Raw genomic sequence first — 45,771 nt, 5'->3', positions numbered from 1 at the left:
GTCGGAGCTGATTCAACCGACGGTCGCTCAGCCGTCACCCCGTTGTTGCCGTTTCGTCATTTTCACACCCCCGATTCGACAGACGACACGCCGTGATCGCCTGCCGTTCAATCTGCGGTCATGTCGGCGGGCCGCGGCATTACGGTAGCGGCATTACAATCGTTGCGAAGACGGACAACCAACGGATGACCACTACGGGTGGTCGCGTGCTGCGGCGCACCAGCGAAAGGCGATATCGTGAAACATGGCGTGAAACACCGGACTGCGGCTCCGGAACGTTTTGCAATCGCCGTGCGTCGCGACGAGACCGACGCCAGCGCGGAACGCGACCAACAGGCCGGCATCCGCCAAACGAAACGTCGCCAGTCGGGCGGTCATCGGTCCGCAGGCCACCGGCCAAGCAGCAGCCAGCCGACAAGCCATCAACCAAGCAGCCGACAGCCCAGCAGCAATCAACCGTCTGGTGCGCAGACAGTGGGGCAGCAGCCAGCGGAACACCGCCCAGCAGAATACCAACCAACGGATTTCAACGCAGCCATCGACATCGCCGACGTCGCCGCGGAGCGACGCCGGCTGACCCGCAATCTCATCATCATGCGCGCGATCACACTGCTGCTGCTCATCGCTGCGATCGGCGTGTTCGCGTTCCCCAGCGTGCTGCAATACCAATCCGACCGCCGGCTCGCCGAAGCCGGCAGCGTCAGCGCGCGCACCGTCGCCGGGTGGCCCTATCCGCAGGCCGAGGACCATCTCAACGCGGCACGCGCCTACAACAAGCGACTGGCGGCATCGGGCCAACCGATTCTCGGCGAGGCACCCGACCCCTTCGCCGTTGCGCAGGGCGGTTCCAAGGCGAACGGGAAGGACGACTCCGCCGCCGCGAAGGACGATGAATATCAGTCGCTGCTCGACACCGGCGACGGGATCATGGGCACCGTCCGCGTGCCCAAGCAGTCGATCGATCTGCCGATCTACCATGGCACGTCCGACCAGGTGCTCGCCTCCGGCGCGGGGCACCTGTACGGCACGTCGCTGCCGGTGGGCGGCGCCTCGACGCATGCGGTCATCACGGGGCATCGCGGACTGGTCGAGGCGCTCATGTTCACGCGGCTCGACGAAGTGGTCAAGGGGGATTTCTTCTATATCGAGGTCATGGGCGAGACGCTCGGCTATCAGGTCGACCGCATCTCCGTGATCCTGCCGAACGACGTCTCGCAGCTCAAGATCACGCCGGGCGAGGACCGGGTGACGCTGATGACCTGCACGCCGTACGGCGTGAACACGCATCGTCTGCTCATCTCGGGGCATCGCGTGGCCATTCCCGTGCCCGCTCCCCAGCCGGGCGACATTCACGACGGACGCAACATCGCACTGGCTGCGTCTCTTGGCACGCTGATCGCGGGACTGGCGGTCGCGGGGCTGATCAACCGTCGGCACAGGGATCTGCTGATCATGCGGCACGCCGCGTTCTGGCCGAATCGGCGCGGCGAGGCACGCCAGTAGCGCGTCCTCGGATTCTAGGCGTCGCGACGGCCTTCGAGCGCGCGGCCGAGCGTCACCTCGTCGGCGTATTCGAGATCGCCGCCGACCGGCAGGCCGCTGGCCAAGCGCGTGACGCGAATGCCCAGAGGCGACAGCAGGCGGCTGAGATACGTGGTCGTGGCCTCGCCCTCGATGTTCGGGTCAAGCGCGAGAATCACCTCCTTGACCTCGTCGGTCTTGAGTCGGTCCAGCAGTTTGGGGATGTTGAGATCCGCCGGCCCGACGTTCGCCATCGGATTGATCGCCCCGCCGAGCACATGGTACAGGCCGCGGTATTCGCGCGTGCGCTCGATGCTCATGATGTCCTTCGGCTCCTCGACCACGCAGATCACCGTATGGTCGCGGCGTGGGTCCATGCAGACGGGGCACGGACTCGTCTCGCACACGTTGCCGCACACGTCGCAGAAGCGAACCTTCTGCTTGACCTCGCTGATCGCATCGATCAGCGCCCTCGCCTCGTCCTCGGGTGCGGAGAGCAGATGGAACGCGATGCGCTGCGCGCCCTTCGGACCGATGCCCGGGAGCGCCGAAAACGCATCGATGAGACGCTGGATCGCGCCATCATATGCAAGTGCCATAGGGCAGTACCCGCCTTTCGTTCTTGTTCATCATCGTATATGCGGCCATGCGTACATGCATCGGCGTACATGCATCGACTTGGCGACGCAGGACCACGCTTGCCGGGCCGCACAAGGAGCCGACCCCACCATATGGTGAGCCGGCGCGCAGCATGTCAGCTCTCATCGTGGTGGTGATCCGGTTTGGCGTTGCGCGGGTTGAGCGGATCGTCGGCCGCGTACTGTTCCACCTTCTTCACTTCGAAAAGCCGTTTGATGTCGTCGATGCTCATTCGCTCGCCGCCGCTCAGCGAGGCGTCGTTGAGCGAATACTCGTCATCGTCAGGATCGACCGGTGCCGTCGCCGGCGCTGTGGATGCGTTCGGTTCCGGGCTGGTCGGGCCTGCCGGCCACTGCGGTCCCGCATCACGCTCGGAGTGCATGCCGGGTGCCGATTCGGGCCACGCGCTACCGCCCCAAGACGCTCCGGCTCGCTGCTGTTCCGTGGACTGTACCGGTGACGTCGCAGCAGCCGTCGACATGGGCGACGATGCCGCCCACGGGTCATCCTGTTCGTCCGAAGGCGGCACATCACCCCACGAGCCCACCACGGAGGAGACGATCGCCTCGCCACGCATGGCTGCGGCGGTCTGCGGCCATGGTCGCTGCCTTGTCTGCACGCCCTGATGTGCCACAGCCGTGGTCGGAGCCGAGGGAGCCGCGCCCGCTGAAGGCGCGCCCGCAGGGGTCGTGCCCACAGGAGAAGCCGCTGAAGCCGACGGTGCGGTCGACCCCGTCGGCGCGGAGGACGACGGTCCGGCTCCCGACTGCGGTATCGCCCACGGGTCGGTGTCGTCGCTCAGATCCGGCACCGGCACATGCTTGTGATGGTGAGGTTCGCCGTCGTCCGACGACGCCGAGGCACCGGTCGAGGAATCGGACGAGCTCGCGGATGCACCCGCATCCGCGTGTTCGCGGGAGCCATTCGCCGTGCCGGCGGCGGAGATCGACGAAAGACCGCCGCTCTTCGCGGCACCGGAGGCGATGGCCGCGCGCAGATCGGCCTGAAGCACCTGTGTTTTGATGCGCTGCTGCTCGGCTGCGGACAGCGAACGATACGGGGCCGCCTCGCTGTTGTCCGCCAGTTTCTTGGTGGGGGCGATCACAACGGACGGGCCGAACACCTTGCGGACCGCCCCGCGCACAATGGCGACGACCTCATGCGCGCCATCCACCGGCTCATTGGCCACGGCGAGCGCGAAGGCGTATTTGCTCAGCGCCTTGTCGAATTTGAGCCACAACGTGCCCTTGCCCTGCGACCCCTTGGGATCGAAGAGGATGCGAGGCACTCGATCGCGCCCCACATAGCGTCCCACCTCCGCGGGCAGCGCCGCCACGAGCGCATCCCAGCGCTGGTCCGGGGTGCGCGTGTCAGGCGCGGGCTGCGCGCCGGCCGACTGGGCTGCGGCAGCAGCGGAACCCGTCGACGACGGCGACGCCGGCGATGCCGATGCATCCGGCGGCGCCGACGCAACCGAAGCGGGAGCCTCCGGTGCCGCGCCAGCAGACTCCTGCCGCGACACGGCCTGGCCGGCGTTTCTGGAGGAGCCGATGAATCCACTGGATTTCACGGCACCCGATGCCCCAGCCGTGCCGGATGTCCCGGCCGAACCGGGCGCCGCAGCCGTTCCCGCGTTCGCCGCGTGCCTGGATGCGCCCACGAATCCTCCGCCCGATCGCGGTCGGGATTGGGACGGTGCCTCGCTTCGGCCGCTCGGGCGCGCAGGTGCTCCATCGGAAGGCGACGGCCCGGCGTCCGGTTCGCCTGCAAGCAGTCGCGCGGCCAGCAGTTCGAGTCTCATGCGCGGCGAGGTCGCGCCGCTCATCGTCGCCAAGGTGTTGTTGATCGTATCGGCAAGCGACGTGAGGGTCCGCAGTCCCAGCGCATTGGCCTGACGCCGCAGATCGGACATGTCCTCGCTTTCCGCGGAATCGCTCATCACCGATTCCGCGCGGTCGCCGGCCAGCAGCAGTACCAGCAGATCACGCACCCGCGCCAGCAGGTCCTCGACGAAGCGACGGGGGTCGAAGCCGCCGACGACGACCTTCTGAATCACCCCGTACAGGGCTTCGCCGTTATGATCGATCACCGCGTCAACGGCCTCGCCGATCAGCGTCTCCGGCGTGAATCCGAGCAGCGCCACGGCGGAGTCGTGCGAGATGACGCCATCGACGGAGCCGACCATGAGCTGGTCGAGCACGGACAGCGTGTCACGCACCGAACCTCCTCCCGCGCGCATGGCCAGCCGCAGCACGCCAGGCTCGGGCTTGATGCCCTCCTTGGCGCAGATCGACTCCAGATACGGCCCCATGATCTCGGCCGGCACGAGTCGGAACGGATAGTGGTGGGTCCGCGAACGGATCGTGCCGATCACCTTGTCGGGCTCGGTCGTCGCGAAGATGAACATGACATGCTCGGGCGGTTCCTCGACGATCTTGAGCAGCGCGTTGAACCCCTGCTGGGTGACCATGTGCGCCTCGTCGAGGATGAAGATCTTGTAGCGGTCGCGCGCCGGCGCGAACCCCGCACGCTCCCTCAGCTCACGGGCGTCGTCGACGCCGTTGTGGCTGGCGGCGTCGATCTCGACCACATCGATCGAGCCGGGTCCGCCCGTCGCCAGATCGCGGCAGCTGTCGCATTCGCCGCACGGATGCGAGGTTGGGCCCTTGACGCAGTTGATGCAGCGGGCGAGGATGCGCGCCGAACTGGTCTTGCCGCATCCTCGCGGACCGGAAAACAGGTAGGCATGGGTCAGCTTGCCCGCGTCGAGGGCTCGCATCAGAGGAATCGTGACCTGATTCTGGCCGATCACGCCCTCAAAGGTGTCCGGACGATAACGTCGATACAGTGCAAGTGCCATGTTCTCCAACCTACAGCAATCCCGTAACCCCATCATGCGATGGGGAGTACCTGACAATATCCGCCGTATGACCGGCCTGACGCCACGCTATGCGGCCGATTCGGCATCGGCTGCGTCATCGGCGTCATCAAGACGGCCGTCGCGCCGTATCGCCTCGATGACGCCGCGCTCGCTGCGCCATGACTGGTCGCGCGCAACGGCGGGAGGCACCAGCACGCGAAGGGAGCGGCCCATCGCATCCACTCGCACCGCAAGCGCACCCACATACTCGCCGTCCGCCATCAGCGTCGGCGGCTCGTCGCCTTCATCGGATCGCGTGATCTCGATCGCTCTGATGCGACGCCATCCGAGCACATCACTCGACAGCAATCTGCCATTATAGGCGTTGCGCATCAGGGCGGCGCATTCGAGCAGGTTCGGCACACGTCTGGCCCATACCAGATCAAGCAGCCCGTCGTCGAACAGCGAATACGGCGACACTTCGATGCCGCCTCCGATGTACCGCGCGTTCGCCACGGTGAGCAGCGGCGTCACCAGGTCCTGTTCCCATATGCGACCGTCCGGCAGCGTGGCGCGAACATGGTATCCGTAGCTGCTCAGATGGCTGAGCTCCGCCACCGCGGCGGCTGCATATCGCAGCGAGCCTCCCGGAAGCCGCGAATGGTTCGCCCTGTCGTTGATGGCCGCGTCCACGCCGCACGAGAGCATGCCCGCGTAGTAGCGAGGTGACGCGTCCGACACGACGGCGGCGGCGCGATCGACGGCATGATCGGTGTCATGATCGACGGTATCGCAATCCGTCAGCCGCGTGATTCTGCCCATGTCCACGTCGATATGCGATCCGCGCACGATCGCTCCGACGATGCCTTCCACCGCGACTTGCACACGATTGACCGGCAGACCGAGTCCGCGCGCGAAGTCGTTGCCCGAGCCGATGGCGACGATCCCCAGCGGCTTGCCGGAGGATGCCACCGCGTTCGCGCCCAGCGCGATCATGCCGTCGCCGCCGACGACCACCAGATGGTCATAGTCGTCACGGGCGTGAATCGCATTGGACAGCGAATCGTCAAAACTGGTACCGGTCAGGTCGCTGACGGCAAAACCGTATCGCCGACCCGCCTCGCGCAGCAGATCCACCACCTGCACGTCAATGGCGGCGCCACGACCTTTGTCGGATGCGGGATTGCCGATCACCGCCACGCTCACGCCGCGGGTCGAATCATCAGGTGCACTCATAAGCCCCAAGATAACGAAATCCGCGACGGCATGCCAGTGGCACGGTCAATGTCAGCTGCAGTCCGTCAGCCGCATTCGACCGGCCCGGCCCGCGAATGATGCACGATGTGCGGCGCGAACGGCACACGCGTGGCGATCTCGACCGACACCTGCACATCGTCACCATCCGTCGCGCATCGCAGCAAGGTGACGCCATTGCCGGACGACACGAGCCCTGCGATCCCGCAGACGCCCTGCTCATCGAATGCACGACCGTCCCACAGCGCCTGCGCGGCCGACAGCGCGGCGAGATCGGCGGCTTCGGCGGCACGGGTGCGGCAGACGAGCGCATTGCCCGCCGCCGCGATGACGGCGAGCAGCACGCCGACCGCCATCGCCAGACCTGCGGCAAGCATCGTGCCCGAACCACGGTCGCAACCGACGAGCCGACCGCGCCTGCGCGCGGGAGCGACGGGCGCTTGCAATACGAGCTGATCTTCGTCACGTCGATCGTCATGGTCATGGTTCAGACGGTTCATGGCAGCACTCCCGACGCCGTTGCCGTCACCGACACCGGCAGTATGCTCAGCGGGTCGGGCATCACCGGGCAACGTACGAAGGCGGTCACAACGCCGTCGCGCTGATGCACCGTGACGGACGCGTCGGAGCCGACCATCGACGTCACCGCATCGGATGCATTGCCACCGGACGTATCGCCGCCGGATTGCAGCGTCTCGGCGCGAACGACCACGGCAGCGGCCCTATGGCAGTTCATCGTCACCACGGTGGCCCTCGTCAGGCCCAAAAGCAGTGCCGCCACCGCGACGACCACAGGCAGCAGCACGGCGAATTCGGCGGTGGCCGCCCCCTCGTCGCACGCATCGAAGCCTCTGTCGCGCAGATGCAGTGCCCGATGCGATGCCCGTCGTGCAGGATCGCGACGCCGTACGATGTCCATGGCCTCAATCCGATCATCCGATGTTGAGCGCCTTCTTGACGATGTTCGACAGCATCGTCTTGACGGCATCCGATTTGAGCACCGCCACCAGCAGCGCGGCGAATCCGGTGGCTGCCACCAGAACGACCGCGTATTCGGCCGTGGCCGCCCCCTCCTCCGGCTGCGCGGCGAGCGTTCTGGCTCTCGCGTCGATCACGCACATCGTCGCATGCACCCGATCGCGCGCCTCGACCAGCGCCTGCGCACTCCGAGCGACAAACGAGCGGCGGCCCGTACCAGGCGTGATTGCATTCATCATGGTTGTATCCATCGTGGTCATGATCCGTTCCTTTCCCCTGATGGTGTTCCCGGCTTCGTTCCGGATGCCCCCACTATGCCCGGTCCGCGAGCGCAGTCCAAGGCGAACGGGGTGCTGTGGACGGAACCTCGAAATTATCCACAATGCAGGCGTTTTTTGCTTGCAATTCCACCATTTGTCGGATTGCACGCAAAATATGAAGAAATCGTGAATGTGGATAACCGCCGGCAACGATGGCGATGATGCCGGCGCAGTGGGCGCGGACGACGCCAACGAGATGAGCCATGAGAACAAGGCGAGCCATACCGACGTTGCGAACCACTCCAATGAGATGAACGATACCGACGCCCGCGTCAGCACCCGTCATTGCATGAATGCGGCCAGCGTGGGGACGACGCCGATCAGCACGAACGCGGGCAGCATGCACAATCCGGTAGGAACCAGCAGCCGAACCGTCAAACGCTCGGCAGCGGTTTCAAGCTCATGACGCGCATCGGCATCCAGCTTGTCGATCGTCATCTCCAACCGATCGACGGGCGATGCTCCCCTGATCCAGGAATCCTCCAGCGCATCGCACAGTATGCACGCCGCCCGTTGACCGCTGATGCCACCGTCATCATTGATGCCGGAGGCATCGCCGGCAGTCGCGGCGTCGGCATCCAGCCCCGCGGCGATCCACGCCTGCCGCCATCCGCATCCACGATGCAACGACTCACTGGCCCGGCGCAGCACCGCCCCCTGCCGGCCGGGAAGCACATCCCCCACCTCGCGCAACGCCACCGATATCGACGAGCCCTGCCTCACGGCCGCCAACACCAGCGCGATCGTCAGCCCAGCAGACACGGCATCCCCGTCGATGCCATCGCACCGGTCGGAACGCCAGCCGCCGCGATCGGCAGCACGCAGACATTCCAGCCGCGCATCCGCGCCATCCGCGCCCCGGATGGCAAGCGCGACCGCCAACGCCACACACAACGCGGCGATCAGCGGCCACATCATCGGCAACGTCATACGCCCCCCACGATCTCCCATACGGCCGCCGTCATGGCGACATCGACAGATCACGCACCAGCGACAGCATCCACCGCAAACCGACCACGTACAGCGTCAATCCCACGGCGAAGCACAGCAGCCCAGCCGCAGATCCCAGCAAAAACGACAATGGGTCCGCGCCGAGCACATAGCCGAGCGCCACCGTCACCACGGGAAGCGCCCCGAGCAGACGGGCCGTGGCGTAGGGCACCGCACGAACGCGTTCCCTCAGATGACGCAGCCGGGCATCCTGACGGTACCTGCGGGCCACCGCCTGCATGCATTCCACGGCGCTGCAACCCAGCCGGCCGCTCAGCCGGATGGCGCACCACAGGCCAACCGCAACGCGCCACGCCGACGGCAGCTCGTCATCGCGAGACCGGGAACGAACCATGCGTTCCAAGGATCGCAGGCCGATCGCGTCGCCGAACCCGACTTCGCAACGAACCTCGCCGCAGCGCGTTCCAGCCGCGTCGGCGAGCGCGTCACCCATCGTGCGACCGGATTTCAACGACGCGCAGATCGTCGCGATCATCACGTCGATGCCGATCTCGCCGATGTCGGACGGCCAACGCTTGCGCTCGCCGGCCGGCACCTCGTCTGCGCCGCCCAACGAACGCAGACGCCGCAGTCCCCGCCCCCCGCGCGCATCAGGCAAGGACAGCAGCAGCGCACACGCCGTCAGCAGTCCCGCCAGCAACGGCCACATCATGAGTCCTCCGCATCATGAATCGTCATCGCCCAGTCCCCCATCAGCCCAATTCCTCCACGCCCGAGTCCTCCACACCCCAGCGCCGCGCGAAAGCCGCCCACGCAGGACCGACGACGATATGCGAGCCGCCGTCCCACGCCGCGATCGGCACGCCGACCAGTTCGCCATCGCGAACCGCAAGACAGCCGATCTGCGCGAGAAAACGTCGGCCATGCCGCCGCACCACATGCAGCACCACGTCAAACGCACCACCGGCAAGCATCGCCAACGCGGCCGGCGCAAGCCCGGCAAGCAGACCAAGCGCGACCAGCCGCGACGGAACCGCCCTCACATCGTTGGCATGCACCGTGACCATGCCGCCGCGATGGCCGGAATTGAACGCGCGCAGCAAGTCAACGATCTCCTCGCCGCGACACTCGCCCAACACCACTCGGTCCGGCCGCATGCGCAGCGTGGCGCGCACCAGTCGCGACAGCCCTATCGCGCCGCGATTCTCGACGTTCGCCTCGCGAGTCAGCAGCGATACCTGATGCATCGCGTCCAGCCCATCCAACTCGCGAACCTCCTCGACCGTGACGATGCGCTCATTCGGCCCGCATGCATTCAGCAGCGCCTTGAGCAGCGTGGTCTTGCCGGCGCCCGTGCCGCCGGTGACCATGATGCTGGCGCGCATGTCGACCAGACCGCGCAGCAGCGGCAGCCACCGCCCAGGTATCATGCCATCCGACTCAAGCTGCTCCAATGTGGGCGGGGAACGGCTCGGCAAACGTATCGAAATCGCGGCGCCCTGCGGCACCAACGGAGCGATCACCGCATGGATGCGCACTCCGGAAGGCGTGGACGCATCCGCGATCGGACTCGCGTCGTCCAGCCGACACCCCAGCTGCGCGCACAGCCGCACCGCATAGTCGCGCACCGACCGGGCATCATGGAACGGCGGCTCGATCCGATATTCGACCATGCCGTCCGTCTGCGCGCCAGCCGGGGACGACTGCGGCATCGGCGGTTGCGAAATCGCCGGTTGAGCCATCGCTGACTGCGGCGGCTGTGGATTCAGCGGCCGCTCGGGGGCCGGTGCCGATGGCTGCGCACGACGGCATCGGTCGACCCACACCCGCCCGTCACAGGTCACCGCGATATCCGTCACCGACTCATCCTCGGCCACGACGGACAGCGGGCCGAGATCCAGCCAATTCTCATCGCCGATCATCGCCGCCCCTCCCCACGCGATCAACGCGATCAGCACGATCAACGCGATCGGCACGATCCGCGCGACCGGCACGATCAGCGAGCGCCGCATCAGACGACGCGGATAGCGCCCAATCCGCCAACGTCTCCAACGCCGCACGATTCGCCTTCATCGGGCGGCGGATGCCGAACCCATGCAGAACATCCGCATACATGCGCGCATCATGCTGGATCAGCGTGGCGAACGGGCGGTCGAGATAATCCTCGGCCTGCCCCAGTGAAATCGCCGACGCGCCACGCGGCATTCCTCTCGGCCGCACGCCCACCAAGGCGAGTTCGCCGAACCGCTGCTGCACGCCACGCGCACGGTTCCACCGCCCGGCCAGCCACGACTTCGCGCGCGCGACACCCAACACCGACAACTCGACGACCAGCACCAGCCTCGACGCGCTTGCCTGCGGCAGCATGTCCAAAGATTCGCCCCGGCCCGCGTCGACCACGACGGAACCGTTCGACTGGACCAACGCGTGAACGGCGGCGCTCACCTGCCAACGATTCGGCGCGGGACCGGACCAGGAATCGTATGCCAGCACACCCACGCCATCCCATTGCAGCAATTCATGATTCAACGCATCGCCGTCCACATGCCCCAGCGATGCGTCGATCTCGTCGAAACGCATCCCCGGCTCGGATTCCAACCCCAGCAGCACATCCATGCCGCCACCGGAAAAATCCGCATCCACCAGCGCGCAGGAACGCCCCGGCTCGCGCTCGCGACTGCGACCACGATCGCGTCCGCGCTCTATGCCGATGCCGCGCTCGACGCCAACCTTGCTGCCGCGCTCGCCACCGTAACCGCCGCCGCGCTCGTGCAGCTCCCGTGCCAGCATCGCCGACAATGTGCTCAGCCCAAGGCCGCCACTTGCCGCCACGCACGCGACCAGCAGCCCGGTTGCCGTCGTGACGGATGGGCGAATGCCCAGATCATTGCGAGGGCGACTTGCCGCGGACAGCGCTGGCGCGGGCGCATGATGCCGGGACGCGAACGCCTCCGATGCGACGGACGCCGGCAGGACCGCTGCGGAGGGCAGAGCGACCGTCGAAACGGGCGTGTGCAATACGGATGTGTGCGAAACGGGCGTGTGCAATACGGATGTGTGCGATACGGACGTGGATGAAGGCGCTGGCGACACGGCAGTCGGCCGAACGGCCGGCGCGACCGCCGACGTGACAGTCGGCCGAACAGCCGGCAGTGCAGCGACGGTACGGGTCGAATGCGCGCCAGACCGAGCGCCCCCGCGCGCACTCGGCGACGGAGGCGCGACCGCATGCGACGATGGCACGTGTCCGCCTTCGCGGGTGGTCGAGACCGGAGACGATGGCGCGAAACCGGCCTGCGGCGCGGTTTGGCGGCTGCTGCCGCGTGTACGTGAATCAATGCGTGTGTGTTCCATATGCCGATTGAAACGTGCGGCGAGTGCGGGCGCAAGCCAAAACGGGGTCTGTGGACGGAACCTCAAAGTTATCCACATTTTGCTGGGTATTCGCTGGGCATTCACTGCATGCGATGCTACGTACCGCCGATCGAACTCGGCAGCCGGCGACGCGGCAGCTCGGCGACGCAGCGGCACAGCCATGCGGCAGCTCGGTGACGCGGCAGCTCGACAACGGCCGCCACAGCAAACGAACCTAATTGGTCCACGGCATGTGTAGAATATCCGAGTGCGCGCTTTTGCGCATTGGGTCCGTAGCTCAGTGGATAGAGCGTCTGTCTCCGGAACAGAAGGTCGAGGGTTCGATCCCCTTTGGGCCCACGGCTAAGGTGTCTTATCGCTTGATAAGGCACCTTTTTCGGTTTCCCGCAACATAATCGCTACACCCCGGCCGCTACACTGGCGTCATGGGCACTTCGTTGGGCACACCGGATGATTTTGAGTTTGAGCGTCGCTTTTTCTGCCGTGCCATGCCGGCTGAACTCGATGACGGCGACGCCCCGACGCTGATCGTGCAAAGCTACTATGTGCATGCCGACAACTATGCGCTGCGCGTGCGCGTGCAGGCTCATGACGTGCGCATCTCGATGAGCGCGGCAAGCGACCCGATCGGCGTGATCGACCGGTATCGGGATGCGTTCACCGACGCCTATGTGACGGTCAAGGGGCCTTCGGTCGGTGGCACGCGTTACGAGGCGGAGCGGGAGATCGACGTGCATATCGCGGTCGAACTGGTTCGCCGCGGCGGTGTGCCGATCATCAAGAATCGTTTTTCGGTGTGGCTTGGCGAGGACGGCTGGAGCATCGATGTGTTCGGTGGTGCGAATGCGCCGCTGGTGCTGGCGGAGGCGGAGCGGAGCGGCCCGGTGACGAATCTGATGATTCCGTCGTTCTGCATCACCGAGGTCACCGACCAGCAGCGTTTTTCGAACGATGGTCTGGCCGCCCGCCCCTACCGCGACTGGCGCGCCGATTTCGAGCGGGAGCTGGCAGAGCAGGGGCCTCATTTTCAGCAGCTGTTCGGCCGCAACCGCATCGAGCGGTGAGGCTCGCCCCGGCTATCCGCCGGCCGGTCTCCCATGCACCAGTCTCAGCGCACCAGTCTCACAGTGCGTCCGCGTCAGTACATCAGTACATCAGCGTGGCGAGCCGGCGACGGGCGCGGCGCAGACGTTCGTCGGTCGGCTCGGGTATGGCGAAGTATTCGAGCAGCCGCTTGCGCACGGGTTCCACGTCGGCTTTGTGCCCGGCGAGGTAGTCGAGGAGTCGGTCGAAGGCATCGTTGATCTGTCCGCCGATCATGTCGATGTCGGCGACGGCGAGCTGCGCGTCGACGTCGTCCGGCTGGGCGGCGGCTTGTGCTCGGACCGTGCGCACGTCGGCATTGGCGGAGCGGGCGAGCAGTAGCGCTTTGGCGCGTTCGCGCGCCGCCAGCGTGTCGTTCGGGTTGGATTCGAGCACTTGCGCGTAGGCTGCGGCAGCTCCGGCGTAGTCGCCGGATTGGGCGAGCTGGTAGGCTTCCTGATGTTCCGGAGGCACGGTTTGCGCTTTTGCTGCGGTTCCCGTCGCATTGTCGTCACCGTCGCCGTCCGCCGCGCCGGCCGCGTTGGGATCGCCCGAGTATGGGGCGGTGCCGTTGACGCCGGCCTGTGCGGCCACTTGGATGAGTTTGGGGATGACCTGTTCGGTGATCTGCTTGAGTTCGTCGTCACCGGGCAGTCCTTGCAGAATGGGCATCGGACGGCCGGCGATCAATGCGAACAGGGCCGGTGCACCCTGCACCTGCAGGGCTTGCGCGATTGATGGGTATGATTCGATGTCGATGCGCGACAGCTGCATTTGGCCGTTGAGCTTGTTGACTGCGTCGCCGAGCGCCTTGGCCATGGGGAACAGCCGGTCGTCGGTCGGGATCCAGAGCAGCAGAAGTATGGGGAACGTGGCCGAGGTGGTGACCATCGCCTGGAAGGTGTTTTCGGTCGTGTCGATCACGTAGCCGCCGGCTGCGGGCGCGCCGCCCGCCTGCCCGGGTTCTGCTTTGACTTGGTGTTTCAACGCTTCGAGATCGACGGCACCGGCCAGCGAGACGCCGGGGTGGAACTGCTGATTGTCTGCCATCATGCCTCCATGTCGTGCGAGTCGGCCGTCTTCTCGCGGTTGGCCCCGCGTACCGCCGACTGTTTCGTCGTCCCCACTATAGTTCGTCGCCCCGCCCATTCAGCCGCCAGCCAACCGGCGAAAGCGGCGAGCAACGCAGGTGACGCTCCGTCGCCACCCACACACAAGAAAACGGGCGACGCGTGCGTCACCAAGGCGCACGACGCGAAGGCGTGCATAGGGCACGTCGAGCGGCGAGCAACGCAGGTGACGCTCCGTCGCCCGTTTTCTACAGGGCTTCCACTTTGATCGGATACCTATCCGCTCCCACCGCGGTCACCGGCTGCTTGGAGTCTTTCGAGGGGACGTAGAGGGCGATGACGTTGACGTAGGAGACGCGCATGGTGCTGGTGGCTTTGCCGTTGGCGAAGAGGACGGTTTCCTCGTCGTTGGCGGGGAGGGATTCGCGGCCTTCGCCGGCTTTGCGGGTCCATTGGGAGGTGATGCGGGCGACGACGAGGTCGCCGCCGTCGGTGGAGCGCATGACCTGGATGCTGGAGGTGTCGGCGGTGAAGGTCTGCTCCTGGCTGCCTTTGTTGCGTTCGACGCCTTGCTGGACTTTGGCGGCGAGCTCGGAGATGAGCTGGCGCAGGTGGTCGTCGGCGAAGTTTTTGGCGTATTGGCTGTCGGTGCCGTGGGTGAGGACGTCGGCGTATTGGGTGACGGCCTGCTGGGGGGTGAGGACGAGTCCGGTGTCGCTGGGCGCGCCCATGGGGGTGCCGATGGTGGGGATGGCGAAGCTGGGGAGTTTGGCGCCGGGGAAGAGCCGGGCGACACCCCAGAGCTTGTAGTTGGCGCGGGCTGAGTCCTGGGTGAGGACGAGGAGTCGTTTGGGCTGCTGGTCTTCGGTGGTGGTGGTGATGGTGTAGACGGAACGGGGCCAGCCGGAGTCGGTGGGGATGACGGTTTGGGAGATGCCGTCGGGGATGGTCGCCTCGGCGCGCATTTTGCCGGTTTTGGAGAGTACGGCGAGTTCGCTGGTGCGAATGTCGAGGAATGGTCCGGTGGCGTACTGGTCGAGTCCTTTGGCGGACTTTGCTGCGGTTGCCTGGCTGAGTCCGTCGAGGATGCGTAGGCGGATCTTCTTTTCCTGCGCCTGGGTGAGGTCGGGGGCGGCGCTGGCGGCGGCGGTCGGCGAGGACACGGCGGGGACTTGCCCTTCGCATGCGGCGAGGGGGGCGATGAGGCATAGGGCGAGGGCCGCGGCGACGGCTTTGCGGATGTTCGTCATGACCGGTCCGCCTCCTTCTTGCGCGTTTCTGATGTGGTGGTTTCGTTCGTGGAGTCGCCTACTTCCTGGGCAAGTCGCGCGAAGTATGCTTGGAATTCGTCGGGGGTGATGACGGAGGTTTCCTGCCGATCGGCGACGGTCGCGCTGGTTTCGGTGCGGGGCTGGGGCGGTTGCGCATCCGCTGCGGAGTCACGAGTCGTGTCGTGCGGCTGCGATTGCGATGCCGCAGCCGCGGATGCGGACGTGGCGGCTTCGGCGACCAGGTTGCGGTTGGCGGGATCGATGATGACCGGGCCGGATGATGTGGATGATGGCGCGGATGCGGCGACTTCGGCGATGCCGGCGACGGCGGCGGTCGCATCGGCGGCGGCCTGCTCCATGACTGCGGCCGTTGCGGAACCGACGCGGCGGGCCGCGTGGCGGCGACGCTTGCGTCGGGGGCCGTGCGGCGTGGCGATGCCGAATCCCGCATGCCCCTGTTCGGCGTGAATGGATGCCCAGGATCGGGGCGTCGCGGATTCGGCTTCGCCAACCTGCTCGCCGAGATCGGCCTGGCGACGGCGCTTGTGGGGCGGCATGGCGAATACGGAGGCGGAGAGCACTCCGCACACGGCGAGCAGCCCGCCGACGAAGTACATCGGGGTGGCGAAGTCGGGCAGTGTCTGGCGCTCCCAGTCGAGACGGATGACGGCGTTCGGCGCGCTGTCCGACAGATCGATCAGTGCGACCTCGCCTTTCGATGTGACGTTCGCGCTCAATGTCGCCTTGCCGTTTGCGCAGGTGACGGAGGTCCACATGTCCGAATCCTTGAAGGAGACGCCCTCGGCGGCCGAGCCTTTGGAGGAGGCCTGTTCGGTGGAAAGCGTCGACCAGTCGGACAGGCCGGTGACGCGCGTGTACGACGCGCCGGACACCCATCCGTTGGCGTCCTTGCCGGCACCGGTGGCGATGCAGATCTCGTTGGAGTCCGATGCCGAAGCGGTGGCGGTGACGGTGACGTGGGAGTCGACGAGCGACAGCACGCCCGGATCCGTCATGACGTAGCGCGCCGAACTGACGGTTGTGGAGGATTCGATGCGTTTGCTCGGCTTCCAGATCGTGGCGTTCAGCCATCCCAGTATCACGAAGGTCACCGCGAGCAATCCGAAAATCGGCGTGACCACGCCGCGCATGATCCACACATGACGGGACGGGCGAGCCGTGGCGTCGCCCTTTGTCTTGTCCTGTAGTTCCTGATCATCCTGTTTCATATCTCATCCATTCTACAGTCCGGTATGTCTAACGTCTCGCCACCGGCGCATTCCCCATCACGCCCACACAGATTCTCCGCCGACTGTTCGATTGCGCGGCCAGTGGAAAATCAGGGTTGGGCGCTACTGTGGTGAGTCATGCATAGTATTCATAACCGGCTTCATACACGCGCGATTGCCGCCGCCTGCGCCCTTGGCATGTGCCTTACGCTCACCGCCTGCTCGAACGACTCGAACAGCAGCGACGACTCCGCGAAGAGCTCGTCGACGAGTTCGGAAACGAAGTCGAACACGTCGAACAACGCGTCCTCCGATATGACTCAGATCGCCGGCCTGACCGCCAAGGGCGATCTCGGCAAGAAGCCCGAGATCTCGTTCCGCACACCGATGACGGTGAAGGACAACTCATACGCCATTCTTCAGGAGGGCAACGGCGAGACCGTCAACGAGGGCGATCGAGTCTGCACGCAGGGCGTGGCCATCAACGTCAAGGACGGCTCCGAGCTCATGAGCACCTGGGAGAAGAACACGCAGGACTGCTCGCTGTTGCTGAGCGCCGAGAACATCAAGCAGTCGTCGAAGCTGGCGCTGCTGGTCGGCAAGAAGATCAACACCACCGTGGCATTCGGCATCAATGATTCCAACTCCGCGGGCACCTCGTACATCATGGCGCTCACGATCGTCTCGAAGTCGAAGGATCTGACCCGAGCCACCGGCGACGCGGTCAAGAACATCCCCGCCGATATGCCGAAGGTCACGCTTGACAAGAACGGCAAGCCGTCGATCGACATGAACGGCTACAAGCCGGACGGCAAGAATCTTGTCTCGCAGACGCTCATCAGGGGCAAGGGCGCGAAGGTCACAAAGAACAACACCGCCGTCGTCAAGTACACCGGCTGGCTTACGAACGGCGAGCAGTTCGACTCCTCGTGGGATCGCAACGCCACGTTCGACGCCGACCTTTCAGACAGCGGCCAGATCATCTCCGGATGGAAGCAGGGGCTGATCGGCAAGAACGTCGGCTCGCAGGTGCTGCTCGTGATTCCGCCGTCGCTGGGGTACGGCGATCAGAAGAGCGACTCGATTCCGGCGAATTCGACGCTGGTGTTCGTGATCGACATTCTCGCGGTCTACTGATCCGACTGCCGAGCTGATCGCTATGCGGTCACGCTGACGGCCGCGTTTGCTTGATCGACGCTGATCGACGCTGATCGACGCTGAATTGGAGGGCGGCTTCCGCTTGGAATGTTTGGTTCATTCCGGGCAGGAGCCGCCCTCTCATGTGTTTTCCAATACGGATTCGACGATCGGGATTCCGTCAGAACAGGCGCAGCGCATCGTCCTCAATGCCGCGCATCTCGTCATAATCGAGAATCAGGCAGGTGAATCCACGGTCCTCGGCCAGAACGCGCGCCTGCGGCGTGATGGTCTGCGCGGCGAAGATGCCACGCACGGGGGCGAGCAGCGGATCGCGATTGAGCAGCTCGCAGTAGCGGGTCAGTTGTTCGACGCCGTCGATGCCGCCGTGGCGCTTGATCTCGATGGCGACGTGCATGCCGTCCGCATCGACGGCCATGATGTCGACCGGACCGATCGCGGTCGGATACTCGCGGCGAATCAGCTTCGCGCCTTCGCCGATGCGGCTGATCTGCTGGGCGAGGCAGCGCTGAAGATGGTCCTCGACGCCATCCTTGATCAGTCCCGGATCCTCGCCGAGATCGTAGGTTTCGTCGCTGTAGATGCGATACAGGCGCACCTCAAGAATGTCGCTGGATTTCTCCGCGGCTGCGCGCAGAATCCTCACCGCCGTGGGCTCTCGGGTCGAGTCAGAATCCGGCTGATCGGCGGTCTCACCGACATCATCGGCTTCGGCAGCATCACCCTCGGGCGTGACCTCGCGAAGCGTGCAGGGAGCAGCCATCCAATTGAGCGGCTTGTATGATCCCAGCTCGGAGAAGATCAGCAGGCTGTTGTCGGCCTTGATGAGCAGCACCCGCCGTGCCGGCGGCAGGGAGGCGGTCAGACGGCCGGAATACTCGGCGGAGCAGTCAGCAACTATGATTCGCACGGCATCTCACTGTAGCATACGCGTGCATGGCGGCGGACCGCCGACGTGATCAGCGATGCCGATGCCGGCATCCGCCGCATACGCAGCCACCAGCCAGCGTGCGCCAGCCACCAGCCACCAACCAGCCACCAGCCAGCGAACACCAGCCAGCGGCCTTGCAAACCCATGCGCACTATGCAAAAAGCCTCCCCGCACAGCGCGGGGAGGCTTCGCATAGTGCGATACGCCACCAACATGCCTTCAGCATGCCTTCAGATCAGCGACTGATCAGCGATCACTGATCGTCGTCATCGTCGGTGTTCTCGGCGAGCTTGACCACATTCTGGCCGCGTTCGACCGCAACGGTAAGCCGATTCGAATCGAAGGAGATGAACCCATCGGTCACCTCGAACACATGCCGCTGTCCATCCGGATCGGTGACCGACACGGTACCGCCCTTGATGACCGTGAGAATCGGCTCATGGTCGGGCAGGATGCCCATGCCGCCCTCGGAGGCGGGAATGGTGACCGCGGTCGCCGTTCCATGCCACACGGGATGATCCGCGGCGACGATGTTCACCTGCATGAGGGTCTTCGACGTTCCGGCCATCACTCACCAAGTTCCTTCTGCATGTCGTGCCACTTCTTCTCGAGATCGTCGATGCCGCCGATGCCGGAGAACGCCTGCTCGGGAACGTCGTCGTACACGCCGTCGCAGATGCGGGTGAAGGCCTCGATGGTCTCGTCGGCCGGCACGTAGGAGCCCGGACGACCGGTGAACTTCTCGGCCACGTAGAAGTTCTGGCCGAGGAACTGCTCGATGCGGCGGGCGCGGTTCACGGTGGTCTTGTCCTCTTCCGAGAGCTCGTCGATACCGATCAGAGCGATGATGTCCTGCAGCTCCTTGTTACGCTGCAGAATCGCCTTGACGCGGTTGGCGCACTCGTAGTGGGCCTGGCCGACGTAGCGCGGATCGAGGATTCGCGAGGTGGAGCTCAGCGGGTCCACGGCCGGGTAGATGCCCTTGGAAGCGATGTCACGGGACAGCTCGGTGGTCGCGTCCAGGTGGGCGAAGGTCGTGGCCGGGGCCGGGTCGGTGTAATCATCGGCCGGCACGTAGATGGCCTGCAGCGAGGTGATCGAGTGGCCTCGCGTCGAGGTGATGCGCTCCTGCAGAGCACCCATCTCATCGGCCAGGTTCGGCTGGTAGCCCACGGCGGAAGGCATACGGCCCAGCAGCGTGGACACCTCGGAACCGGCCTGCGTGAAGCGGAAGATGTTGTCGATGAACAGCAGCACGTCCTGATTCTGCACGTCGCGGAAGTACTCGGCCATCGTCAGCGCGGTCAGCGGCACGCGCAGACGGGTGCCAGGCTGCTCATCCATCTGGCCGAAGACCAGAGCGGTCTTCTTGAGCACGCCGGCCTCGCCCATCTCGCCGATCAGATCGTTGCCCTCGCGGGTACGCTCGCCAACGCCGGCGAACACGGACACGCCGCCGTGGTTCTGTGCCACACGCTGAATCATCTCCTGAATCAGCACGGTCTTGCCGACGCCTGCGCCACCGAACAGACCGATCTTGCCGCCCTGCACGTACGGGGTCAGAAGGTCGATGACCTTGATGCCTGTCTCGAACATCTGGGTCTTGGATTCCAGCTGGTCGAAGGCCGGCGGGTTGCGGTGGATGGGCCAACGCTCGGTGATGGTGATCTGCTCGCCCGGCTCCTTGTTGAGGATGTTGCCGGACACGTCGAAGACGTGGCCCAGCGTCACATCGCCGACCGGCACGGAGATCGGGCCGCCCGTATCGGAAACGGCGGCGCCGCGCACCAAACCGTCGGTGGGCTTGAGCGCCACGCAGCGCACGGTGGAGTCGCCGAGGTGCTGCTCGACCTCCATGGTGATCGTGTGCGCGGTCTCGCCCTCCTCGTGCTTGCCGGTGTTGTTGAGCTGCACTGTCAGAGCATTGTAGATGTCGGGCAGGTGACCCACCGGGAATTCGACGTCGATGACCGAACCCTGGATGCGCGTGACGCGACCATTGATCGGCTCCGCGGCCGTCTCGGCAGGTGCTGTGGTCTGATTGTCAGCCATATGCTTCCTACTCTTCCTTTGTGTTCAGCGCGTCGGCGCTGCCGATGATTTCGGTAAGTTCCTGGGTGATCGACGCCTGTCGGGACGCGTTGAGCTTGCGCGTCAGCGAATCGATCAGATTGCGGGCGTTGTCCGTCGCCGTATGCATGGCGTTCTGTCGGCTTGCCGTCTCCGAGGCGGCCGCCTCAAGCAGACACTCATGGATGCGGGACTGGATGTACTTCGGCAGCACGGCATCCAGCACCTTCTCCAGACTCGGCTCGAACGTGTACAGCGGATGGACCTGGTCGCTGTCCGCCTGCACCGGAATGTCAGGGCCAACATCATGCTTGGCCTCGACGATCTCGACGGGCAGCATGCGCAGCACACGCACCTTCTGCACCACCATGTTGATGAATTCGGTGTAGACGATGTACAGCTCACTGACGCCGCCCGCGGAAGCCGGCTTCATATAGGCGTTGAGCAAAGCGCTGGAGATGGTCTCGGCGATCTCGACGCCAGGCTTGTCGGTGTCACCCTCCCACGTATCGGCGATGTCGCGGTTGCGGTACTTGTAGTACGTCACACCGCGGCGTCCATACACGTACAGCTGGGGCTGCTTGCCATCCGCATCAAGGCGGGCAAGCAGCTCCTCGGTCTCTCGGATGATCGACGAGGTGTATGCGCCGGCCATGCCACGATCCGCCGTCAGGGCGAGGACGGCAACCCTGGGGTTGTCCTCCTCCTTCCTGACGATCGGATGCGTGATATGGGAGTGGGCCACCACGGCCTGCACGGCATCGAAAATCGCATCGGCGTACGGCTTCGCGTTGAGGGCCACGGTACGAGCCTTGGCGATATGCGAAGACGCGATCATCTCCTGGGCGTTGAAGATCTTCTCCAGCGAGCCCGTAGAGGCGATCCTGCTCTTCAATGCGAGTTGCGATCCCATGTGCTACTTCTTTTCTCCGGCCATCGGGTGCTTGTTCGGATCGTGCTCGGGCTTGTCGGCGTTCGCGACGATCTTCTCCTGCTCGACCGGGGTCGGGTTCTTCGGGGCCTTCTTCTTGTGCTGCACCAGCGGCTTTCCGGCCTTGGTGACGTAGGTCTCGCGGAACTGGTCCACGGCCTTGTCGAGGGCGGCCTCGGTGTCGGCGGTGAAGTTCTCGGTCTCGCGGATGGTCTTGAGGATGTCGGTGTTGTGCTCAAGCCAGTCAAGCAGCGCATGCTCGAACGGCAGCACGTCGCCCAGCGGCAGATCGTCCATCTTGCCGTGGGTTCCGGCCCACACGGACACGACTTCCTGCTCCATCGAATACGGCGAGAACTGCGGCTGCTTCAGCAGCTCGGTCAGGTGCGAACCGCGGTTGAGCTGCGCCTTGGATGCGGCGTCCAGATCGGACGCGAACATCGCGAAGGATTCCAGCGAGCGGTACTGCGCCAGCGAGATCTTCAGCGTGCCGGAGACCTTCTTCAGCGCCTTGGTCTGTGCCGCGCCGCCGACTCGGGACACGGAGATGCCGACGTCCACTGCAGGACGCTGGTTCGCGTTGAACAGGTCGGACTGCAGGAAGATCTGACCGTCGGTGATGGAGATCACGTTGGTTGGAATGTACGCGGACACGTCGTTCGCCTTGGTTTCAACGATCGGCAGACCGGTCATCGAGCCGCCGCCGAGATCGTCGGACAGCTTGGCGCAACGTTCGAGCAGACGGGAGTGCAGGTAGAACACATCGCCCGGGTACGCCTCGCGCCCCGGCGGGCGACGCAGCAGCAGCGAGATCGAACGGTAGGCTTCGGCCTGCTTCGACAGATCGTCGAAGACGATGAGCACATGCTTGCCGTGGTACATCCAATGCTGGCCGATGGCCGAGCCGGTGTACGGGGCGATGTACTTGAAGCCTGCGGAATCGGACGCCGGGGAGGCGACGATGGTCGTGTACTCCATCGCGCCGGCCTCTTCGAGGCTCTGACGCACCGAGGCGATGGTCGAGCCCTTCTGGCCGATGGCGACGTAGATGCAGCGCACCTGCTTCTTCGGATCGCCGGATTCCCAGTTCTTCTTCTGGTTGATGATCGTATCGATCGCGATGGCGGTCTTGCCGGTCTGACGATCGCCGATGATCAGCTGACGCTGACCGCGGCCGATCGGGGTCATCGCATCGATGGCCTTGAGGCCGGTGGACATCGGCTCGTCGACCGAATGACGATGCATCACGTCGGGGGCCTGAGCCTCAAGAATGCGTCGATCATCAAGTCCCTTGATCTCGCCAAGGCCATCGATCGGGTTGCCCAGCGGATCGACGGTGCGGCCGAGGTAGCCGTCACCGACGGGCACGGAGAGCACTTCGCCGGTGCGTCGGACCTCCTGGCCTTCCTCGATGCCTGCGAAGTCGCCGAGGATAACCACGCCGATCTCACGAGCGTCAAGGTTGAACGCCAGGCCGAGCGTGCCATCCTCAAAGGTCAGCAGCTCGTTGGCCATGCAACCAGGCAGTCCCGTCACGTGCGCGATGCCGTCACCGGCCGTGGCGACATACCCCACTTCCTGAGTGGGAGTGTCGCTCGGCTTGTACGACTCGACGAAATCGTCGAGCGCCTTGCGTATCGCGGCGGGATCAATGGTAAGTTCTGCCATGATCACTCCTTATTGTTGTTGCATATTCAGTCGGGCACGGACCTGGTCGAGACCCGTGCCGTCACAGGTTTAGGCGCTAGCCCTCACCGAGCGATGCAGCTTCTCCAGCTGCGCCACCACGGTGTTGTCGGTGACCTCGTCGCCGACCTGGATGCGCATGCCGCCGATGACCGAGGGATCGACCACCGAATTGATGTGCACGGGATGATTGAGCTTCGCCGAGTAGATGGAGACAAGTCGCTTGACCTGGTCGAGACTCAGCGGCGCCGCCGTGGTGACGGTGATCATCGACTCGCCCATATGGCGCGAGAACTTGTTGATCAGCCACTGGATGGTCTCCAGATAGCGGCGATTGCGCGGATTGCAGGTGGCGTGCTCGGCAAGTCGAAGCGTGACCTTGTTGAGCCCCGCATCGCTGAGCACCGTATGAAGCAGCTTGACGCGGGCCTGCGCCGGAGCCGACAGATCATAGAGCTTGGCGCGTACCACGGGCAGTCGAAGCAGCGCCGAATGCAGCTCGGCGAGCTCCACGGAAACCTTGAGCGTCGTATCGGTCGCGTCGGTGTAGTACATCATCGCGTCGACGCCGAAGTCCTCGACGGCGTTGGCGATATGCGATGCCTTGCTCCACTTGCGTCCGACAAGATCGGTCATGATCGCCGTCGTCACCGGGTGGGCATTGTCGCCGAACAGCTCGTGCAGCACCGCGGTCTTGTCCGCCACGGGACGTGACGGATCGGTGAGCGCGCGTTCCAGCTGCACGTTGTGGTCCAGCACGTTGGTGATGGTGAACAGCTCATTGCCGATTCGCCATGCATCCTGACCGGCTTCGCGCAGCTTTGGGGCCAGCGCGTCGCGCGAGACGCGATCCGCTATGCGTGACGCCTCTCCTCGCATCGGTCACCTCCCTTTATTCTTGGCATGGTGTGCCTGAACGGCGCACTCTCACTTCTTGTCGGCGGTCGCATCCATGTCTGCGATCATCTTGTCGATCATCGAGGACTGGACATCGTCGCTTTGCAGCTTGGAACCAAGGATCTTGCCGGCCAACGCCGTCGCCAGCGCGCCGACTTCGCCCTTGAGGCTGACCATGGCCTGCTGCTGCTGCGACTCGATGGCGCGCTGCGCGTTTGCCGTGATCTGCGCCGCATCGGACTCGGCACGGGACCGGGCATCGGAAATGATATGGGAGGCTTCCGCGCGGGCGTCGTCACGAATCTTGGACGCTTCGACGCGTGCGTTGCTGAGCTGGGCCTCGTACTTCTGCTTGGCCGCGTCCGCATCCTTCTTCGCCTGTTCCGCCTTGGCGATGTTGCCTTCGATCCTCGCCGCGCGCTCATCGAAGATGGCGTTGAACTTCGGCATGAAGAACTTGTAGAAGAACACCGCGACGATGACAAGGATGATCAGAGACCACACGATGTCATAGAGTTCGGGAAGGAACAGATCGATGCCGCTCTTCTCAGCCGCGATCACCATGAAGTCCTCCTTTCAATCTCGAATACGAAACGTGTGAAACGCCGGATCGCCTTACTTGACGATCAGGGCGGCCACGAAGCCGAGCAGGCCGAGCACCTCGACCAGAGCCAGACCGATGAACATGATCATCTGGATCTTGCTGGACACCTCGGGCTGACGGGCGGTGGACTCCATGGCCTTGCCGAACAGGATGCCCAGACCAAGGCCAGGGCCGAGGGTGGCGATGCCGTAGCCGATGACGGACAGGCTGCCGGAGACCTGAGCGAGGGTGATGATATCCATTGTGGTTCCTTTCTAATTGACCGTTGAACGTTGGTATTGGTTTTCAGTGGTAAGTCTTGAATGGTGGGCGCTTCGTGTGCTTGTGGCGCTTGTGGCGCTTGTGGTACGCATTTGAGCGGCGATCTGGTCTACTCCTCTTCAGGGTAGCTCATCGAGATGTACACCGTGGACAGAATGGCGAACACGTAGGCCTGCAGGAAGGCGACGAACGCCTCGAACAGCGTGAGCACCAATCCGAACACAAACCACAGCATACCGACCGGGATGCCTGCGAGCTTGTTCGAGGCCTCAATGACCCAGTACTGCGTGAACGCCAGGCAGGAGGCGACCAGAAGGTGGCCGGACACCATGTTGGCGAACAGACGGATGGTCAGCGAGGCCGGGCGGATGAGCACCAGCTCGCACAGCTGAATCGGTGCCAGCAGAATGTACACCGGCCACGGCACGCCCTTGGGGAAGCATTCGTCACGAACGAAGCCCCACAGCCCCTTTTCGCGCACAGCGGTCACCCAGTATTGGATGAGCACCCACACCGCGAACAGCAGCGGCATGACCACCGTGGCGGTCGCCGCCATGTTCATGCCGGGAATGATGCCGCACAGGTTGAACACGAAGATCGTGAAGAACAGGGTCGCGATCATCGGCACATGCTTGCGGCCGCGAACCTCGCCCATGATCTGATACACGACGCTGTCGCGCACGAAATCGATGCCGGTTTCGACCACACCCTGCCAACGGCCCGGAATGAGCTTGGCCCGTTGCGCGGTGATACCGAGCACGACCAACAGCACCACCGTGGCCACGATACGAATGAGCATGATCCGATTGATCGCGAACGGAGTACCGGCGAAAAGGATCGGATCGGGAAGGAAATCATTGATGGTGGGCAGATCGGGGCCGCTCTCGGCAGCCAGAAGCGTGCCAATGCCAACCGCTTCTACCATTTCGCGCCTCCTGCTCTCGTTTGTCAGTGCAAGTCTAGCCCAACGGTTGAGGCGAATGTGACGTTTGGGTTACTCCGTCCAGCCGCGCTCGAAGCCTCTGTTGTACCGCCCGGCGCGACTCGGAGTCGCTGACCAGACACTCGGCTCCGAATGGCTAAGTCGTATTGTTATTTCCAGTTTGGACAACGCGATTAATCGTTGATTTTTCAAGCTTTTGACGGCGTGTCGCCCCACTTTTCCACCCTTGGGAAACAGCGATATCTGTCTCACATATTGGTCACATTGACGCCCATTGCCTAGTTGGATCGAGGCCATGAGGCGTGGACATCTCCCGCCCGATTTCGCAGACCGCTTCATATTGTTTCGTATTGCGTCAGATCACAGGCGAATGACGAATAAACCGCAGCTTATGCCGCCGCCTGGATTGTCACCGCCGCACGAGCGCCGCGCACGTCAATTAACGTGCGCGGCACTCACTGCGCTCACTGCGCGTCGGCGCGAATCACGCCATAGCCGTCATGCAGGAACGGCGCGAAATCGTCCTTTCTCGGGCCACCGGGGGCGTGCCGGATGGATCGATCCGTGCCGAGCCGCTTCTCGGCGCGCAACTGCGGCACCTCCGCAAGGTCGTAGGGCGTGGTCTGATACACCCAGTTGAGCCAGTTGCGCCACAGCAGATTGCCGTGCGCCCGCCAGCTGAACAGCGGTTCAAGATGCGGATCGTCATGCGGGAAGTAATTGACCGGGAACGGTACGTTCGTCAGTCCCTTCGCCATGTCGCGCTCATATTCCTCGGCGAGCGTGGTCTTGCCGTATTCCCAGTGGCCGAGCGCGAACACCTCGGAGAAGTCGCGCGTGGCGATCAACCCCGGTCCGGATTGTGGCCCCCATGTCAGTATCTGGAGATCATGGTTGGCGCGTACGTCATCCTCATTCACGCCGGCGAGCCTGGAATGCGGCTGCAGCGCGATCTCGTCGAAGCCGTTGGTCAGGAAGCAGTACTCATCCTGAAGATACTGGGGGAACACGCCGAAGATCTTCTGCGGGTAGTCGACCTTGCGAACGCCGTACCGGTAGTTCAGCGCGCCCATCGCACCCCAGCACAGGTACATGGTGGAGAAGACGTGGGTGGATGCCCAGTCGAGGATCGCCTTGAACTCGTCCCAATAATCCACCTGCTCGAACGGCAGATGCTCGACGGGAGCCCCCGTGACGACGAGTCCGTCGTAGAAGTTGTCGCGGAATGCGTCAAGCGTCTCGTAGAACTTGAGCAGATGATCGCGGCTGACATGCGTGGCCTCGTGCGTCGAGGTCTTCATGAAGTCGACCTCGACCTGCAGCGGACTCTTCGAGATCAGACGCAGCAGCTGCGTCTCCGTCTCGATCTTCTTCGGCATGAGGTTGAGGATCACCAGTCGGAGCGGACGCACACGCTGTCGCTCCGCCTCGGGCTTTTCGAGCGCGAAGATGCGCTCCGAGTCGAGTATGGCTCTGGCCGGCAGGCCACTGGGGATCTTGATAGGCATGATTCCATTATGACTGCACTCCACCGACGGGACACCGCCGACGTTATCGCCGTTGGCTATATCGCGTTATCGGGAGGTGCCACGAACCGCCGCACACAGCACGACACGCCGACTTGACAACTTCGCTTTCAACAGTATCTTAGATAGAGCTGTCACAAGACAAGCCGACGCGGGGTGGAGCAGCTCGGTAGCTCGCTGGGCTCATAACCCAGAGGTCCATGGTTCAAATCCATGCCCCGCTACTGGCAAAGGCTAGGAATCATAAGATTCCTAGCCTTTTTCATTTTTCCGGCCATCTTGTCGCCGTTGCCATTTCTGGACAAAATCTGGACAAATCTGCCAAGCATTGCCAGCATCTATTAACTCGAATCAAATACTTCACCGGTTTTTCTGAAGCGAACCGTACTGCTTCCAGTCATTAGCTTTAGGACTAGCCAAATGCCCCAACCTATCGTTCACGGCAAGGATTCCATCAATCAATGCGGAAGATTGATAGCGCTTGCCGTCCTCAGACATAATCTGAAGATATCGCCGTTCGACCGATTCATCGATTTCGATATCAGACTGCACAAGATCATAGTGAATTGCACACATTTCAAGAACCGCAGCCTCGAGATAATCGAACTTATCTCTGTAGAGGCTAGCAGGCGAAACACCATATTCATCTGTCTGATCAGGCAGCGAATAATGCACCCAATTTTTGACTATATCGGCAACGACATCGATGCATTTGGCTAGCTCTTCAACTCTATCAAACTCTACAGCGCCAATACTTCTGCCAGCAACTACTTGCCGAAATTGCGAATCGAGATCAAAACCATTATCCGGATTTATGATGTAGCTCCGTAGCGTTACCTCACAAAAGGCATTTGATTCTGGTTCGGTTTTACCGCCATTTATTCTCTCCCAACAGGCGCAGGCTGTATTCATTTCTTTGTTGTAAGAAATCCACCCCATACGCTTCATGGCATTAACTGCCGTTAGAAAATCTGGCGCTATGGGAGTAAATATGATCTTTTCTCCGTCACGAGATGCAGAACATATCCATCCCGTTCGCAACAGCCACCAACGTTTATCACTCATCACATCCCGTGCCATTTCGGTCGACGATTTGCGCACATTCGTCTGCATCAACGATGACTGAATTCGCTTTGGAAACATCAACGCACTCTCATTAACCGTCTCCATTATTTGAGATTCCCGCTCAACATCTGCAAGGTCTCTGCGTAAACGCCAATACGGCATGTACTTTTTCAGCTTCGACAACGAGTATTGCGGATTACTTAAGATTGCCAGCACATCGTCTCCACTAAGTTTGGTGCGACCAGAGAATATGTTCTTCGTGCGATCTTTGCTGAACCCCAACTGCTCGCCCAGCTCCTCTTGCGTCATACCACGCTTTTCTCCGGCTTTCTTTAGCGCTTGCACTAAAGCCTTACTATCAATTCGCATATTCCTTAAATCTCCAAAAACCCTTATTCTTCAACGAAACCACTGCATATAGGTGTATATATTACACCTACGCCGAAGCCACATGGCCATTCTTGAGATTGCATGGAATCACAACGAAACACAACGAAAGGAGGTGATCAAGGTGGACAACGAGACCACGCCTATCCTGCACGCGGATGTCCTGCGCGCAGTCAGCAAGGACGGCCGTCCCTACGAGTGCATCGAAGTCAAACTCGGAGACACTCCCGTAGGCCGCATCTTCCCCCGCCCGCTCGAAATGGCGGCTATCAACCAAGCTCTCGGATACTGAGAGCTGGCTAAGTGCTGGGGGTGTTAGCGGCACCCCCAGCCGCATTCACTTCAATCCCGTCGGAAGGATTTCATCATGAACACATTCATGATGGTACTCGCTTACATGCGAGAGCACCCAGCCGCCATCCTCATGCTGACGACACTTATCAGCATTGGAATCGTGGCCCTAATGATGCTTACTCACAACGCCAAGATGGTCGATGCGGTAACCGCCAAACCATTGAGCCTAACTACTGAACAGACCAAGCAGGTTGTGATGCGGCATAAGCTCAAGCCTGCAAGGTACGTGTTCTTCATTCCCGCAGCATTCGCGACTGACGACATCATCAATGCGTGGGCGGACGCTGTTGCCCCTCGGCTTGGTACCGGTTTTCAGCCGGTCGAGGTGGCCATAATCCCTCAACGACTATGGAGCCCCGCCCGATACAGAGTGACGTTTGCCAGATTGGAGGCATTGCGATGATCTGGCCCCGGCATAAATGTATCGAGCCGAGTCGCCGCTACGTGTTGGGCTTGGAGGTTGCCAACCCTAAGATTGACGTCTCCGTGCCCCGCACGGCACATTTGGCTATCATCGGCGAAAGCAACAGTGGCAAAGGCAGCGTGCTTGCAAACATCATTGCGCAAGAGGCTGCCGCTGGCGGCGAAATCTGGTTCATCGACCTCAAAGCCGGCATGGAGGCCGAGAACTACGCGCAGGTACTCGATCGCAAAGCTTACAACCTTGATGAGGCCGAGACTATGCTTGCAGACTTCAATACCGGCGTGGACACCCGAGCCCAACAATGGCGCGGCAAACTGCGTTCTCTTAACGACAACCAAGCAGCACACAGGCTACTCGTCATTGACGAAGCAGCCGACATGATTCGTTCCGGCGCAAGCAAGAAGAAGTCAGATGCCTGCGTGGAACTGGTACGGTCGGCGCTTTCGCGCTCCCGCGCACTGAACTGCACCGTGGTCGTCGCCACACAAAATCCCCGAGTGACTATCAGCTTGCCATATCGGAGCCTGCTGCTTACTACACTGGCGTTGCGGTTGAACTCCAAGAGCGAGGCCGTGATGGCTATGGGCGAAGACGCAGTGCGGCGAGGTGCCCGGCCTTGGCAAATCCCGTTCACACGCCCAGGAGACGGCTATCTGTGGGATACCGAGACCAACCAAGTCCGATATCTGCATGTGCCGTTTGTCACCGATGAAGAGATTCATGCTCTCCGTCGAGTAGGCGGGGACGGTAACGGGCGTAGCGGTAGCGGTAGCCCGGTGCCGGCCACGCCGTCAACTTCTGGATACAGGGGGCTACTACGACGCCCCCTGTTGAGATGTGAGATGAGGGACGAAGATGCCTGACAAAAAGAACGACCCGAACGAAAAGGGCCGGTATTGGGCTGGCCTAATTTACCCCGGCGACAGTTGTCCAGACGACTGGCAGGAGCTCATGCAACTATCTGGTCTGCAAATCCTCGTATCCCCGCTACACGATCAAGACATCGCCAATGTTAAGACTGGCGAAATGAAGAAGCCTCACCGCCATGTGATCGCGATGTGGATGAACACCACCACGCGTCGAAACGCACAGCGGTTCTTCCAACAGTTCAACGGCCCTGAGATCATCATTCGGCTGGAAAGCCCGCGCGGCATGGCACGCTATCTTATCCATCTCGACAACCCCGAGAAGGCACAGTACTCTCCTGAAGACGTTATGGCCTTCAACGGTGCCGACTGGCAGAAGATCGCCATCCCCGACGACGACAGGCAGGAAGCCATGTCCATCGTGAACCTCGTCGCCGAAAACAGCATCCGAGGTTATTACGACCTGCTTAAACACTGCGAGCAAGAGCACTCGGAACTGTTGGATTTCGCCACCCGACAAACGGTGTTCTGTCGTGAAGTGATCTGGTCGTACTGGCATACGAACACCGATAAACCCAAGAAGGAGGCCGACCATGATTGAAAACTCATCAGATAGCAGTACCGCTGACCGCCCTCAGTTTCTGGATGTGCCTGATCTGCAATCAATATTCGGCGTCGGCCGTTCTAAGGCACGTCTGATGATGGATGCGCTTCCTTCAATCCGAGTGGGGAGCAAGGACTACATCACCAGCGCGGCTTTGAATGCCTTCGTCACCGAGAACGGCGGCATCCCCGTCAAATGGCCCAAGCGTAAGCGGTAAGCTACCGACCCCGCAACCTTGCGGGGTCTTCCTTGATCAGGCCACTTCGTTACTTCTTCTTCGGTTTCTTCTTCGGCGGAGCCTGCGAAAGAGCTGATGCCGCTAACGATTTGGTTCGAGCACTCGAACGACCATCGCGAAGAGCAGCAGACGCAGCTTTTGCAATCTCCGGTGAAGTTTACTTAGAGTTACGTTTCGCCATAGCCGACGTTTCCTTTCTGTGCACCGCCACGCACAGTTTAAGGATACATCAACAATCGAACGTTTGTTCGATTCAGCTATGGGCGTATTAACCGCCGGAGAACTCCGACGAACCCAACCGATACCATGGTAATCGATTTGCCCTACGGCTAAGATATCCGAAATATCAGGGAGGTACTTGTGATCAATGCGGACAAGCCCAACCGCTGGAACGAGGATACACAAGCATCGATCTTGCAGTACAACGATTGGTTCTTCAACTACGCTCCAAGCACGTACCAATCCGCACGCGGTGAATGCATTGAAGGCGTCCAACGCCTTTTAAACGATACCGACTATCTCCGCGCTCTCACCGAACAATATCTCTGGGACAATCCTGAAGACCTTGCGATAGCGCGCATGTTTTGCGCCCCGCCCATCGCCCGTGAGAGGCTCGCCGGTCTCGCTCAAGTCAGCAAGACGATTGTGCAGTCTATGGAAAAGGGGAGTGTCCCGCGAGGACGTTCTCGCCTACAGCGCCGAGAAGCTATTAGACGTATCATTCCGGTCCTTAGGCATCTGATCGACACCCAGCTTTGCGCATGGCTTAAGGAAGGAACTCGCCCTTCAGAACGAGAAATAGAAATCGCTTCCTGCGTTGCCGGAGATCGTTTGTGCGGCTCTTTGACTGACCCACTAATCCGAAACGAACAAGAGCATCGGCAATTGTCCAAACTCGACACATACCTAAATGCTCGAGGATACCTACGAGTTGAAAACCCCTCAATACAGGCTTTTGACATGAAGCCCGGCACATATAGCCACCACAAAAACGTCAGTATGTACAAAAACGCCACAGACGAGTCGGACGGTATGGTCAATACCCCCGTTGACATGGCAATCATGCCATTTAATTCCACCCGCCCTCTACTGATTGAATGCAAGTGCGCTGGGGATGCCACAAACACTAACAAGCGCAGAAAGGAAGAAGATACAAAGGTATCTCAGCTTCGTGGCACCTATGGAGATGTAACCCTTTATCTTTTCCTTTGCGGTTACTTTGAAGCCACCTATCTCGGATACGAAGCAGCTAACCATATGGATTGGATTTGGGAACATCGTATCGAAGACTTTGATGAGTTGGTACCCTATGCGCAATAAGAACGAACTAGCCAGACAAAAAGAGCAAGAGCTATTTGACTCTTCTCATTCCCAAGAAGAGCGCAATGAACGCGGTCAGTTTGCTACGCCATATTCTTTGGCTCTCGCTATTGCCAAAGATCTTTTTTCACGCATAAGGAAGGACGCCTCTGTACTCGAACCTTCATGCGGCACTGGTGCATTCATTTCCGCACTTCTGTCAATATCTGATCAATTTAGAATAACCGGAGTTGAAAAAGATCCCCGGCTGTACAAAACAGCACAAGAGTTGTGGTCAAGTGATGCCTGCCAAATCATAAATAATGATTTCTTTGACTACGCATCAATGGAATCACGGCAGTTCGATGCCATAATCTCCAATCCGCCATATTCACGACATCATCATCTCTCATTGTCGGAGAAACACTTTTACTCTCAGCTCACCACTAATTTCTCTGGCGTTTGTCTTTCGGGCCTGGCAGGACTTCATGCATATTTCCTATTGACTGGAACAGGCATGCTAAAGGAGGATGGAGTGGGGTCATGGCTTATCCCCTCAGAACTTTTTTCAGTTAATTACGGTTCACCCATTCGTAAATTCCTGACGCAGACAGTTTCACTTGAACGCATCCATTTCTTCGACCCCGAAAACCTTCAATTTGACGATGCATTAGTCACCTCCTGTGTTGCAATCATTCGCAAGAAAAAACCCAGCTCCAATTCAAGTGCCGTCTTCACCTACGGTGATTTTCAATCTCCTCGTAAGACGGTAACAATCCCTTTGCAGAATTTATCAAACTTATCAAAATGGCAGCATCTTGAGGACTATACAGGTCAAGCTAAAACCAATAGCCAAGTACTTGGAGATTACTTTAAAGCCAAGCGAGGCATTGCTACTGGCAGTAATTCTTTCTTTATTCGTCCACGTAACGAATGGCATGAAGAAGGAATATCAGATGAATGGCTAGCGCCTATACTGCCTTCGCCTAGGACCTTCCACTTGTCAGAAGTCACATCAGACGAGTCCGGATGGCCTCAGGAATCTAATTCCGCATTACTGAATATACCTAAGTCTTCTAGTTATTCAGAGCTCCCCTCACCTGTACGAAAGTATCTTGACAGGTGCCCAGAAAAAATCAGAAACGGTTATATTCTTAGGCACCGAACTCCATGGTATTCAATTGGTAGGGCAGACTCGGCACCCATCATTTGCACCTATATGAGTCGCTCTGAGAAAACACCTTTTAGGTTTATCAGAAACCGATCAAACGCAACGATGACCAACACATACTTAGGCCTATATCCTCAAACTTCGATGTCCGACATAGAACTTGATAATATGTGCGAAACCTTGAACAGCATTCCCGCCGATGTGCTCATCAAAGGAGGACGCGAGTATGGAGGCGGATTAAAAAAACTAGAACCGAGAGAACTTATGTCCCTACCGGTCTCTCTCTAAGGAATTGTTGTTGGGGCAACGGTTATAATCGCTGCCCCATCAAACCATTTTTATGCAAGAAGGTTACCCATAAAGTCGGCGGCTAGACGGTCATTCTCACCAACTTCTTCAGCATAGATATTCAGTGTCGTATCAAAACTTTCGTGCCCCAGTCGGGCTTGCACTGTCTTTGGGTCCACACCACCGGCAACCAGTAGCGTAGCTTGAGCGCGACGGAGTGCATGGAAGTTAGGACCCACGTAGCCGGATTGTTTCACTCGCTCGATTCCACGTTTGTCGACATACGTGGTTTCGTTGGCATAGTGCGCAAGACCTTCCTTAACGAAGAACTTCCTGCGCCATCTGCTGAAGTTGTCAGGATCGAGGAAGTCACATAGTTCGTTACTGCATACCGGAGAGCTGGATTGTTGCCTGATTCCAGCCGACTCGAACAAAGTCCGCTGTTTCGCCTTCCACTGATTTAGAAACTCTACAGTCTGGCTGTCTATCGAAATCGTACGGCGCGATTTGGCCGTCTTGGGATCCTTAAGTACCTTCTCTTTGCCGAACTGCTTGCGGATGCGCAAACGTGCACCATCGAAATCAACATCATCCCAGACCAACGCTAACGCCTCCCCGCGCCGCAGTCCGGTGGCGACTCCTAGCCAGACCGCCACGATTCGACCGTCCTGCGGTTCTTGCTTGATCTTGCGGACGAATGCTAGAGCCAGCTCCTTGGTGATTCGCGTCTCTTTGCGCTTTTGCTGGCTCACCTTCGGGCGCTTGATGCCTTCCACGGCGTCGCACGGGTTACGGTCTATCAGCTCGTCCAAGAAGGCTTTACGCATGATCTGCGATAGCTTCATATGCACTTTATGGATGGCATCCGGCGAAGCTCCGTCTTGTTCAGCCATGCGCAGGTAAGCGTTCTCGATTTTTTGCGAGTCGAGATCAGTTACCCGAACGTTTCCAAGGAATCTCACAATACGGTCGATTTCGTGCTGGTCACGCTCGATGGTTAGATTGGATACCTTGCCCAGCGCCTTGCGATTTGCTTGAAACGCTTCGGCATACTCGCGTACCGTTACGTTCTTGCCGGAGCGCTCGTCTTCGAGTTCCTGCTTGTATGTCACCAAGGCAGCCGTTGCTTCAGCTTTGTTGCCGTTGACCTTGCGCGACTTCGACCAATGCCACGACTTGTGGGTTTCATCCGGTGCAAGACGTACGCGGATAGAGTACCTGCGGCCGCGCTCCAACTCGGTGATCTGTCCTGACGTTTCCCGCTTCGCCATCCCGGCACCTCCTTTGTAGATGCTTTCATCCTACCAGATTTGGACAAATCTGGACACAGATTTTCTGGACAAAAGTTGGACAAACACACCAATCAAGACCAACTTAAATCACGCAACACGCCGCATTTTAAGCCATTGTCTCAATGTATACTAGACAATACCAATTTAGAACAACATAAGAAAACGTGGGCTCATAACCCAGAGGTCCATGGTTCAAATCCATGCCCCGCTACTGGTCAGATGCTAGGAACCACAAGGTTCCTAGCATTTTTCGTTTCCCGGCCATCTTGACGCCGTCGCTGATTGCGGACAACATATGGGCAAACCTGTGCAAGCAACACTCGAGATCCATCCCACCACGATCATTCATCACACTGGACGCCTTTGTTACAGTCAGGTTCGCCGTCAATCTCCTCATGTCAGTCTCCTCGTGTCAATCTCCTTGTCAGGCGGTCAATGATCGGCAAAACTGGCTGCTCGGCCCTATCCCTTCGCCATCCCTCTGTAGTCATCGTGTGCATGGAGCGTATCCGAACACGGCCGGAGCGCACGCGCGCACCTTGCAGTCATCGTATGCATGGAACGTACCTAACGAGGATGCAATAGGCCCGCTTGGCCGTTGCAGGCCTTTGACCGTGTGCATGTCACGTACATAACGGGGCGCCGTGAGTCTTCCCGTCCGCGTCAAGCCGTCGATCGAGTGCATGCCACGTACATAAGACGCTGCTGATCGTGTGCATAGGACGTACGTTTACGCGATCGTGTGCATACGACGTACACGAAGCGCGCGTTCCATGCCTCCACATATCCGTTCCATGCACACAATGCATTCGACAACATACGTTCCATGCACACGATGCCCACGGATAGTCCACGCGACATACGTTGAATGCACACGATGGCGAAAGGCACGATGAAAGGCACAGCGAAAGGTGTAGCGAGGCGCTCTCCAGCGAACGAAATTCGGGAATCGATGGCCGATCTCCCGAATTGTGATCGCTGTCGGCCGCTCAGTGAACAAGATTCGGGAGCAATGGGCCCGATTCCCGAATTATGATCGCTGAAACGATCCGCTCGAACAAGACAATCACTGAAACGATCCCAGTGAGCATAATCCGAGAACATAATTCGGGAGATGACCGTTCTTTCCCGCTTTTAAATTCAACCTTGAATCTCACCGCTCCGACATCAACGTTCGTCATCCGCCCAGCATCACCCCGCCGCGCTGCGATCACCGCCACGCAGCTTATTGCATGACGAGATGCAATATTGATGTCATATTGATGTACAATAGATGTTAATAGGAGGTTTGATGGAATTCGAATACGATCCGGCGAAGAGCGCGAAGAACCTTGCCAAGCACGGCATCGACTTCGAGCAGGCCCAGCGCATGTGGGACAACTCGAAGACGGTGACGCCGACCGCTGCGAATCCCGAGCACGACGACGCGCTTCATCGTGCTCGGCATGATCGACGGCAAGCACTGGACGGCGATCACCACCAAGCGCGGCAAACGCATCCGCATCATATCCGTACGCAGGTCGCGAAAGAACGAGGAGGCATACTATGACAGCCAGGATTAAGCCCGATGCGAAGTCGATTACCAGCGACCAGCTAGAGGAGATGTTCGACAACGGTGAGGACATCCTCAACTACGTCGATCTGGAGCATCCCATGGTCGAGCACCATCCCCCGCTGGAGAAGCGCATCACGCTGACGATGCCCGCATGGATGGTCAGCGAACTGGACGACGAGGCCGCCGAACTGGCGATCAGCCGCAACGCGGTCGTCAACACATGGATCGCCGACCGACTGCGCACCATGCACAAACGCGAGTCCGTTCACTCCTGACCCGCGAACGATGGAAGGCCGCCCCTTGCCGCAACCGCACTGCTGACTGCGGCTGCGGTAAGGGGCTGGGCCCTCGAATCATTCGATCTGCGTTGCGGTGCTACCGCCATCTACAGCGCTATCGTCGCAGCATGCTGCCGAGCGATACGACGCACAACATCAGCAACCCGGCAATGCCCAACGCCACCGCGAACGCCACCGCCGCGCCAACGTCCACACCCGTAGACGGCAGCTCAGGTTCCTCCGGCTCTTCAGGTTCCTCCGGCTCCTCGGGCTCCTCAGGCTCCTCCGGCTCCTCCGGTTCCTCGGGTTCCTCGACCTCGACCACCTCGCCCTCCACGCCCAACTCATGCGTGGCGAGCACGTCACCATCGGCGGACTTCAATGCGGCCACCCAGTACACCAGGCCTGGTTCCGGCGAACGCGTTTCAGGACTCATCACGGTCTGATCGGTCTTGCGATGATCGATTTCGACACGAACCTCGTCAAGCAGCTTGCCGTTCAGACCAGGTTCGATGCCTTCCGCCACCGCCTCGTATGCGGTGAACGTCACATACGCCCCCAGCGGAATGTCTCCGGTGATGCGCGCAGTGTCGTGGAACGGCTCATCGACCAGTACCCGCTCCGGATCCACCTGCGTTATGATCGACGGCTCGCGCGGCTTGGCGAACTCCCATACTCGTGTTCTCTCCCATGCATCATCGTACGCGCTGGATGCCGCCGCAACCCGATCATCACCGCTGAAACTCCATACAAACACATACCAACCATGCTGCTCGGCCGTGATGTGAACCGGATTGCCATGAGCGTCGGGCGCGCCCGCACCGACCCGGATTCTGCCGTTCTTCGCCGCATAATCCCATGTGCCGATCAGCTTGTGATGCTCGTCCTGCGCCGGAGGCTCATGCCCGGACGGCCGATACTGCTCATCGTTGCCCTGATCGTCCGGATCACCGGCCCACCATACGCTCACCTGCGCATACGGTTCGTCGGCACCGAAGCCGAACGCCTCATTGCCTGTAAAGGCGCCATGATCGTCGGGGAAACCGGTCACGGTGATCGTGTCGCTCAATTCGGAGCCCACCGCCGCCGTGTGCTCGGTTACCGTTGACTCCACTTCGATCCTGCTGCGATTCGAGTTGGTCTCCGATGCCTCCAGGAACCCGCTGACCACATCGGCCGTCACATACCGTCGCGCGGTTTCGGACAGATGCTCCACTTCAAACGCCCACACCCATGTGCCGAAACCTCCGGCGACGGACACCTTATATGGTGTTGTGCCGCCATTCGTGGTCATCGCCGTGACCTCCACGGTCTGCCCCGGCGCGGTGAACGACGCTCGCCCGTAGGCCGCGGGCTTGTATCCGAGAACCGCAAGCCGCTCCAGAAACTTCGCCGCGCTTTCTCCCGCCTTCGGATCGATGCGCTGCAGCGACGCATGGCTGATCCCCTCGAAATAGTACCCACGCGCATCCAGCTGCAATCCCGAAACCCAATGATCGGTCTCGCCTGCAACACCGGCGGTCACTTTGTCCTGCACGCCCTGCCCCACGTCCACGACGCGCTGGGATGCGACCGTGCTGATCGTCGGCTTGACGAAGGTCACCGCACTGCCGCCATCGCTGGCATGCGAGCCGAACCGCACGAACCGCTGCGCGCTTTCGACATCTTCCAGCGTCTTGATCGTGTATCGAGGTGTGACCGTGACCTTACCCGCCTTGGTCGCGGTCCATTCATGGATGATCGCTTCGGATTTCGATGTTCCCGATATCGTGGCCTTGCCGTTGGAGAACGTCGCCGGTCCCTCCAACGTGACCGTGTACGGCACGCCGGCAACCACCTCGTTGTCTCCGTTGGTGACCTCGACGCTTACATGCCCATTTCTGATGCCCTCCGCATAGGTCTGCTGCACCTTAATCCCCGCAGGAACGGCCTTCGCCGACTCGTCCCACAGCTTTTTCACACGCTTTTCCACATCCGGACGGTCTTTGTAGGCTCTGACTCTATTCGCCGCCCACAGTTCCGGATCGGAGTCGAAATAGTCATGCACAAGCACGCCTATCGCCGCATGCGCGACCGCGTCCTTGCTGTCGCGATACTTATCGATCAGCCACGCAATGCGACGAGCCTCCGGACTGTCCGTCATGGAGGTGACCGTCCCCTTGGTGTAGTCGGTCCTTTTGCCGACCTCCCGGCAGTAATAGTAGTTGCCGTTGTCGTCGTACGCGGTGACACCAAGGGTCAATCCCAATCCATTGATGTCATAAAAGGTCACATAGGTGCCCGACTCCGCCTCGTTCAACATCTCGTCCGCGTACGCTGCATGCGTCACGCCGATGGCGGCGACCGCAGCCGCCGCGGCGATCAGCGCAGCCACTCTCCTTCGCAGTTTCCTGATCATGATGGTCCTTCCTTGAATCTCCCGGCGAACGGTTCGCCGCAGGTGCAACGAGAGTGCCATAACCACCCCTCGGCTCGCATTGCCGACAAGGTGCTGTGGACGCAGAGCCCACCCTTCGGCGTGTTGTGGAAAACTCCTGCGAAAATCCGCGAAAATGCGACGCGAAAATGCGACGCGCACTGAGAAAGATGCAGCAAGGCGCAACAAGGTCAACAAGGTCCACGCAAGCCACGGAACGAGTTGTGGGACGCAGCGCAGAAAATCCTCTGAATCGCATTGCATCCCACGAAAACGCGGCCAATCGCGGCAAATCGTGGGACGCAACGCGAAATGAGGCCGTAATTGCGTTCCGTCCCACTTGCGCATCGCCCCTCACCAACCGCGTCATGGATGCTGTACCAGCAAACCGCCATTTTCCACCGTTTTTACCTGAATGTGACCTGAATGCACGCTGTGATGACCGGAAGGCTGTGGGACGGAATGCAGAATGAGCCCGTTTTTGTGTTCCATCCCACGAAAACGCGGCAAATCGTGGGACGCAACGCAACACCGAGCCGAAATCACACTGCATCCCACTGACTGGCGGTACGCGACGCAAATCAGCGGCGTTGCTGCGTTATATTCTGCGAAAACGGGCGGTTCGGCCAGCAGCTCATCGCGTGAACGGCGTGACCCGCCCGCGGATTGTCACGCGGCATTAAAATCGACGTTTTCGTCGCCGCGTGACAATCCGTGGCGGCTGCGGTCATCCGCCGTCATGCCACCGCCGCGCCACATGATCACAAAACGGCGGAATTCCAATGTTTTCAAACAAGTCTGGATCAGACTGAACCACGACTGAACCACGGCCACGCGTGTCCGCTTGTCACGCGACGCAAAAAACAGGCAAAACGCCGCCGCGTGACAAGTCGCCGCATGCCAAGCCCAACCAGCCCAGCCAACCCAGCCCAACCCAGTCAACCCATCCAAATCAGCAAACCCATCCAAATCAGACACAGCCCAGTCACCCCAGCCACAAGCCAGCCCGTGCCGCAACGGCACAATCACCGAATATCGCACCGCGCGGCAAATCGGCCGCCTGCCAATGGTTCGTCTCACAACCGTCTGAGCGGCGCCACATCACGTCGCACCCCCTTCACACACCCGCAACCTGCGGTTCACCCGCAAAATATCACGCTTTTTTCATGCATCGTCCTACAATGGGCCATGTGGCAGAAGTCAGGACAAACGCAACTGCGCGCGACAACAGCAGCAACAGCAGTACAATCCCGGCAAACTCCACCACTTCGGTGGAGGAATCTGCCATAACGACTACATCCCATGCCGCAGCAGCGGCGATAATCGACGGGACAACGATGACAGAGATAGAGACAACAAGCGCAACAGCAGCAACCAAGAACACAAGGAGCACCGCGGCGGCAACCGCGTCAAGGACGACCCGTTCCCGCCGATCCACCGAAAAAACCACTGCAAAAACCACCGATAAATCCGCCGCGGCAACCACCGCAGCGAACGCGACCACAACGGCAGCCAAGGCCACCTCCCGCAGGACCGCAGCCAAATCCGCCAGGAGCACAACCAGAAGCGCCGCCAAGTCGACCGCCAGGACCGCCACCAAAGCCGCCGCGAAAACCGCACTTTCCCCCATTCCCGGACTCGTCGGCGAAGCCCCTGCGCCCACGATTCCCGTGACCGAACCCGGCCAGTTCGGCCGTGTCAACATCCTCGACATCACGCCGAACGAGGAACGCGGCATCTATCCGGCGCGCGTCGAGCTTGGCGAAACGTTCGAGGTCACCGCGCAGGTGTTCATCGAGGGGCGCACCAAGGTGGGCGCCACCGCCGTCGTGCGCACGCCGCGCGGCAAGGAGACCGCCCGTCGCGCCATGACCTGCGTCAACCCCGGCCTTGACCGCTGGACTGTCGAACTCGCGTGCGGCGAGCGCAGCGACGCCAAGCCGTGGGATGCGGATTTCGCCGCCGTCAAGCGTCAGCTCGGCCTGTGGACGGTCACCGTCGAAGGCTGGGAGGACACCTACCGCTCGTGGCTGCATGATGCCGAGATCAAGGTGAAGACCGGCGACGACGTGGAGAACGCGCTGGATTCCGGCGCCGAACTGCTCGCGCGCTGGGCCGTGACCAAGGATGCGCGACTGAACGCCGCCGAGCGCAATCTGCTCAAGGAGGCCGCCGCCAAGGTCGCCGACCGCGCACTGTCCCCGACCGATCGTCTCGCCGCGGCGACGACCGACGAGATCCGCGCGCTGCACGAGACCAATCCGCTGCGCGACGGACTGTCCGAAAGCGCGCCGCAGCGGTTCAAGGTGGAGCGTCCGAAGTCGAGCTTCGCCGCATGGTACCAGTTCTTCCCGCGTTCCGAAGGCGCGTATGTGGACCCCGCCACGCACAAGATCGTGCAGGGTACGCTCAAGACCGCCGTCTCGGGACTGGAGCGCGCCAAGGCCGAAGGATTCGACATCGTGTACCTGCCGCCGATCTTCCCGATCGGCACGACGAACCGCAAGGGCAAGGACAATGCGCTGGTCGCCGGCCCGGACGATCCGGGTTCGCCGTTCGGCATCGGCTCCGCGCTCGGCGGCCATGACACCGTCGATCCGCTGCTCGGCACGATGGACGATTTCAAGGCGTTCACCGCCCGCGCCCACGAGCTCGGCCTTGAGATCGCGCTTGATTTCGCGCTGCAGTGCTCGCCCGATCATCCGTGGGTCAAGGAGCATCCGAACTGGTTCCGCACCAAGCCGGACGGCACGATCGCGTTCGCCGAGAATCCGCCGAAGAAGTATCAGGACATCTATCCGATCGACTTCAATGCCGACATGCCCGGCATCGAGAAGGAGGTCGAGCGGATCATGAACCTGTGGATCGAGGCGGGCGTGACGATCTTCCGCGTCGACAATCCGCACACCAAGCCGGTGCGCTTCTGGCAGGACGTGATCGCAGCCGTGACGCGCCGCCATCCGGAGGTGCTGTTCCTCGCCGAGGCGTTCACCCGCCCGGGCATGATGCGCGCGCTCAGCTACGTCGGATTCACGCAGTCGCACTGCTACTTCCCGTGGCGCAACACCAAGGAGGAGCTGTCCGAGTATCTGCTTGAGACGAACGGCGAGGACGGCTACTACCAGCACAACACGTTCTGGCCCACCACGCCGGATATTCTGACCGCCTACATCCGCGACAACGGCATCGCCGGCCACGCGGTGCGCGCGGTGCTCGCCGCGATGGGCTCGCCGTCGTGGGGCATTTACAACGGCTACGAGCTGATCGAGAACCAGCAGCGCCCCGGATTCGAGGAGCAGCGCGACAACGAGAAGTACGAGGTGAAGGTGCGCGACTGGAGGCGTGCCGACAAGTACGGCATCGCCGAACTGCTCACCTCGCTCAACCGCATCCGCCGCGAGCACGCCGACCTGTTCAGCTACCACAATCTGACCCTGCTGCCCACGCACGACGAGAACATCATCGCATTCGCGCGCCACACGCCGGCCGAGCTGACGGCCAACGGCAAGGCGGATACGCTGATCGTCGTCGTCAATCTCGATGGGCACAACGCGCATCAGGACGAGGTGCATCTCGAACTGACCGATTTCGGCATCGATCCGGACAAGGGCGCGCATTTGCGCGACGAGCTGACCGGTCGCGAATTCGATTGGCATTGGGACAACTTCGTTTCGCTCGCGCCGTGGGCTGATGTGGCGCATGTGCTGACCGTGGTGCGGTAGCCGGGTTGCCGGGTTGCCGGGTTGCCGGGTTGCCGGGTAGCCGGGTTGCCGGGTAGCCGGGTTGCCGGGTAGCCGGGTTGCCAGCGCGCAGCCTATGCGCGGCGGTCTGGCAACCTGGCGGCCGACGCGAGGCAGTCGGTGCCGGCCGCTGTGCAATGATCGATGAGGACCCGTCTGATGATTCGCTCCCCTGCGGGGTGGACAGATCATCAGACGGGTCCCTATTGTTTAGAAAATAGTCGATTGCCTCGTGCCGAATGCTCATAAGCGGGTATTGTTGTGCATGTCAATACAACTGTCGACTCTCAAGGAGATATGTCATGGCAGAAACCTTCAATGTCGTGGTCGAGATTCCGCGCGGTTCCAAGAACAAGTACGAAGTGGATCAGGAGACCGGTCGCGTCTTCCTGGATCGCGAGCTGTTCACCGCGATGGGCTATCCGGATGATTACGGCTACATCGAGGGCACTCTGGGCGAGGACGGCGATCCGCTGGACGCGCTCGTGATGGTGACCAACTCGGTGTTCCCGGGCTGCGTGATCGAGTGCCGCGCCGTCGGCCTCTACCACATGGAAGACGAGGAGGGCGGCGACGACAAGGTGCTGTGCGTGCCGGCCGACGTTCGTTACGACGCTTGCCAGGACGTCAAGGACGTCAACGAGTACCACCTCGCCGAGATCAAGCACTTCTTCGAGCAGTACAAGGCCCTCGAGCCCGGCAAGGAAGTCAAGCCCGGCGACTACTGGACTGGAGCATCCGAGGCGGAAAAGGAGATCATCGCCGCCCGCGAGCGTCTCGCTGAGGCGTCAAAGTGACAGTCCAGCGGACTGTCACTAGCCGAAGTGAGCGCGGGGCCACATCCCCCGCGCGAAGCACGCGCGCCAACGCGTGAGTCATATGGAAGGCGGGCTGGATATCAGGAATATACATTCTGATATCCAGCCCGCCTTCCATATGTGCAGGGCTACACAGGACACCAGTGGCCTATCTCTCCTCATCATTACAGGGTTCAGCTTCTGACTCTCCCCCAGTCAGCTTCGCTGACCCATTACGAGATAGGGCATTAGTCGATCAACACACGCACCACCACGCCACACGCACCACCGCGAGTTTGCCATATCCTGACTCTTTGCTAAACTATCCAGATTGTAATCGCGACATGCGAACAGCATTCTCTTGGATTCAAAGCTGGTCGAATTCCGGCAGTTCCCGATGTCGGTGTCCCTAGGCGTAGGCGGAGCAGTCCGTCGAGGCCCATCCCGCGGAACACCGGTGGGATGAACCATTTGCATAGCTTATGTTGGAGATACTGCTCATTTCGATTTCCGTTGCCATGGACGCCTTTGCCGTCTCTATCGGCAAGGGGCTGACGATCAAGCATCGGCTGCATCCGATCAACGCCGTCAAGACCGCACTGTGGTTCGGTGGTTTTCAGGCATTGTTCCCCTTGCTCGGCTATTTCGCCGCGAACACGTTCAGCTCGTATGTGACGGCCGTCGATCATTGGATCATCTTCGGTCTGCTGGCGATCATCGGCGGCAATATGATTCGCGAGGCATTCGACGAGGACGAGGAGAACGCCAAGGAGACCGCGCAGTTCGACTGGCGGCATATGCTGCCGCTGGCGGTGGCGTGCAGCATCGATGCTTTCGCAGTGGGCGTGAGTTTTTGCGTTCATGAAGACGGATGTGTGGCTGTCGGTCATTTCGATTGGCGTGGTGACGGGCGCGTTTTCTGCAGCTGGTTTGTATATCGGACGCATATTCGGATCGCGTTGGCAGAAGCCCGCTCAGATCGCCGGCGGCGTGGTATTGATTGCGATCGGCGTGAAGGTGCTGCTCGAGCATCTTGGCGTTCTCGCGTTCTGATCGTTCTGGCATACGGCTTTGCGCCACTAGCGTCTGGTGGCAGGCCGGCTTATCACATCACACCGCATCAATGCGATAGGTGCGTGTCGCGCCGGCTACCGACAGATAGCAGGGCATCGACAAGGACCGCACCCACATGCACCCAACATATGCAAGATGCGATCTGGCGCAGCCATGCGATCGCATGTGACCGGTGACAAGCCGTCGCGTGGCGCCAACCATACGACGTCGGCGCGAGGCAAGAAACACAACAACACACATGACGATATTGAACCGGTCACATCGCGTCGCGTGGCAGAATTCACAGCCACGCGATGAACAAACAGGCGATTTTTGCATCGCGTGGCTGACCGATTTGTCACGCGACGACATTTCACCCGTTTCCC

The 45,771-nt window shown here is 61.0% G+C and carries 41 protein-coding genes, 2 tRNA genes and 2 pseudogenes; 17 read left to right on the top strand and 28 right to left on the bottom strand.

Annotation, left to right across the window (positions count from 1 at the left end):
- The first annotated feature begins 342 nt into the window (after window positions 1–342).
- The gene (locus tag EHS19_RS02245; protein WP_421745108.1) at window positions 343–1,503 is read left to right on the top strand and encodes a class C sortase; all 1,161 of its coding nucleotides are present in this window, start codon (window positions 343–345) and stop codon (window positions 1,501–1,503) included.
- A 14-nt stretch (window positions 1,504–1,517) separates the two neighbouring features.
- On the opposite strand, the gene recR is transcribed toward EHS19_RS02245, so the two are convergent.
- The 10 genes from recR to EHS19_RS02195 all read right to left on the bottom strand — a co-directional run bounded on the left by recR (window position 1,518) and on the right by EHS19_RS02195 (window position 11,355).
- A complete protein-coding gene (gene recR, locus EHS19_RS02240; RefSeq protein ID WP_151916189.1) occupies window positions 1,518–2,120 on the bottom strand; it encodes a recombination mediator RecR in 603 nt (200 codons plus the stop codon).
- A gap of 155 nt (window positions 2,121–2,275) precedes the next feature.
- The gene (gene dnaX / locus EHS19_RS02235; protein ID WP_151916188.1) at window positions 2,276–5,020 is read right to left on the bottom strand and encodes a DNA polymerase III subunit gamma/tau; all 2,745 of its coding nucleotides are present in this window, start codon (window positions 5,018–5,020) and stop codon (window positions 2,276–2,278) included.
- A gap of 87 nt (window positions 5,021–5,107) precedes the next feature.
- Window positions 5,108–6,256: a diacylglycerol/lipid kinase family protein gene (locus EHS19_RS02230; protein ID WP_151916187.1), complete on the bottom strand. Its 1,149-nt coding sequence runs from the start codon at window positions 6,254–6,256 to the stop codon at window positions 5,108–5,110.
- A 65-nt stretch (window positions 6,257–6,321) separates the two neighbouring features.
- A complete protein-coding gene (locus tag EHS19_RS02225; RefSeq protein ID WP_151916186.1) occupies window positions 6,322–6,774 on the bottom strand; it encodes an Rv3654c family TadE-like protein in 453 nt (150 codons plus the stop codon).
- Window positions 6,771–7,193, bottom strand: coding sequence for a pilus assembly protein (locus EHS19_RS02220; protein ID WP_241677026.1), 423 nt, complete (start codon window positions 7,191–7,193; stop codon window positions 6,771–6,773). The genes EHS19_RS02225 and EHS19_RS02220 overlap by 4 nt, the downstream gene beginning before the upstream one ends.
- 13 nt (window positions 7,194–7,206) lie before the next feature.
- Window positions 7,207–7,512 (bottom strand): DUF4244 domain-containing protein, encoded by a 306-nt coding sequence (locus tag EHS19_RS11615; RefSeq protein WP_338325022.1) that lies wholly within the window; start codon window positions 7,510–7,512, stop codon window positions 7,207–7,209.
- Between the two features lie 342 nt (window positions 7,513–7,854).
- A complete protein-coding gene (locus EHS19_RS02210; RefSeq protein WP_151916185.1) occupies window positions 7,855–8,502 on the bottom strand; it encodes a hypothetical protein in 648 nt (215 codons plus the stop codon).
- A 31-nt stretch (window positions 8,503–8,533) separates the two neighbouring features.
- Window positions 8,534–9,235 (bottom strand): type II secretion system F family protein, encoded by a 702-nt coding sequence (locus tag EHS19_RS02205; protein ID WP_151916184.1) that lies wholly within the window; start codon window positions 9,233–9,235, stop codon window positions 8,534–8,536.
- Window positions 9,236–9,275: 40 nt separating this feature from the next.
- Entirely contained in the window at window positions 9,276–10,424 is a 1,149-nt protein-coding gene (locus EHS19_RS02200; protein WP_421745106.1) for a TadA family conjugal transfer-associated ATPase, read from the bottom strand.
- A gap of 7 nt (window positions 10,425–10,431) precedes the next feature.
- The gene (locus EHS19_RS02195) at window positions 10,432–11,355 is read right to left on the bottom strand and encodes a CpaE-like family protein (RefSeq protein WP_206666305.1); all 924 of its coding nucleotides are present in this window, start codon (window positions 11,353–11,355) and stop codon (window positions 10,432–10,434) included.
- Window positions 11,356–12,164: 809 nt separating this feature from the next.
- Between EHS19_RS02195 and EHS19_RS02190 the strand changes: the two genes are divergently transcribed.
- Together EHS19_RS02190 and EHS19_RS02185 are read left to right on the top strand one after the other, a co-directional pair.
- Window positions 12,165–12,237: transfer RNA gene (locus EHS19_RS02190), tRNA-Arg, on the top strand.
- A gap of 86 nt (window positions 12,238–12,323) precedes the next feature.
- Entirely contained in the window at window positions 12,324–12,962 is a 639-nt protein-coding gene (locus tag EHS19_RS02185) for a CYTH domain-containing protein (RefSeq protein ID WP_151916182.1), read from the top strand.
- 82 nt (window positions 12,963–13,044) lie between these two features.
- Here EHS19_RS02185 and EHS19_RS02180 read toward each other — a convergent pair whose 3' ends face one another.
- The 4 genes from EHS19_RS02180 to EHS19_RS11255 all read right to left on the bottom strand — a co-directional run bounded on the left by EHS19_RS02180 (window position 13,045) and on the right by EHS19_RS11255 (window position 16,853).
- On the bottom strand, window positions 13,045–14,031 hold the full coding sequence (locus EHS19_RS02180; RefSeq protein ID WP_151916213.1) for a tetratricopeptide repeat protein: 987 nt from the start codon (window positions 14,029–14,031) through the stop codon (window positions 13,045–13,047).
- Window positions 14,032–14,299: 268 nt separating this feature from the next.
- Window positions 14,300–15,301, bottom strand: a complete 1,002-nt coding sequence (locus EHS19_RS02175) for a DUF8094 domain-containing protein (RefSeq protein ID WP_151916181.1) — start codon at window positions 15,299–15,301, stop codon at window positions 14,300–14,302.
- Window positions 15,298–16,551, bottom strand: coding sequence for a hypothetical protein (locus tag EHS19_RS02170; RefSeq protein ID WP_151916180.1), 1,254 nt, complete (start codon window positions 16,549–16,551; stop codon window positions 15,298–15,300). The genes EHS19_RS02175 and EHS19_RS02170 overlap by 4 nt, the downstream gene beginning before the upstream one ends.
- A 161-nt stretch (window positions 16,552–16,712) precedes the next feature.
- On the bottom strand, window positions 16,713–16,853 hold the full coding sequence (locus EHS19_RS11255; RefSeq protein ID WP_241677025.1) for a hypothetical protein: 141 nt from the start codon (window positions 16,851–16,853) through the stop codon (window positions 16,713–16,715).
- A 13-nt stretch (window positions 16,854–16,866) separates the two neighbouring features.
- Between EHS19_RS11255 and EHS19_RS02165 the strand changes: the two genes are divergently transcribed.
- Entirely contained in the window at window positions 16,867–17,688 is an 822-nt protein-coding gene (locus EHS19_RS02165) for an FKBP-type peptidyl-prolyl cis-trans isomerase (RefSeq protein WP_241677024.1), read from the top strand.
- Between the two features lie 181 nt (window positions 17,689–17,869).
- Here EHS19_RS02165 and nucS read toward each other — a convergent pair whose 3' ends face one another.
- From nucS to EHS19_RS02110, 10 genes are all read right to left on the bottom strand, one after another.
- A complete protein-coding gene (gene nucS / locus EHS19_RS02160; RefSeq protein ID WP_151916179.1) occupies window positions 17,870–18,619 on the bottom strand; it encodes an endonuclease NucS in 750 nt (249 codons plus the stop codon).
- Between the two features lie 274 nt (window positions 18,620–18,893).
- Window positions 18,894–19,208: a F0F1 ATP synthase subunit epsilon gene (locus EHS19_RS02150; protein ID WP_151916177.1), complete on the bottom strand. Its 315-nt coding sequence runs from the start codon at window positions 19,206–19,208 to the stop codon at window positions 18,894–18,896.
- Window positions 19,208–20,692, bottom strand: a complete 1,485-nt coding sequence (gene atpD, locus EHS19_RS02145) for a F0F1 ATP synthase subunit beta (RefSeq protein WP_151916176.1) — start codon at window positions 20,690–20,692, stop codon at window positions 19,208–19,210. Before atpD ends, EHS19_RS02150 begins: the two co-directional genes overlap by 1 nt.
- 7 nt (window positions 20,693–20,699) lie before the next feature.
- Window positions 20,700–21,623 (bottom strand): F0F1 ATP synthase subunit gamma, encoded by a 924-nt coding sequence (locus tag EHS19_RS02140; RefSeq protein ID WP_151916175.1) that lies wholly within the window; start codon window positions 21,621–21,623, stop codon window positions 20,700–20,702.
- Window positions 21,624–21,626: 3 nt separating this feature from the next.
- Window positions 21,627–23,309: a F0F1 ATP synthase subunit alpha gene (gene atpA / locus EHS19_RS02135; RefSeq protein ID WP_151916174.1), complete on the bottom strand. Its 1,683-nt coding sequence runs from the start codon at window positions 23,307–23,309 to the stop codon at window positions 21,627–21,629.
- 69 nt (window positions 23,310–23,378) lie between these two features.
- Window positions 23,379–24,206 (bottom strand): F0F1 ATP synthase subunit delta, encoded by an 828-nt coding sequence (locus EHS19_RS02130; RefSeq protein WP_151916173.1) that lies wholly within the window; start codon window positions 24,204–24,206, stop codon window positions 23,379–23,381.
- A 48-nt stretch (window positions 24,207–24,254) separates the two neighbouring features.
- The gene (locus EHS19_RS02125) at window positions 24,255–24,788 is read right to left on the bottom strand and encodes a F0F1 ATP synthase subunit B (protein WP_151916172.1); all 534 of its coding nucleotides are present in this window, start codon (window positions 24,786–24,788) and stop codon (window positions 24,255–24,257) included.
- Window positions 24,789–24,839: 51 nt separating this feature from the next.
- A complete protein-coding gene (gene atpE, locus EHS19_RS02120; RefSeq protein ID WP_151916171.1) occupies window positions 24,840–25,070 on the bottom strand; it encodes an ATP synthase F0 subunit C in 231 nt (76 codons plus the stop codon).
- A 128-nt stretch (window positions 25,071–25,198) separates the two neighbouring features.
- A complete protein-coding gene (gene atpB / locus EHS19_RS02115) occupies window positions 25,199–26,014 on the bottom strand; it encodes a F0F1 ATP synthase subunit A (RefSeq protein ID WP_151916170.1) in 816 nt (271 codons plus the stop codon).
- A gap of 482 nt (window positions 26,015–26,496) precedes the next feature.
- A complete protein-coding gene (locus EHS19_RS02110) occupies window positions 26,497–27,540 on the bottom strand; it encodes a homoserine O-succinyltransferase (RefSeq protein WP_151916169.1) in 1,044 nt (347 codons plus the stop codon).
- Between the two features lie 168 nt (window positions 27,541–27,708).
- Between EHS19_RS02110 and EHS19_RS02105 the strand changes: the two genes are divergently transcribed.
- A tRNA-Met gene (locus tag EHS19_RS02105) sits at window positions 27,709–27,782 on the top strand.
- A gap of 136 nt (window positions 27,783–27,918) precedes the next feature.
- Here the strand turns inward: EHS19_RS02105 and EHS19_RS02100 are convergent.
- Window positions 27,919–28,992: a helix-turn-helix domain-containing protein gene (locus EHS19_RS02100; RefSeq protein ID WP_151916168.1), complete on the bottom strand. Its 1,074-nt coding sequence runs from the start codon at window positions 28,990–28,992 to the stop codon at window positions 27,919–27,921.
- An 82-nt stretch (window positions 28,993–29,074) separates the two neighbouring features.
- Between EHS19_RS02100 and EHS19_RS02095 the strand changes: the two genes are divergently transcribed.
- From EHS19_RS02095 to EHS19_RS02065, 7 genes are all read left to right on the top strand, one after another.
- A complete protein-coding gene (locus tag EHS19_RS02095) occupies window positions 29,075–29,302 on the top strand; it encodes a hypothetical protein (RefSeq protein WP_151916167.1) in 228 nt (75 codons plus the stop codon).
- Between the two features lie 75 nt (window positions 29,303–29,377).
- Window positions 29,378–29,767, top strand: a complete 390-nt coding sequence (locus tag EHS19_RS02090) for a hypothetical protein (RefSeq protein ID WP_151916166.1) — start codon at window positions 29,378–29,380, stop codon at window positions 29,765–29,767.
- A gap of 101 nt (window positions 29,768–29,868) precedes the next feature.
- Window positions 29,869–30,651 carry an ATP-binding protein gene (locus EHS19_RS02085; protein WP_241677023.1) on the top strand — a complete coding sequence of 261 codons (783 nt, stop codon included), beginning with the start codon at window positions 29,869–29,871 and terminating at the stop codon, window positions 30,649–30,651.
- Complete coding sequence (locus tag EHS19_RS02080) at window positions 30,644–31,255, top strand: replication protein (protein WP_151916165.1); 612 nt, start codon at window positions 30,644–30,646, stop codon at window positions 31,253–31,255. Before EHS19_RS02085 ends, EHS19_RS02080 begins: the two co-directional genes overlap by 8 nt.
- Window positions 31,248–31,475, top strand: a complete 228-nt coding sequence (locus EHS19_RS02075; RefSeq protein WP_151916164.1) for a hypothetical protein — start codon at window positions 31,248–31,250, stop codon at window positions 31,473–31,475. The genes EHS19_RS02080 and EHS19_RS02075 overlap by 8 nt, the downstream gene beginning before the upstream one ends.
- A 381-nt stretch (window positions 31,476–31,856) precedes the next feature.
- Entirely contained in the window at window positions 31,857–32,816 is a 960-nt protein-coding gene (locus tag EHS19_RS02070; RefSeq protein WP_175578248.1) for a XamI family restriction endonuclease, read from the top strand.
- The gene (locus EHS19_RS02065; protein ID WP_151916162.1) at window positions 32,806–34,254 is read left to right on the top strand and encodes an Eco57I restriction-modification methylase domain-containing protein; all 1,449 of its coding nucleotides are present in this window, start codon (window positions 32,806–32,808) and stop codon (window positions 34,252–34,254) included. The genes EHS19_RS02070 and EHS19_RS02065 overlap by 11 nt, the downstream gene beginning before the upstream one ends.
- A gap of 50 nt (window positions 34,255–34,304) precedes the next feature.
- Here the strand turns inward: EHS19_RS02065 and EHS19_RS02060 are convergent, their stop codons facing one another.
- Window positions 34,305–35,525, bottom strand: a complete 1,221-nt coding sequence (locus EHS19_RS02060; protein WP_151916161.1) for a tyrosine-type recombinase/integrase — start codon at window positions 35,523–35,525, stop codon at window positions 34,305–34,307.
- A gap of 1,312 nt (window positions 35,526–36,837) precedes the next feature.
- Between EHS19_RS02060 and EHS19_RS10660 the strand changes: the two are divergent.
- Window positions 36,838–37,108, top strand: a pseudogene (locus EHS19_RS10660) (BrnT family toxin).
- Window positions 37,092–37,376 carry a type II toxin-antitoxin system BrnA family antitoxin gene (gene brnA / locus EHS19_RS02050; RefSeq protein WP_151916160.1) on the top strand — a complete coding sequence of 95 codons (285 nt, stop codon included), beginning with the start codon at window positions 37,092–37,094 and terminating at the stop codon, window positions 37,374–37,376. The pseudogene EHS19_RS10660 and the gene brnA overlap by 17 nt, the downstream one beginning before the upstream one ends.
- Window positions 37,377–37,494: 118 nt before the next feature.
- On the opposite strand, the gene EHS19_RS02045 is transcribed toward brnA, so the two are convergent.
- Both EHS19_RS02045 and EHS19_RS02040 read right to left on the bottom strand, forming a co-directional pair.
- Entirely contained in the window at window positions 37,495–39,777 is a 2,283-nt protein-coding gene (locus tag EHS19_RS02045; protein ID WP_151916159.1) for a peptidase, read from the bottom strand.
- Window positions 39,778–40,464: 687 nt separating this feature from the next.
- Complete coding sequence (locus tag EHS19_RS02040; RefSeq protein WP_151916158.1) at window positions 40,465–40,773, bottom strand: hypothetical protein; 309 nt, start codon at window positions 40,771–40,773, stop codon at window positions 40,465–40,467.
- A 359-nt stretch (window positions 40,774–41,132) separates the two neighbouring features.
- Here EHS19_RS02040 and EHS19_RS02035 point away from each other — a divergent pair, with 359 nt between their 5' ends.
- From EHS19_RS02035 to EHS19_RS02025, 3 genes and pseudogenes are all read left to right on the top strand, one after another.
- Window positions 41,133–43,517: an alpha-1,4-glucan--maltose-1-phosphate maltosyltransferase gene (locus tag EHS19_RS02035; protein WP_421745087.1), complete on the top strand. Its 2,385-nt coding sequence runs from the start codon at window positions 41,133–41,135 to the stop codon at window positions 43,515–43,517.
- A 320-nt stretch (window positions 43,518–43,837) separates the two neighbouring features.
- Window positions 43,838–44,332, top strand: a complete 495-nt coding sequence (locus tag EHS19_RS02030) for an inorganic diphosphatase (RefSeq protein ID WP_151916157.1) — start codon at window positions 43,838–43,840, stop codon at window positions 44,330–44,332.
- Window positions 44,333–44,814: 482 nt separating this feature from the next.
- A pseudogene (locus EHS19_RS02025) lies at window positions 44,815–45,385 on the top strand (manganese efflux pump MntP).
- The last annotated feature ends 386 nt before the right edge of the window (window positions 45,386–45,771 follow it).

This window comes from Bifidobacterium jacchi (assembly GCF_009078285.1).
In the GTDB taxonomy this organism is placed as follows: domain Bacteria; phylum Actinomycetota; class Actinomycetes; order Actinomycetales; family Bifidobacteriaceae; genus Bifidobacterium; species Bifidobacterium jacchi.
This window is presented reverse-complemented; position numbering and strand designations above follow the sequence as displayed.

Coding starts and splice junctions, on each gene's coding strand:
- EHS19_RS02225 (WP_151916186.1), bottom strand. CDS start 6,774: ATGAACCGTCTGAACCATGACCATGACGATCGACGTGACGAAGATCAG.
- EHS19_RS02065 (WP_151916162.1), top strand. CDS start 32,806: ATGCGCAATAAGAACGAACTAGCCAGACAAAAAGAGCAAGAGCTATTT.
- recR (WP_151916189.1), bottom strand. CDS start 2,120: ATGGCACTTGCATATGATGGCGCGATCCAGCGTCTCATCGATGCGTTT.
- EHS19_RS11615 (WP_338325022.1), bottom strand. CDS start 7,512: ATGACCACGATGGATACAACCATGATGAATGCAATCACGCCTGGTACG.
- EHS19_RS02220 (WP_241677026.1), bottom strand. CDS start 7,193: ATGGACATCGTACGGCGTCGCGATCCTGCACGACGGGCATCGCATCGG.
- brnA (WP_151916160.1), top strand. CDS start 37,092: ATGACAGCCAGGATTAAGCCCGATGCGAAGTCGATTACCAGCGACCAG.
- EHS19_RS02185 (WP_151916182.1), top strand. CDS start 12,324: ATGGGCACTTCGTTGGGCACACCGGATGATTTTGAGTTTGAGCGTCGC.
- atpA (WP_151916174.1), bottom strand. CDS start 23,309: ATGGCAGAACTTACCATTGATCCCGCCGCGATACGCAAGGCGCTCGAC.
- atpB (WP_151916170.1), bottom strand. CDS start 26,014: ATGGTAGAAGCGGTTGGCATTGGCACGCTTCTGGCTGCCGAGAGCGGC.
- EHS19_RS02080 (WP_151916165.1), top strand. CDS start 30,644: ATGCCTGACAAAAAGAACGACCCGAACGAAAAGGGCCGGTATTGGGCT.
- EHS19_RS02175 (WP_151916181.1), bottom strand. CDS start 15,301: ATGACGAACATCCGCAAAGCCGTCGCCGCGGCCCTCGCCCTATGCCTC.
- EHS19_RS02075 (WP_151916164.1), top strand. CDS start 31,248: ATGATTGAAAACTCATCAGATAGCAGTACCGCTGACCGCCCTCAGTTT.
- EHS19_RS02180 (WP_151916213.1), bottom strand. CDS start 14,031: ATGGCAGACAATCAGCAGTTCCACCCCGGCGTCTCGCTGGCCGGTGCC.
- EHS19_RS02205 (WP_151916184.1), bottom strand. CDS start 9,235: ATGATGTGGCCGTTGCTGGCGGGACTGCTGACGGCGTGTGCGCTGCTG.
- EHS19_RS02130 (WP_151916173.1), bottom strand. CDS start 24,206: ATGCGAGGAGAGGCGTCACGCATAGCGGATCGCGTCTCGCGCGACGCG.
- dnaX (WP_151916188.1), bottom strand. CDS start 5,020: ATGGCACTTGCACTGTATCGACGTTATCGTCCGGACACCTTTGAGGGC.
- EHS19_RS02125 (WP_151916172.1), bottom strand. CDS start 24,788: ATGGTGATCGCGGCTGAGAAGAGCGGCATCGATCTGTTCCTTCCCGAA.
- EHS19_RS02030 (WP_151916157.1), top strand. CDS start 43,838: ATGGCAGAAACCTTCAATGTCGTGGTCGAGATTCCGCGCGGTTCCAAG.
- EHS19_RS02170 (WP_151916180.1), bottom strand. CDS start 16,551: ATGAAACAGGATGATCAGGAACTACAGGACAAGACAAAGGGCGACGCC.
- EHS19_RS02230 (WP_151916187.1), bottom strand. CDS start 6,256: ATGAGTGCACCTGATGATTCGACCCGCGGCGTGAGCGTGGCGGTGATC.
- atpE (WP_151916171.1), bottom strand. CDS start 25,070: ATGGATATCATCACCCTCGCTCAGGTCTCCGGCAGCCTGTCCGTCATC.
- EHS19_RS02090 (WP_151916166.1), top strand. CDS start 29,378: ATGAACACATTCATGATGGTACTCGCTTACATGCGAGAGCACCCAGCC.
- EHS19_RS02045 (WP_151916159.1), bottom strand. CDS start 39,777: ATGATCAGGAAACTGCGAAGGAGAGTGGCTGCGCTGATCGCCGCGGCG.
- EHS19_RS02140 (WP_151916175.1), bottom strand. CDS start 21,623: ATGGGATCGCAACTCGCATTGAAGAGCAGGATCGCCTCTACGGGCTCG.
- EHS19_RS02110 (WP_151916169.1), bottom strand. CDS start 27,540: ATGCCTATCAAGATCCCCAGTGGCCTGCCGGCCAGAGCCATACTCGAC.
- EHS19_RS02095 (WP_151916167.1), top strand. CDS start 29,075: ATGGCCATTCTTGAGATTGCATGGAATCACAACGAAACACAACGAAAG.
- EHS19_RS02150 (WP_151916177.1), bottom strand. CDS start 19,208: ATGGCCGGAACGTCGAAGACCCTCATGCAGGTGAACATCGTCGCCGCG.
- EHS19_RS02060 (WP_151916161.1), bottom strand. CDS start 35,525: ATGGCGAAGCGGGAAACGTCAGGACAGATCACCGAGTTGGAGCGCGGC.
- EHS19_RS02035 (WP_421745087.1), top strand. CDS start 41,133: ATGACAGAGATAGAGACAACAAGCGCAACAGCAGCAACCAAGAACACA.
- EHS19_RS02100 (WP_151916168.1), bottom strand. CDS start 28,992: ATGCGAATTGATAGTAAGGCTTTAGTGCAAGCGCTAAAGAAAGCCGGA.
- EHS19_RS02165 (WP_241677024.1), top strand. CDS start 16,867: ATGACTCAGATCGCCGGCCTGACCGCCAAGGGCGATCTCGGCAAGAAG.
- EHS19_RS02210 (WP_151916185.1), bottom strand. CDS start 8,502: ATGACGTTGCCGATGATGTGGCCGCTGATCGCCGCGTTGTGTGTGGCG.
- atpD (WP_151916176.1), bottom strand. CDS start 20,692: ATGGCTGACAATCAGACCACAGCACCTGCCGAGACGGCCGCGGAGCCG.